This window comes from Candidatus Binataceae bacterium (genome assembly GCA_035508495.1).
Lineage (GTDB): Bacteria > Desulfobacterota > Binatia > Binatales > Binataceae > JASHPB01.
Genome location: DATJMX010000058.1, coordinates 1 through 48,788, shown reverse-complemented (window position 1 = coordinate 48,788; position 48,788 = coordinate 1). Strand labels below are relative to the sequence as shown.

Genomic DNA, 48,788 nt, shown 5'->3' with positions numbered 1-48,788 from the left:
AATCGTCTGCGCGTCACCCTTTTGCAGCCATAGAAGGCGCGCGGCGCGCCGTCTTAATGGCGGGCAGGGACGCCCACCCTACTCAATTTTTCAAACTGGAACCGACGCTCTAGCCGCGAACGCGTTCGGTAGCGAAGATGCGCCGCTCTTCCTCGGTCATCTTCTGTCGGATGCGCGAGCCATTGCCGAGATGCCGATATTCGCCGCCCTCTGAGAAATACTCTTCCCACGGTTGCGGCGTCTCCGGCTCATCGGGCGGCTTGTCGCCGATCTTCACGTTCAATACTTTCTCGACGAGGTTTGTATCGTACATCCTGACGGCATCGTAGTCCGTCAGTAGCGCGCAGACCTCGACGCAGATGTAGCATCCGATACATTCCTGGAAGCGATCCTGCACCGGCTGAACGCCGCGGCCCGGCAGTGTGCCCGCGGGCAGGTACTCGATGCATTGGACCGGGCAGAACTCCGGGCACTTGCCGCACGGAAAACACAAGTTGACGTCCATGAATGCGACTTCGCGTGGACGCTTCTTCTTGCGCCCAACCTCGTCGGGCGTTTCAGGAATGCGGTCTTCTTTGAGACGGCGCCGGATGACATCGATCGCATCGCTCATGAATTCACCTGCCTCGATATTCTTAGCCTACGGCGGACCGCATCACGACGGCAACCGCGCGGACTAATCACGCCTGATGCGCAAATAAAAAGCATTCCCGCCTGGCCGCCGAAACCGCTAGAGTCACGAGGTTCGCTTGCGTCGGAGGTGGCATGACCAAACAAGAGTCGCGCGGATGGTGGATCGTCGGCACGCTGTTCGTCTCGTGGTTCCTGGTCTGGGGCGCGGGACCCAGCACCACCTCGGTGTTCTTCCCTGCCGTGCTTAAAACCTTCGGCTGGAGCCGGGCGAAACTTTCGGCAGGATTTTCCGTCGGTGCGTTATCGGCGGGAATCGCCGCGCCGATCGTCGGATGGCTGCTCGATCGCGTCGACGCGCGCAAGGTGATGACGGCGGGTGTGGCGATCACCGTTCTCGCCTACGTGGCACTCAGCCGCATCCAGAGTTTCGGCGAGCTCGTGGCGCTCAACCTCGCGCTCGGCGTCGGCCTCTGCGCATGCACCGGAATTCCCAGCTCGCTGGTGCTGGCCAATTGGTTTCGTGAGCGGCGCGGGCTCGCGATGGGTCTTGCGCTCTCGGGCGCATCGATCGGCGGCGCGATCATGGTCGTTGTGATCAGTTATGTGATTGGCGCGCAGGGATGGCGCTTCGGCGCGATCGTCGTCGCGCTGCCGATGCTTATTGTCGTGATTCCGCTGCTGCTGACCTTTGTGCGCACGCGGCCCGACGAGCGCGCCACCCAAGTGATCGAACGCGAAGCGCCGGCGCTGACCGGCTTCGAAGTGCGGCAGGCATTTTCGACGCGTTCGCTATGGCTGGTGACGCTGCTGCAGTTCCTGGGCTCATCGGTATGGGCGGGAATCGGCCAGCACTTTGTCGCTTATCTCATCGGCATCGGATACACGCCGGTATTTTCGGCGCATATGTTGAGTATCGTGTTCCTCATCACGACGGTTGGAAACCTGCTGTCAGGTCCGGCGGCGGATCGGCTCGGCGCGCGGCGCGCGCTCGCTGTGACCTGGATTCTCGGCGCGATTTCGATGCTGGCGCTGGTGTACGCGACCCATCTCGGCGCGCTCGCAGTTCACGTCGTGCTGTCGGGAATGGTTATCGGCGCGACCGGCGTTCTGACGCCGCTCATCGTGCTCGAATCGATGGGCCTCAAGAACTACGGCGCGCTGATGGGAATCTCCGCGCTCTTCGGCACGCTCGGCTTCGCCGCCGGTCCAATCATAACGGGCAGGATCTTCGACGTGACGCACAGTTACACACTGGCGCTGTGGCTCTTCGTGATCGCGTGCACGATCTGCGTAGTCGCCGCACTCGCCTGCGTCCCCTACGAGCGCGCCCAGGAACGCCTCGCAACAACAACCGCGGCCGCGTAATTCCGCGCTCTGGAATCCCTCTCCCCGACCAGGGAGAGGTCGGCGGCGCATCGCGCCGCCGGGTGAGGGTTGACTGCGTGTGTTCGCCCTTTAAACCAGAGCCAGAGTACCCTCACCCTACCCCTCCCCCTGGTCAGGTCAGGGAGAGGGCAAAGAAAATGCTGGTCAAGGAGAGACGACAGCGTGGTCAGAGTGGACAGCCTGACAATTCGGTCGGTTCGCGACGCGGACTGGCCTGCGCTTCTGGCGCTCGCAGAAAAGTCCGTCGCCGAGATGCCGTCCGCTCCCAGCCAGCGCGAGTGGGCGTCGAATCGACGATCCTTTCCTACGGCCAACGGTGTTCAACGACAGTTCATTGCAACTGCTGACGGACAGGTCGTTGGCTACGCTGGACTGGAACATCGCGGTCAGTGGATGGAAGACGACTATCGACTCTTCGTCGTAGTGGTGCCATCGGATCGTGATTCACTCGGGATTCGACTGCTGGCCCTACTTCGTTCCGAACTGCTGCAGCTTCAGGCGCGGCGTGCGTGGTTCCTCGAGTATGAATCACTGACGCAGTTCAATTCGTGGCTCGAGTCGCAGGGCTTTATGCGAGTTGAGAGCTTCAATCTTGGCGACGGCACAAGCGTCGTCCGCATGGCGATGGACGCGCCGTTCGAGCACGGGGGTACGGTGACGTGGCCGGGCGCTAATCGCGATCGTTTACTGGGTCAGCGTTTTTCTTCAGCGCGGATGGTCGAGAACTATCTCTTTCGTCCACCTTATTCGCCCGAGGTGTTTGAAACGCTTCTGGGCTTCATCAAAGGACATCCACGGGTCGTACTCGACGCGGGGTGCGGTCCCGGAAAAATCACGCTCGGGCTGATCGACAATCTCGAACGAGCCGACGCGATCGATCCTTCGGCAGAAATGCTCCGGCTGGCGCGCAGCTTGCCCAACGGCGCCAACGCAAAGATTCGATGGATAGAATCGAAGCTGGAAGATTCGAAACTGGATCCTCCCTACGGACTGATCGTTGCCGCGCTGAGTCTGCATTGGATGGACCTCGACCAGGTTCTGCCAAAATTTGCTGCAGCACTCGCACCGGGCGCATTCCTTGCCGTGCTGGACGGCGACGCGCCGATCAACGCGCCGTGGGAACGCGACGAAACCGCCTTCTACTCGGATTTCCTGGAGAAAGTTGATGGCAAGCGCCCCTTCGGATGGAAGAACGCGCGCCAGCAGCTCGATCAACCCAAGCTCCTGCATCGCTTGTACAAACCAGTGGGCGTCAGGATCACGCAGCCGACCGAAATCTCACAAACAATCGTCGAATACCTGCGTTGTCAGCATTCGCGCGCAACGTGGTCCGAGGATCACTTGGGAAATGCGGCAACCGCAGACTTCGACGCCGGCATGGAAAAGTTGTTGAGTCGTTATGTGATCGCCGGCCATCTTCACTACGTCGTTCAAACCCGCATCGAGTGGGGCCATCTCTCCGCATGACAGGAGGGGGCAGAGGCGGCGGCTTGCGCCGCCCCTGCGTGGAGAATCCGAGGAGAAAACAGTTAACCTCGGGCGCGCTCAGCGCGCCCTGGCGTAGCAGCTAGTCCAGATGCTTGCGCAGGAAGGTCGGGATATCGAGCTTGTCGTCGCCGTCAACCAGCGAGTTCGGCTCGAGCTTCTCTGCGTCGGCATCATCAGCCGCGGCTTCACCGCGGCGGCGGAACGCCGGAATATCCAGCGTGCTGTCGTCGACGATCATTCCCATCTTGCGCACCGGGCGCGATCCCGGGAACGGCTTGATCTGCGCCGAGGGCGCCGGCGTCGCAACCGGCTGCGGCATCGGCGGCTCGAGCGAATGCATCGGCATCGGCACCTGATGCTGCACGGGCGCCATCGCCTCGGAGGCATCGACGGGCCGCGTCGCCGACGCGGAGATCACGGTCGTGATTGGCGCGCCTGAGCCCGAGTAGCGCGACGTGCCCTTATCGAGATCGCCGAAGCCGGTCGCGATCACAGTGACGCGAATCTCATCGCTGATCTTGTCGTCGATCACGGCGCCGAAAATGATGTTGGCGTCTTCGTGCGCCTCTTCCTGGATGAGGCTCGCCGCTTCGTTGACTTCGTAGAGCGAGAGATCCGGTCCGCCGGTGACGTTGATCAGGAGGCCGCGTGCGCCCTTGATCGAAACGTCTTCGAGCAGCGGGCTCGAGATCGCGCGCTGCGCCGCTTCGACCGCGCGGTTCTCGCCGATCGCCGTCGCCGCGCCCATCATCGCCATGCCCATCTCGGCCATGATCGAGCGCACGTCGGCGAAGTCGAGGTTGATAAGGCCGTGCACCGTCACCAGCTCGGAGATTCCCTTGACCGCCTGGAGCAGCACGTCGTCGGCCTTCTGGAACGATTCCTTGAGCGAGGTATTGCGGCTCGCGACCGAGAGCAACCGTTGGTTAGGAATTGTAATCAGAGTGTCGCAAGCCTTTTTCAGCTCGCGCAGACCTTCTTCGGCCTGGGCCATCTTGCGGCGGCCTTCGAACTGGAACGGCTTGGTGACGACGCCGACCGTGAGCGCACCGACCTCGCGCGCGATACGGCCGATAACCGGCGCAGAGCCGGTGCCGGTGCCGCCGCCCATGCCGGCCGTGACGAACACCATCTCGGCGTCGGCGAGCACTTCGCGGATGCGCTCTTCGTCTTCGAGCGCCGCCTTGCGCCCGATATCGGGCATGCCGCCGCTGCCGCGCCCGCGCGTCAGGTTCTCGCCGATCTGCAGCCGGATCGGCGCGTGATTATTTTGCAGCGCCTGGATATCGGTATTCGCCGCGATAAACTCGACGTTGCGGATACCGACGGTAATCATGTGGTTGACCGCGTTGCCGCCGCATCCGCCCGCGCCGATAACTTTGATCCGCGCTCCCGGATCGGGGTTACTGACCAACTCAATCATCTCAGATCCTCCTCCGCCCACTCCTGGCAATTCCAATTGCCCAGCTAGTTCCCGATGGCCGCGCTGCCTCAAAAGAAGTCCCTCACCCAGTCGCTCAAGCGGGCGCGGAGCCGGCCGATTTTGCCGAACCGCGCGATCCCGTTGCTCACGATACGGCCGCCGCCATTTTGGTAGAGCAGGAGGCCGGCCACCGTCGTGTACATGGGTTTCATCAACTCCTCGGGCATCCCTTTCAGGTTGATCGGCAGTCCGCGCCGCACCGGCAAACCGAACACCCGTTCGGCCAGCTCCTGCGTGCCTTCGAGCAACGACGTGCCTCCGACCAGCACGACCCCCGAAGCCAGACTGTCCGCCACACCCGAGCGCATCAGCTCGCGCTGGACCATCGAGAAAATTTCTTCCATCCGCGGCTCGATTATCTCGCCGAGGATTCGCCGGGCGATGATACGGGGCTCTCGCCCGCCGACGCCCGGCACCTGAACCATTTCATCGCGGCGAACGATCAAATTCGTCGCCACGCCGTAACTGATTTTGAGCCGCTCCGCATCCGAGATCGGCGTGCGCAGTCCGGCGGCCACGTCGCTCGTCAGATGATTGCCGCCGAGCGGCAGCACCGCGGTATGCATCACGGCGCCACCATGAAACACGACGATATCGGTCGTGCCGCCGCCGATATCGATCAGCGCGACGCCGAGCTCGCGCTCTTCTGGAAACAGCGCCGCCTCAGCCGAGGCCAGCGGCTCGAAGACCATCTCGGCCGGCGTCACGCCCGCGCGCTCGCAGCACTTGTTGAGGTTCTGTCCGTAGCTCTGCGCGGCCGTGACGATATGAATCCGGGCCTCGAGCCGCACGCCCGCCATCCCGATCGGCTCGCGCACACCTTCCTGGTCGTCGACGGCAAATTGCTGCGGCAGGATGTGCAGCACCTGCCGATCGAGCGGAATCGCAACCGCGCGTGCCGCATCGATCACGCGATCGACATCGCGCGCGCCGACTTCGCCGCCGCGCACCGCGACGATTCCGTGGCTGTTGAGCCCTCGGATATGCGGCCCCGCAACGCCCGCCACCGCGGCGCCAATTCGCACGCCGGAGCTTTTCTCCGCCTCCTCGATCGCGGCGCGGATCGCGTCGACCGTCGCCTCGATATTCACGACCACGCCCTTGCGCAGTCCGCTGCACGGCGCGACGCCGTGTCCCAGCACGGCGAGCGAGCCGTCACTCAATGACTCGCCGACGAGCGCGCAGACCTTGCTCGTACCGATATCGAGGCCGGTCAGGAGGTTTCGCATCGCTACTGCCTCCTCACTTTCGGACGCGTCCGCGATAAACTCGCAGTCACTTTCGGGGTCGCCTTTTTCACTCCGACGGTCGCGCCGCGCAGCCGCACCACCGCTTCGCCTGGCGTCGTCAGATCGAGCGCCGCGACCAGTTGCTGCTGACCGTCAAGGCGCTTCATCACCTGCTGCGCGCGATCGAGCTCGTGTGGAACGTCGTTGAGATCGATCGTGAGCTCGGTGCGCGCGCGTTCCAGACACAGCGTCGCCGTGCCGTCGTTGTTCACGCGCATCTCGGATATAAGCTGCGCGAGCGTGGTCTCGGCGCGCACCAGCACGGCGGCATCCTCGAGCAGATCGTTGCCGGTGGCATCGTCAGCGACGCCGCTCACGATCGGCAGATCGCCTTGCTCGCGCAGCGCAATCGGTCCGCGCAGCGCGCCGTTGTCGGTGAGCGAATAAAAATCGTCGCCGCGTTTTACGATCGCGATAGGCGGGCCACTCTGGTCCATTTCAGGCACGGTCACGCGATGCGTCACCTGCTGGATCGCGTCTTTGAAGAACGTCGAACGATCGAGCCATCCGGCAACCGAAGTGGAACCGCCCTCGAGCGAAGCGCGTGCGGGTCCAAGCGTGTCGGCGATCGAGCCGGTGAGGCCTGCAAGCGAATCGTTGGCGCGCATGATGATCGCGTGCCCCGCCGTGCTGAAGCCGGCCATCGCACCCATCGCGAAGAAGGCGCAAATCACCATCCCCGCCGTGCGCGGATGCCATCCGGTCTTTTCTCCACTCCGCCTCGCCACCCCGCCTCCGAAAACCGTCAGCTACCAGTCGCCGACGAGCTTGACCTCTGGCTCGAGCCAGACGCCGCTCTGTTCCTTAACTTTGTTCCTCGCCATCTCGATCAGCGCCCGCACCTCAGCGGCCCGCGCCTCTCCAAGATTGACGATGAAATTGGCGTGCTTGTCCGAGAACGCCGCGTCGCCGACGCGCGTGCCCTTGAGTCCCGCGCCTTCGAGCAATTTGCCCGCAAACGTCCCCGGCGGATTCTTGAAAATCGAGCCCGCATTGGGAACGTTGCGCGGCTGGCGCGCTTCGCGCCTGGCATGCAGATCGGCAACGCGCGCGCGCAGATGCTCGCGATTGCCCGGCTGCAACTCGAAGTCGACACGCGTAATCACGAAGTTCTGCGGCAGCTCGGTGCGCCGATAGGCGAACTTCACTTCGTCCTTCGTCAGCGCCCGCAGCTCGCCCGCTTCGGTCACGCCATGCACGAGAGTCACGACCCGCGCGATCTCGCCGCCGAACGCACCCGCATTCATGACCAGGCCGCCGCCGACCGTGCCCGGGATTCCCTCGCCGAACTCGAGCCCTTCAAGGCCCATCTCGACCGCGCCCTTCACCAGCGTGCCGAACTGCGCCGCGGCACCCGCGTAAATTCGATTGCCCTCGATAACGATCCTTCTGAGACCCTCGCCGAGATGAACGACGAGCCCGCGCATCCCGCGATCGCTGATAAGCAGATTCGTTCCCGCGCCGAGGCAAAAGCAGGGCGCATTGGCGCTCCAGGCCGCGGCTTTCGCGGCGCTCAACTCGTCCTCGCTCTCGACAACGAGGAACAGGTCGGCGGGGCCGCCGATGCGAAACGACGTCCACTCGCTGAGCGGCGCGCCGATCCTGAGGCGGTCGCCGAAGCGCGCGCGCAGGTTTTGCTCAAGCCCGCTCATGCGCCTCCTCGCCCAAGGCCGCGAGTATCGCGGGTCCAAGCTTGTTTATATCGCCTGCGCCGAGCGTCGCGATCACGTCGCCCTCGCGCGAGGCCTGCGCGACCGCCGCGGCGGGATCGTCGGCGCCGACATAATGAACGTCGATATGACCGCGCGCGCGAATCGATTCGTACAGCCGGCGCGACGAGACATTTTCGATCGGCTCCTCGCCAGCGGAATAAATGTCGAGCAGCAAAAGCACGTCGGCGTCATCAAACGCCGTCAAGAATTCATCGAACAAATCGCGCATCCGCGTGTAGCGATGCGGCTGAAATACGGCCACGACGCGCCTGCGGAACGCCGCTCGCACAGCAGCCAGCGTCGCGCGGACCTCGGCCGGATGATGCGCGTAGTCGTCGATCACGATTCTTCCACGCGCCTCGCCCTTGATCTCCATGCGCCGTCCGATACCGCCGAACTTGCCGAGCGCTTTCGCCGCGGTGTCGAAGTCGATCCCGATTTGCATCGCCACCGCGATCGCAGCCAGCGAGTTGAGCGCGACGTGCACGCCTGGCATCGGAATCGTCACCGTTCCAAGTTGCTCGCCTTTCAGAATGACGTCAAAGCGCGTCGACAGGCCGTCGATCACGATTCGCTCGGCGCGCAGGTCGGCATCGGGGGCGACGCCGTAGGTGACTATCGGTTTACGGACGTTCGCGAGCAGTCCGCGCACGTTGACGCTGTCGATTCCGAGCACAGCGACGCCATAGAACGGCACGCGATTGATGAAACTCAGAAACGCCTCGCGCACGCGATCCATGTTGCCGTAGTGATCGAGATGCTCAGGATCGATATTCGTGACGATCGCGATCGTCGGCAGCAGGAGCAGAAACGACGCGTCGCTCTCGTCGGCCTCGGCAACCATGAAGTCGCCATGCCCGAGGCGCACGTTGCTGCCGGTGTTGCGGATGTTCCCGCCGACCACGACGGTCGGATCGATACCCGCCTCTTCCATGATGAGGCCGACGAGACCGGTCGTCGTCGTCTTGCCATGCGTTCCCGCGACCGCGACGCCAAGCTTCGCCATTCGCAGCAGCTCGCCGAGCATCTCGGCGCGAGCGACGACGGGAACCTTAAGCTCGCGAGCGCGCACTACTTCAGGATTCGAAAATTTTACCGCCGATGAGATCACGACCGCATCGAGACCTTCGCCGAGATGCGCCGGATGATGCCCCTGCTCGATCGTCGCGCCGAGCGAGGCGAGCCGCGCCGTGGTCGCGCTCTCTTTCATGTCGCATCCGCTGACGCGCATGCCGAGCCGGATGCATAGCTCGGCGATCCCGCTCATGCCGGCGCCGCCGATGCCGATGAAATGCACGCGGCGTTGTCGCGTCAGCAATCCGTTGGGATGAAGCTCGTTCACGCCGCCTGCTCCATTCCCACGAGGTCGAAGCAAACGCGCGCAACACGGCGTGACGCATCGGGGTAAACTCCCTGATGCGCTTTCTGGCCGATCTCAACAAGATGTGAGCGATCCTGCAGCATCGTCCCGATTTCGCGTGCGAGGTTGTCCGCTAGTTTAGCGTCGTCGAGGACTATTGTCGCGCCGCCCAGGCGCTCGATTACGCGCGCGTTGTGCAGCTGCTGCATGTCCTTGTGAAACGGATACGGGACGAAGATCGCGGGGCGGGCCGAGAGCGCGATATCGGTGACGGTCATCGCACCAGCGCGAGCGATGACCAGGTCGGCGCGTTCGAGCGCCGCTGGAATGTCGTCGATAAAAGCGACGACCTCTGCCCTGACCGGCAGATCGCTGTACCCCTGCCTCACCAACACCTCATCCGCCTCCCCAGTCTGATGGACGACGTGCAGATTTATAACACTTTTTGCACAGATTTTGAAAGCGTTAACAACGCCTAAATTCAGGCGATGCGCGCCGGTAGAGCCGCCTAAAACAAGGATTTGGGTTTTATCGTCCATCGTTCGAGGCCCTGACCGATACTCGAATCGAACCGGGTTTCCGGTCACCTCGACCTTGCCGATGCTGAAATATGCGGCAGTCTCGCGAAAGCCGACGCAAATCTTTTTCGCGAAGCGCCACAGGATTTTGTTCGACAGTCCGGGAATCGTGTTTTGCTCCATTAGCACCAGCGGAATTCGCGCCAGAATCGCCGCAACGCCGACGGGTGCAGATGCGTACCCGCCCGCGCCGACGATCAGGTCGGGACGCTCGCGCGCGACCAGCGCGCGTGCAAGTCCGATCGCGCGCACGAACTCGATCGCGGCGCGCACACGTCCCGTCGCTCCGTGACCGCGAATTCCGTGAACGTCGAACAGTTCGAAGCGGTAGCCGCTCTTCGGCAGCCACCTGGCTTCCATTCCTGAGCTCGTGCCAACGAAAAGCACATCAGAGTCGGGATGCTCGCGCTTGATTTCCTCGCCGAGCGCGACGGCGGGGAACAAATGTCCGCCAGTGCCGCCGCCCGCGATAATGAACTTCATCTGACTGCCGGCCGCCTTCCTAACGCGAGCAACGCGCCGAGCGCCGCCATCGCCATCACGATTGCAGTGCCGCCGTAGCTGAGAAAAGGAAGCGGCAGGCCCTTGGTCGGGATCATGCCGATCACGACCGCCATATTGATCAACGCCTGCAATGAAAGCAGCGCCGTAAGTCCAACTGCGAGAAGGCTCGCGAACGGATCGGGCTCGTCGTGCGCGATCTTCATTCCGCGGAACATGATCACCAGGAAGAGCCCGATCACGAGGCCGGTTCCGACGAGGCCAAACTCTTCGCCAATCACGGCAAACATAAAGTCAGTATGCGCCGCAGGCAGGTAGAACATCTTCTGCCGTCCCGCGCCGAGGCCGACGCCCCATTTGCCGCCCTCGCCCAGTGCGATGAACGATTGCGTCAACTGAAACCCCGCGCCGCGCGCCGTATGCCACGGATCCATGAAGGTGGTGAGCCGCTTCATGCGATACGATTTTGAGACCGCCTGCATGACAAGCACTGCGAGTGCGCCGCTGCCGGCGATGCCGAGATGCAAGAGGCTTGCGCCTGCGGCGAAGAGCATCGCGAACAGCACCAGCGCGATCATCACGGTGTTGCCGAAGTCAGGCTGCTTCAGCACCAGCAGCGCGATCGGCGCGACGATGATGAACACGGGCAGTGGGCCGCGGGTGAAACTTTTCATGCGCTCGCCGCGGCCGCTCAGATATTCGGCGAGGAAAAAGACCAGCGCGATTTTGATGAACTCCGACGGCTCGAGCACTATCGGCCCGAGATGGAACCATCGGCGGGCGCCGCCGCGCACCTGCCCGAGTCCGGGAATCCACAAGCAGACAAGGAGCACCGCCGAAAGAATCGCGAGCGGCATCACGATCTTGCGCAGCCCATAAACCGAGAACTGCGAGAGCACGAACAGCACGCCGAACCCGGCTGCGACGTGCACGAGTTGAAGTTTGAAGAAATGAAAACTGTCGCCGGTTTTCTCGATACCGAGGAAATAGGTGGTGTTCAGCACCATCAGGAGGCCGAGGATGACGAGCGCCGCCGCCGGCACCCACAGCCACGGATCGGGGCGGCGCGAGCCTACGGTCTCAAAGCGCGCGAACCAGTTCTTCAAATACTTTGCCACGATGTGCGTAGTCCTTGAACTGATCGAAGCTCGAACATGCGGGCGACATTAACACCGAGTCACCAGGGCGGGCCGCGCGCGCGGCTTGGTTGACGGCATCCTTGAGCGTGGGCACGACCGCGATCTCGGTCGCACCTGCAAGCGCATCGCGCATCTTGTCGCGCGCGGCGCCGTTGAAAATCGCGAGCCTGACTTTTTCGCCGAGGGGCGCGCGCAGCGGCGAATAATCCCCGCCCTTATCTACCCCGCCGGCGATCAGGATTATCGGCGCGGGTGTCGCGTCGAGCGCTTCGACGACGGCGCCGACATTGGTGCCCTTGGAATCGTCGATCCAGCGCACGCCGTTCTTCTCGTGCACGAGTTGAATGCGATGCGCGAGGCCTTTGAACTCCGACAACGCGTGTTCGATGACGTGCGGCTCGACACCCATCGCTAAGGCCGCGCCGGCGGCGGCCATCGCGTTTGCGATATTGTGGCGGCCGGTCAAATGAAAGCCGTCGAGATTTATCTGCCCGTGATGGCTCCCGAAGTCGAAGACGATCGCGCGTTCGACCGGCCAGAGGGCGGAGCGAAACTCGGGCTTGCTCATTCCGAACGTGACTACGTGTGAGCGGACCTCACGCGCGAGCTTGAAGACGTTGGGATCGTCGCGATTCAGGATCGCAAAGTCGCGCGCATCCTGGTTCTCGAAGATCCGCGCCTTGGCGCGGCCGTAGTCTTCGAGTCCGTCGTAACGATCGAAATGATCGTCAGTCAGGTTCAGATGAATCGCGACGCGCGGATGGAATCGGTCGACCGTTTCGAGCTGGAAGCTCGAGACCTCGGCCACGACGACGCCGTAGTCGGCGCCGACCGCGTCGACGAGCGGCGTGCCGAGGTTGCCGCCGACGAACGTGCGGCGTCCCGCGGCCTTCATGATCTCGCCGAGCATTACCGTGACGGTACTCTTGCCGTTGGTGCCGGTGATCGCCGCGATCGGAGCCTTGATGAAACGGCACGCGAGCTCGATCTCGCCGATCACGGAGATGCCGCGCGCCGCCGCGCCCGCGAGCAACTTCGAATCGCGCGGCACACCGGGGCTGGCGATCACGAGGTCAACGCCGTCGAGCCACGAATCGCTCTCGGCGCCGAGATGAACTTCGCCGGTGGGAAGATTCGCGCGATCGAGATTCGGGTTGCTGTCGGTCAGCACGAGATGAGCGCCGCGAGCTGCGACGAAGCGCGCCGCGTCGCGGCCGCTCACGCCCAGTCCCACGATCATCACGCGCTTTCCCGACAGTTCCATCTATTCCATCTATCGAATCTTGAGCGTGCTGAGCGCGACCAGTCCGCACACGATCGAAATGATCCAGAACCTCACGACTACGACGGTCTCGGGCCATCCGCTGAGTTCAAAGTGATGATGAATGGGAGCCATCTTGAAGAAGCGCTTGCCGCCGGTGAATTTGAAGTAGTAGCGCTGGATCAGCACCGATACCGTTTCGAGCACGAACACACCGCCCGCGATCACGAGCGCCAGCTCCTGCTTGGCGAGCACGGCGACCATGCCGAGCGCGGCGCCGAGCGCCAGCGCGCCCACGTCGCCCATCATCATCGAGGCCGGATACGCGTTGAACCAGAGGAAGCCGAGCGACGCCGCGATCAGCGCCGAGCAGAAAATCGAAATTTCACCGGCGCCGGGTACGTGCTGAATCTGCAGGTAAGCGGCCAGCTTGAAGTTGCCCGCGGTCCACGAAAAAACCAGGTAGCAGAATGCGACTGTCATCACCGGGCCGATCGCCAGACCGTCGAGTCCGTCAGTCAGGTTGACAGCGTGTGACGATCCCACGATGACGAGCATCGCGAACGGGATGTATAGCCACACGTGCAGATTGGGATTGACGTTCTTGAGGAACGGCACCGTCAGATGGGTATCGAAACCAAGTCCCCAGAAGAGCCAGGTCGCCGCGATAAACGCGCACGAGAATGTCGCGATCATCTTTACGCGCTCGCTGAGCCCGTTGCCCTTGCCGCGCGTCAGCTTCAGATAGTCGTCGGCGAACCCGATCGCACCGAAACTCACGGTAACGAAGATCGCAAGCCAGACATAAGGATTCGTGATGTTGGCGAGGAGCAGCGTCGCGAACAGCGCCGACGCGCAGATCATCAATCCGCCCATCGTCGGAGTGCCGGCTTTCTTCTGATGCGCCGCGGGAACGACTTCGCGGATCGTCTGCCCGATGTGCATCGCGCGGAAGCGATCGATCAGCACCGGGCCGAGCACGAGCGACATCGCAAACGATGTCAGCCCCGCCAGCACCGAGCGGAAGGTCTCGTAGCGCAGGACGTTGAGTCCCACGTGCAAGGTGTGCAGCGGATAGAGCAGAAGATAGAGCATGACGATCGCGCCGAGCGCGATGCTCTCAAATTTGCCTACGTGCCATCGCGTCCGCAACTTCTCGGACGACGGTGCGATCGTCGAACTGGAGTACTCGGCTTCCGACGAGCTGATAATCCTCATGCCCCTTCCCCGCCACGATTACCGCGTCGCCCGGCCTGGCTGCTTCCAGAGCCAGGCGGATCGCGCTTCTGCGGTCGGGCTCGACGAGATAACCGCGCTCCCCCGAGCGCGCATCGCCAAGCCGCGACAAGTTTGACGCCACCAACCCCTGCTCGACTTCCGCGATTATACTCAGCGGATCTTCAGTGCGCGGATTGTCGGAGGTGAGCACGGGCAGGTCAGCAATTCGGCCGGCGATCTCACCCATAATCGGACGCTTGCCCCGATCGCGATCGCCGCCGCATCCGAAGACGCATATGACACGGCCTTTGCAGAGGCCGCGCAGCGTCTTCAGCACCGCTTCGAGCGCGTCGGGCTTATGGGCGTAATCGACCAGCACCGTCACACCCGGTGTGGCCGGCACAGCCTCCATTCTGCCGGGGGCCCCTGGGCATCGCCGCACACCTTCCGCCACCGCCGCCGTTTCGATGCCCAGGGCCACCGACAGAGCGGAGGCGCCGAGGACATTGAGCAGATTGATCTCGCCGACCAGCGGCGAGGTGATTTCGATTTTCTTGCCGAGTACAGAAATCGTCGCGCGGATTCCGTCGAGCCCGGCCGAGTAACTCTCGGGATGTGCATCGAGCGCGCGATCGAGGCCGAAGCTCACCTTGTGCGTCTTCACTGCGGCTAGAATCCGCTTGCCGTAGGGATCGTCACCGCGCACGACCGCGATCGGATCGGCGCTCAGGCTTCGTGGCAGGATCTCGGTGAAGAGCCGGAGCTTCGCCTGGAAGTAGTTTTCCATCGTGCCGTGATCATCCAAGTGATCGCGGCCAAGGTTGGTGAAACCACAGGCGCGGAAATTAAGTTCCTCGACTCGCCCGCCTGCGATTCCCATCGAAGAGACTTCGGCGGCGACGTGGCGGATTCCCTCGCGCTCCATCGCGGCGAGCGAGGACTCGAAATCGATCGATTCGGGCGTGGTGAGGCCGTGATAGAGCGTCTTGCCGCGCGCGAAGATCCCGATCGTGCCGATTATTCCGGCCGGCATGCCCGCGGCCTCCAAGATCGAAGCCAGGATATAAGTGGTCGTCGTTTTGCCCGCCGTGCCGGTTACTCCCACCAGCTCGAGGCGGCGGCTCGGCGCATTGTAGAAGCGCGAGGCGACCGCGCCCATCAGAAGGCGCGGCCGCTCGCACTCCACCAAGATCATCGCGGGGCGCGCGGTTTCCTCATCCCATCCACTCACCACCGCCGCCGACGCCCCGCGTCTGAATGCGTCCTCTACGTTTGCCCGCGCACGCGACAGATCGCGCGCGGTCGAGAAGAACAGATCTCCGCGACCAACCTTTCGCGAGTCATACGCAAGACCCGAAATCTCCACATCCGTGCCCCCCACGATCCGCCCCACATCCAGGCCTTCGAGCAGTTCACCTAGTTTCACCGCCCTCCCCTGGAGTTCATTGCTACGTGGATCAGCCTGCCGGCTTTGCGCTCCGGCAGCGCATCGGTACTCGAGGCCAGCTCGAGCTTGATCGTCGAATGGTTGAGCGGCGCGCCGGGCGCAGGCTCTTGCGATACAACGTAGCCGCTGCCCTGGAGCTCGACCGTCACGCGCAAGCGCTTGGCCGCATCGATCGCGCGTCTGAGGCTCATGCCGGAAAAATCAGGCGTCTGCGAAACAAGCTTTTTGCCGGTAAGCACTGGAATGAAGTCGTCGCTATCGGACATCGCGAGCACGCCGCGCCGCGTCTTCTGCGGATGCAGGAGCTTGGTTGGAATGATGCTCGCTTCTTCATAATCGGGAGTCGGCGGCGTGATGCCAAGATCGCGCACCGCGCCCGACGCGATCTGGCTGAAGACGGGCGCCGCGACGAGTCCGCCGAAGTGGCCGTGGCCGACATCATATAGCACGACCAGGATCAGCAGCCGCGGATCGTCGGCGGGCAGAAATCCGACGAACGAGCTGACATGACGATTCTGGAAGTAAGTTCCGTTTTCGGGATTCACCATTTGCGCCGTGCCGGTCTTGCCCGCGACCAGGAATCCGTCGACCTGGGCCTTGTGCCCGGTGCCGTCCGGACCATTGACGACATTGCGCAGGAGCAGATTCATCTGATGCGCGACGTCGGGCGAGATCGCGCGGCGCACGATCTGCGGCGGATGCTCCAGCACTTCGCCGCCGTCGGCATCGAACGCCGCGCGCACGATATGCGGGCGAACGATATTGCCGCCGTTGGCGATCGCCGCGTACGCGACCGCAAGCTGCATCGGTGTCACCGCGACGCCCTGGCCGAAGCCGTGATTGGCGAGATCGATCTGACGCCAGCCCTTGGGCTTGTTGAGCAGGCCCGCCGCTTCGCCGGGCAGATCGATCCCGGTGCGCTGGCCGAGGCCGAAGGCGCGCAGACCCTCATAGAAACGCTCGGAACCGAGCGAGAGCGCGATTTTCGCCGCGCCGATATTCGACGAGACTTCGATGATGCCGCCAAGGTCGAGGTATCCGTGCGGCGAGTCGTCATGGATCGTGCGCCGATCGACGGTCCAGCGGCCACCCTCGCAATAGATTTGCTTGTTGGGCGTAATCACACCGTCGGCGAGCGCGATCGAGGCGAGTATACCCTTCATCGTCGAGCCCGGCTCGAACGCATCCTGCACCGCGGCGTTATGCAGCCGGTCGTGGATATTGTTCGGATCGGCGTTAACGTTCGCCATCGCGATCACGGCGCCGGTAAACGGATCGAGCACGATCGCCGCGCCATGCTTGGCGCCGCTTTGCTGCACTTCGTTCGCCAGCTCCGATTCCGCAAGCGACTGGATCGACGAATCGATCGTGAGCTCGAGCCGTGCCCCCGGCTCTGGCGCCTTGAGCGCCAGCGGCGTGTCGAGAATCGGCTTGCCAAGCGCGTCGTGATAGACGTGCAGCGCGACCTGTTCGCCGCGCACCTGCCTGTCGTACTCGAGCTCCAACCCGGAGAGCCCCTGACCGTCCATCCCAGCCAACCCCACCACCGACGCGGCCAGGTTGCTCTCCGGGTAGAAGCGCTTGTACTCGCTCAGCGTGCCGACGCCTTCGATTCCGAGCGCCTCGACCGCCTGCGCCTTCTCGGGCGCGATACGACGCGCCAGCCACACGAACGGCGCGGGCTTGTGAATTTCATTTTCGAGCTGCGCGGGCGTCAGGCCAATCGCAGCCGCGAGCTTGGCGCGTTCAGCATCCGTCGAGTTTTCGAGGAGCTGCTTCGGGTGCGCATAGACCGAGCGCGTGTCGGCCGACAGCGCGAACGGCGCGCCGTTGCGATCGACGATCGGACCGCGCGCGGCTGCTAACTTCTCGTCCTCGGTATGCTCACTGTTGGCGAGCGAATCGAGCCGCGAGCCGTCGAATGCGACCAGCGCGACCAGGCGCAGCATCGCCAGCGCGAAGAGCCCGGCGAGGGCGAAGGTCAGCGCACCCACGCGGGCGCGGCGCTGTTTGGCCGCGACGTTCACGGCACCATCACGATCTGCCCGCGGGTTGGCGGAGCGAGATTGTATTTGGCGGCGAGCGTGCGCAGCCGCTCATGCGAGCTCAGTTGCGCCTCGGTCATCCACAAGTAGCGATTTTCGTCTTCGAGTTTTGCGTTCTCCGCGCGCAGCGCCGAGATGCGGTAGCCCTCGCGCGTCGCTTCGAGGCGAACCATCAGCGTCGTGAAGCCAACGATCGCGATCAGCCCGCACAGAACCGCGGGCACCGCCTTCGAGGGCGGCTTGGCCGGCCGCTTGCGCGCGCTCATGACGCGTTCCTTTCGAGGCATCGCAGCCGGGCGCTGCGGGCGCGCGGATTCGCGGCGGTCTCGGACGCTGAAGGCTTCATCACCTTGGTGGTGACGCGGGCGAAGTTGCCGTCGGAGCTGAGCTCGCGAAAACGCTCCTTCACCGGGCGATCCTCGAGCGAGTGATACGAAATGATCACCAGCCTGCCGCGCGGCACGAGCATCTCAGGCGCCTCGCGCAGAAATCGCGCCAGCCTTTCCATCTCGTGATTCACCGCGATACGCAGCGCCTGGAAAGTGCGGGTCGCAGGATGCACGCCGCCGCGGCGCTGCGGCCCGAGCGCGCGCTCGACCAGGGCGCGCAATTCGCCCGTGGTCTCGATACGGCGGCGTCGACGGGCCTCCACGATCGTCTTGGCGATCCGCCTGGAGGCCCGCTCTTCGCCGTAGGTGTAGATGATCCGCGCCAACTCCGCCTCCGCTTCCTCATTGACCACGTCGTAGGCACGCATGCCCTGCGACTGGTCCATCCTCATGTCGAGCGGACCATCCGACCTGAAACTGAACCCGCGCTCGGCATCGTCGAGCGCGAAACTGCTCATCCCCAAATCCGCGAGGATCGCATCAGCCGCGGGAAAGCCGGCCTCGCGCATGATCGCGGCGATATCGCCGAAGTCGCCGTGGCGCAGCGTCGCACGATCGCCGAACGGCGCGAGCCGTTCGCGGGCCGCTTCGAGCGCGCTCTCATCGCGATCGATCCCGAGCAGACGCGCGCGTGTGCGCGCGAGCATCGCCTCGGCGTGCCCGCCCATGCCGAGCGTCACATCAACGATAGCGAGCGGGCCGTGTGCGCAAAGCAAATCGCACACCTCCCCAACCATCACCGGCACATGCTTCCGGCCCGCTCCTTCGTCGTTTCTCACTGCCAGCGCCATCGCCCGTCAAATCCCAAGCTTCGCGTAGAACTGCGGATCTTTCATCTTCTCTTCGTTCGCGGTGCGCATGCGCTCGAAGAATTCCTTGTTCCAGAGCTGAAAATGATCGCGGCGGGCCGAGAACACCACGTCGCGCTCGAGCTTGGCGTGATTGCGCAACACCTCGGGAATCAAGATGCGCCCCTGGCGATCGACGGGGACTTCAAACGCGCCCCCGATATAAAAAGTCTCAAACGCCTGCATGTCTGGATCGAAGCTCGCCTTCTCGCGTACCTTGGTGAGCAAGGTTTCCCAGTTCGAGGGAGGATAAACCTCAAGGCAGGCTTCGCGATCGAAATAGAAGTTGGTGACGTAGAGGCTATCGTGGCCTTCGCGCGTGAGGATATCGCGGAAACGAGCCGGGATAGCGACTCGGCCCTTATCATCAATCGCATGTTCGTACCGCCCGTTGAACACCGCGACTCCTCCATTACGCCCCACAATCTCCCACTCTCAACCACCAAGGTCAAGGAGAATGCGTCGCGTTACAAAAAAAAACATCACTAGACCCAAGTTATGTATGCGAAAAAAAGGCGAAAACAGGATCCGATCCTAATACTCAGTAGGTGCTCTCCATTCCGGCCCCATACCGAAGAATCTTCCTATCTTCAGGGATTATTGGCTTGACAGCAGCGCCCGTCATTGGCGAAACTCGCGCCGATTCTCGCTTTCTACACTTCATAACTTAAATCGCCTCGGAATCGCGGCGGAGGAAGGATAGACGATGACAGGAAGTAGTTGGCTGCGGAGCGCCGCAGTCGCGACAGCGGGCGCGGTCGCGATCGTGCTGGTGATGAGCCCCGCCGCTCATTCAAGAGGTAAGAAGAAGGCCAAGGAGACGCCGACCCCCACGGCGACACTGACGCCGACGGCGACGCCCACACCTGAGCAGAAAGTATGGAATTTCGATTCCGATAAGGCCGGCAACGTGGCACAGGGATGGAAGGCGATCGAGGGCGACTGGACGGTGATTCCCGATCCGAGCGCGCCGAGCCAGCCTAATACGTTCGGCATCGAAGCCGGGAGCCTCGTGTCATCGCTGACGCATGCGCTGGAGTACTATCCAATCGCGATCTTTGACGATCCCAAGGAATATGGCGATCTCACCCTGGAAGCTTCGTTCAAGTCGGTGGGTGGCCGCTTCGATTGCTCAGGCGGTCTGATTTTCCGGTACGTCGATGCTTCGAACTACTACGTATTGTCCGCAGGATGCCCGAGTGACTATTTCGCGATTTCGCGCGTGACGGCGGGCAAGCTCGAAGTCCTGAAGCAGCAGGTGGTTCCGACCGACAAGGACACCTGGTACAAGCTCAAGGTGATCGCGCAGGGCGGCCATTTCACGGCCTACGACAACGACAAAATGGTCTTCGACATCGACGACTCGAAGATCGCCAAGGGCAAGATCGGACTGTGGACCCGCGATGATTCCCAAGCGCGCTTTGATAACGTGACGCTCACGATCATGGACAACTTCGAAGCTGCAAGTCCCTCCGGCGAGGCATCGGCCTCAGCGCCGGCGCTTCCGCCACCTCCATGACCTGAACCCGGAACCTGAAAAGGGCGGAGCACCTTGCATAGAAGGGCTCCGCCCTTTAATGTTTGAACTGATGGAAAATCAGCAGCCAGAGGCGCCGCTCCAGATCAATGAACTTCGCGGGTTCGAGTTCGTGCTCGAGATGTTCCGCGGCATAGGTGCGCTCCTTGGGATGGGAATTCTCTGGGCTCTCGAGATCGTTCGTAACCGGTATTTTCGGCTGCTCGATCGGCTCAATTTCCGGCCGCGCCGCAAGCGCGCCAGTGCCTTCCCGCCCGGACCTAAGCAAAAGCGCGCCGCCTAGGCTCGCATCTCACTTAAACCGACTATTTGGATCGCGAGCGTGGCGACGCATTGGCGCGTGTGAGCTTGCCGGTTCAACGATCGAGATCGGTTGGCGCGGCGGCTGCGCCGCACCGAGATTATCGTCGAGCAGTTGCGCCAGGTAGCGCGCGAGCCGCTCGTCGAGCACTTGCACGAGAGCGTCGGTCTGCGATGCCTGGATAATCTTGAGCACCCCTTCGAGCCGGCGCCCCGTGTCGTGCTCGCGAATCAGCGCGGCGATCACGCTCTGCGAAAGCGCGGCTAGCTTGGAGTTGATCGCGCGCCGCAGGCGATCCAGCAAATCGCTAAGCGCCTGGCGCGGCGGCTCAGTGCCGAGCGTGAACGAACATCCGGGGCAGCGCGGCATCGTCTCAGGCGCGAGCGGTCCGTCGAAGTCGCAGCGCCGAACGCGAGTGGCGACCAGCTTCACCGCGGCGTCGAGCTCCGCCGATACGGGCGGACCGAGCGCGCTTATCGCGTTCAAGCGCGTGAGGGCCTCGAGATGCCGCCGCGCATCTTCAGCGATCGGATCAAGGCGCGCGAGCTCAGCGCGCCAGTTTTCGTGCGCGACGCAATAGAGTTGAACATAGGTCCACTTGAATTTCTGAAAACGCGCTTCGAGCGCCTTGAGCGCGCGTGGAATCGCGCTCAGGGCGCGCGGGCTGGTTTCGATCGCGAGCAGCTCGCATTCAGTCTCGAGCGCAACGATCGCGCCGTCGCGGCCCGAAGGCAGCTCGCTCGAGGCGCGCAGGCCGGTGGCTTTCAGGTACTCGCGCATCGTAGCCAATCGTGGAATCGCCGCTGCCGCAGCCGCGATCGCCTCGTAAGCCGCCACCGTCTTGAGCGCAGCTTCGGCGCGCGCGGAATCGGCGCCAAGCTCGATCAACCCTCGCGCTGAGCCTTGTGCGAGCGCGACAAACTCGGCGATCGTTCGCGATTGTTCCGCACTCGTCGTCATTCCCGATTCGCGCACCGCGCCCGCGAGTAAACGCTCGACGCCAATCGCGGCGTCCGCCCTCGAGCCCATCGCATTTTCGAGGCGCTTCAGCTTGGCGCTTAGCTCCGGCAGCTCGCGCGACGCGCTGAGCGCAGGATCGAAGCGCCGCACCAGCTTGAGCGCCGAGTTGAAGCGCGCGACCTCAGGCACCGCCGCTGCCGATGGATCGAACCGCGCGCCGTCAGCATCAAATCGAATCACGCCGCGCGTCCGCGCCGCGAGCTGGTCGAGCACGCCTTCGATGGCATTGCGCGTCCACGACTCGCCGACCCGTTGCGCGAGCGAAGGCAGGCGCGCCTGGATCTCAGTGAGCGTCAATGATGCAGTCACACCCGCAAGATGCTCGACGACCAGCGTGTCGACAATCTCGCGCGCGAGCTCAGCCTCGTTGCCGACATAAGCCTGGGCCGCATCGCGAATGATCGCGAGCGCATCGGTGCCCGAATCACCGAGCCGCGCAGTCGCTGCGAATGCGAGGAGATCCGCTGGATAAATGAGCCGCTCAACGCGCTCGCGATTAGCCTGCTCCGCACCCAGCGCGATACGTGCGACGCGGGCAAACGTGAGTGGCGGTCCAGCAATCCCGGGCAGCGCCGCGGCCGCATGGGGATGAAATGGATAGATGCCGAGCGGATCGAATCCGCGCATCTCCATCCCGGCGTATGCGCGCGCAACCAGAGCATCGGCGCCCTCGCCAAGCTCGCGCGTGCGGCGAATCGCCGCGCCGATGCCTTCGATCGAATCGGCGGGAGCGACTTCGAGCGCCTGCGCCGCGCGCGGACCGCGACTGCGCGCCGCGATTATCAGATTTAAGCGCGCGCGTTTCGCATTCGCTGCGACCTCGGCGATGGTCTCAACGTAATCGTCAACCGCCCGGCATTCGGCGAGCCCGCAATCGATCGCGATCGTCAGGGCATGAAAGCCCACGCGCGCCGCCTGCTGGAGCGCGACCTGGAGCGCCGCCGCGCCACGCATCGTGCGCCACAACTCGTCGCCGCGCGCGCCGATCTGCTCTGCGATCGCGCTCAGCAGATAGGCCTCGAGCTCGGAAGCGCCGACGCGGCCTGCCAGTTCGATTCCGCACGTGAGCCGCCTTGACGATTCGGCCGTCATCGCGCCGGCGCGATTCTGCAGCGCGAGCAGATAATTCAGGAAATGAGTCTTGCCGCATCCCGCAGGACCGCTGACCCAGAAGACCGCGCCCCGCGCGCTTTCGAGATGCTGATTGAACCTGAGCCACGCCCGCTCCGCAGCGCGCGTCATGACAAAGGTCTCGACGCTTTGCGAGCGCGGCGACGAATCGAGCTCGAGGCGATCCGGGATGTCGGCGTCGCGCACTACATAGCCCGACGCAGACCAGGCTCGCATCCCCCTTTGCCATGCCATGTCTTAGGTTAAATCAGATGCTCCCGCGAGAATCCAGTTAACGCCCATTATCTACACTAGGCTGCGATAAGCTACTCTGAGCAACTTTGCCACGCTTGCGATGGAGCGTTGTCGTAATCAAAACGAAAGCAGGCAAGGTCGGCGCATTCGTTGGAAAGATCGCTCGCCATAGCGCTGGTATGACCTGATACCCACAGGTTCAACTCACCGGCCATCTGCCTGGCAAGGCCGTTCAGTTCGGGAACGACCTTGATGTATAGCGCTTCCTCTTCGCGCCGGGCCGTGATGAAAGCACCCGGCCGCACCATCGAGGGGAACGCCTGCATCTTGAGATGGCTCTGCGGGCCCTCGACGATTTTCCAATCCGATGCGATCTCAATCGAAAGATGGCGCGGGAATTCGGGCACGAGCTTGCGAAACTGCACGTCGGTCGGCGACAACACTCCCTGGATACATCGATCGACTTCCTGCCAATAGCGATCGATCGCGGCCGCCGCCGAGCGCTTCGCCGCCGCGGTCTTGTACTGCCCGTTGGTCTGCACATGGATTCCGGCCGGCGTGATGAGGTCAGCATTGAATCCCCGGGGCGAGAGGTATTGCGCAAGCGCTGTCGATGAAGTGCGGCAAAGCAACAAGGCTCCCATCAAAATCAACCCGATCGAGCAACTTCTCACCGTCATACAAATCAACTGGCTGCCATCTAGTCCGTCATCCCGAGAGTTTGTGAAGAAGTGTCGGGGCTGCTCATGTTGCTGACTAGCGGCCCGTCCAATCCGTCATGGTGAGCAGCGCGAACGCAGTCGAATCCATGCCGGACAGCGTCGCGTTGAGCCGGTACCGGTTCCGAGCTCGCGAAGCTCTCCTCATTGTGCCTTTTGGGTTGTGGCGGGCTAAGCTGTAAGAAGCAAAGAATGGAAGGCAGCATCACAAAACCGGTACCGGCTGCGCTAACGCGCAACTGTCCGCGATGGATTCGACTGCGTTCGCTTCGCCCACACCGCTCACCATGACGCAAGGAGATTTCGCTTGAGCGGCTGCCGGAATCGAAGGATCTCGCAGGCCTCCGAAGGGGCCGGTACCGGCAAGCGCGCGTAGCGCTTTCCTTATTTCCTGATCAAGGGCGCTCACGCGCCCGCTTTCCGGAACCGGTCCCGACTCCGCGGGACCTCCGAGATCCTTCACTTCGTTCAGGATGACAGAGTCGACGGCAGCCATTGGCCAAAAGGGGACAAAGAACTGTCGATCGTATGACAGAAAGTCATCCTCAAATCACGCCGTCATCGCGGAGGTGTTCCAGCTCGGCGGCGTCGATTCCGATCGACGCCAGCACCTCCGCGGTATGCTCGCCGAGGACCGGCGGTCTCAGCGCGGGCTTGCTCTCATCCGATGCTTCCGAGAGCTTGATCGGCGTGCCTGCCACCTTGATCGCGCCGCGCGTTGGATACTCCGACTCGACCAGCGTGCGGCGCTCGAGCAATTCCGGATCGGCCGCCACTTCCTCCAACTGGCGCACGGGAGCGCAGGGCACGCCCGCCTCGATCAGCATCGCGATCATGTCGTCGCGGCGATGCTGACTCGTCCAGATCGATACCGCCTCGTCGAGCTCGTCGGCGATCCTGAGCCGCGTGCCGTGGTTGGCGCATCGCGGATCGGCGATGAAATCCTCGCGCCCAATCATCTTCGCGATGGTTCGCCAGTGCGCTTCGGTCAGGCAGAAGATGAGGATCTCGCCGTCCTGTGCGGGATAGATGTTGGTCGGACACGCGCCCCAATGCCGATTGCCGAGCCGCTTGAACTTCATCCCCTGCAGCGCCGGCGCGAGCGCGCTCGTGAGCGCGGGCACCGCCACTTCCAGCATCGCCACTTCGACCTTCTGGCCGCGTCCCGTTTTGCCGCGATGAATCAGCGCAGCGAGGATGCCGCTCGTCAGGTGGCTGCCGGTGCCCATGTCGATAAATGTCGCGGAGGTCTTAACCCCGCGATCGGGAAATCCCGTGATACTGATGAATCCCGACGAGGCCTGGATCGTATTGTCCATCGAGCCCAGCTTTGCCCACCTGCTGGTGGAACCGTAGCCCTTGCCGGAGGCATAGATGAGGCGTGGAAAACGCGGCTCGAGCTGCTCGTACGAGAGCCCGAACGATTCCATCACGCCCTCGAGATAGTTCTCGATCAGCACGTCGGCATCTTCGAGCAGCTTGAAAACGATCTCTCGCGCCCGCTCGTGCTTTAAGTTAAGCGTGACTGACTTCTTGTTAGCATTGAGCATCAGGAAGGAGTAGTTCGCGCCGCCGGGCAGGTCGGGCCGCCGCAGCACATCACCGATAACGGGCGGCTCGATCTTGATGATCTCGGCGCCCATGTAGGCAAGCTGCAGCGTGCAGTAGGGCGCGGCATACACCTGCCCGAAATCGATCACGCGGATTCCCTCAAGCGGCAACGACATCGCAAATGACTCCTTCCTTCTAAGAACCGCGCCAGCTTATCTCAAGAGCGATCGGGCGATCACCATGCGATGCACTTCGCTTGGGCCTTCGCCGATCCGGCGGATGCGCGCCTCGCGGTACCATCGCTCGAGCGGAAACTCTTTGCTCACACCGTAGCCGCCGTGGATCTGCACGGCGCGATCGATGACGCGGCCGAGCACCTCGCTCGAATAGAGCTTTGCGATCGACGCCTCAGTGCGAAAGTCTTCCTTGCGATCGGCCTTCCATGCGCCCTCCCAAGTCAGCCACCGCGCGGCGCGCAGTTCGACTTCCGAGTCCGCGAGCATCCACTGGATCGCCTGCCGTTTCGAGAGCAGCTCGCCGAACGTGCGGCGCTGCTTCGAGTAGTCGATCGCCATCTTGAGCGCGGCAACGCCGACACCGATATTGCACGCCGAGTATGGAAAGCGCAGGCGTGTCAGCAGATCGAGGCACAGGTCGAGGCCCCCATTCTCCGGTCCGAGGCGCTGCTCAACCGGCACCACGCAATCTTCGAGCTGAACCTCGTTGGGCAATGCCGAGGTGCGCAGCGTGCGAATCGGCCGCGCCCTGAATCCCTTCTGCCCCTTCTTGATGATGAAGCAGGTCACACCTTTGCGGCCCGCCTTGGGATCGGTGCGCGCGAATACCACGCCCCACTCCGCCTCATGCGCGTGCGAGATGAAAATCTTCGTCCCGTTGAGAACGTAGCTGTCGCCCTGGCGCACGGCGCGGCACTGGATGGCGTTGGCAGGATCGGAGCCGCCGCTCGGCTCGGTGATCGCAAAAAAGGTGAACCACGCGTTCTTGATCGTGCCGGCCGCGTAATGCTGAATCTGCTCGGGCGTGCCGGCGTAGATGACGGGCGGTGGAGTGCGCCCGAACACGCCGCACCCCGGGTTGTAGAGGCCCATGCGATGCTGCGCCATTTCCTCGGTCAGCACGCACATGTCGAAGGTGCCGAGCACCTGGCCACCGACTTCGCGCGGCGCGCCCATGCACCACATGCCGGCGACCTGGGTTTTCTTCGCCAGGCGCCAGTAATCGTCCTCGGGAATCTCGGCCGCATCGGGATCGACCTTGGCTTCGATCGGAATGATCTCGTCGCGGATGATGCGGCGGACCTGCTGGCGCGCCGCATCGAGCTCCGGCGCGATTGCGTAGCCGGTATCGTTGTCCATCAGAATATGTCCTCCGCGGGCTGCTGCCCCGCTCCGAGCGCTCTGCGCAAACCTCCTAACCAAAGCTCGCGCATCCATTCAAGGTCATACGGGCCCCAGGTTCCTTTGATCGGCGGATCGATGCGCCGGATATGCTCGATCGCGCCGTCGAGCTTTTTGATCGCGTCTTCGCCGCGCGGCACGTCGCGCGATTGCAACGCATCGAGATAGTCGGAGAGTCCGCCAAGGATCGCGGAGCTGAAGCGCCACAGCTCGCGCTCACTGTTGGTTAGCGGGCTGCGCACCGCGTTCGTGATCGATTCGGCCGCAGCGACCGCGCGTACGAAGATCGAAGAAGCCTGCGCCAAATCGGTGCGCTTCCGATCGCGGCGCGCGGGCTCGATCTTCATCACCGGCACAACGTCGCCGTAATCGAGAACCAGCTTCGAAGCAGCCGCGACTGTTCGATACGCCCCGGTCATCGCAGCACCGCATAGCGGGTGGCGGCCGTTCGCAGTATCCTTCACGACCGTCTCGGGATCGAAATCAACATCCCGCGAGCCGCGCACGAATGCTTCGAGATTGACGGGATAAGCGAGCGCGCTGTAGGCGCCGAAGGTCAGACACGAAATGCTCTCGATCCCGAGCGCGCGATAACACCTCAGATCGGCGGCGATCACCTGCGGCATCGCGAAACCGAGCCCGCTGAACAGGATCGAGTCGGCGTAGTACTCGAACACGTGGCCGCGGCCGTCGAACAGATCGATATAACGTTTCAGAGTATCGAGATAGCGCGGATTGATCTCGCACGATGCGTCGTCGATCGCGTGCACGTAGCATCGCTCGCGCGGCGCCCATTCGAACCACACATTGTCACGCGGCTTGAGCGCCGGATGCGGCTCGATTGTGTCGTGATAAGCGAGATACGCAACCGGCGGCGCGGACGCGTCTGCGCTGAGCGCCTCAGCAATTGCGTTCACGACCGCCATATACTGAAGCTGCGGCGAAAGCTCACGGCACGCGCCGCATCGGCACCACGCGCCCCGTTTCACATCGGCGCCCCAAATATGCAGGAGAGTGTTTTCCGGACAATCGCGCACGTACTTGAGCGCGCCCTCGCGCACGAGCTTCATCGCCGCGGGATTCGACACGCAAAGGTTGCCGGCCGCCATCCGCTCGCCGTCGTCGGTAGCGGGAAAGTATTCGGGGTGCGAGCCGAACTGCTCGCGCGGCAGCAGGGTTTGGAGGACATGACCGCCGTACTCGGCATCGATTCCACGCGAGGCAAGCAGCGGCGACAGCTCATCGATTTTAAGCCGCGTGTCGTGCGCGTGCCGGATGTAGGAGAACGCATTGATGCCGCGCCGCGCCATCCACGGAATGAACTCGCGATCGTGCTCGAGATGCAGCGCGAGGCGCTCGGGGAAGAGGTAGTTCCACGTCATGATGTCGGATACGAACGCCCGCCGTTTGAATGCTGGCGTCACGGCAAAGCTCTCGATCGCAGCTATTCTCCGAGCTTCGATGTGCGGAAAGATGGGTGGCGCGCCCACCGGGAATTGCGCGCCGAGATGTTCGAGGACGCTCGCTGCGGCGTGAATGAGTCCGCGCTCGCTCCCCGCGTGGATCGCTATAGCGTTTTGAGCATTGCGTGAAACGGCAAAACTATCGCCATCGAGCTTTTGGGCCGCTGCTGAATTTGAGGAGTCACCGCCCAGCTCGATTCGCATCGAATGCGATACGATTGACGAGTCGCGCACGGCATCAACTCGAACCCCTAGCATCGCGCGAAGGCCTGACTGAAGTTCGGTCGCGGCGCCGGCGGCACCTTCGCCATCCGCTGCGGCAAATCGAACTGTCAGATTCCCGGATTTCGACATCACCAGTCTCTCTGAAGCGTCGGCGCATCACATTTTTCCGGCGCTTCGGGGATGATAACATGATGGGACGAAAAAGCGCCTCTCACCGCGCGCGATTGGAAACCTGATGCCGAGTCCGCAGGAAATTCTCACCGAACTCAAGAAAATCAAATACCCCGGCTTCAGCCGCGACATCGTGTCGTTCGGCCTGATCAAGGATATCGAAGTCGCATTTGCCGGCGTGACCGTCGCGCTCGCCGCGACTACGGCCAAACCCGAAATCGTCGAGCAGATTGTTACCGAGGTTAAGCAAACTGTCGGGGCAATGCCGGGCGTGCCTGCCGTCAACGTTCAGATCGAGCAGGCGCCAGCGCCGCAGCAGCGTGCAGCTGCAATGCCCTCGCGCAAGCCGATTCCCGGCGTGAAGCACATCGTCGCCGTCGCGAGCGGCAAGGGTGGCGTCGGCAAATCTACAGTCGCGGTGAATCTGTCGCTCGCATTGAGCGCTCTTGGATGGCGCGTCGGTCTGATGGACGCCGACGTTTACGGCCCCAGTGTCGCGATGATGGTTGGAGTGCTCGAGGCGCCGAAGCTCACCGACGATCGGCGCATCATCCCGCTCGAACGCTACGGTATCCGCTACGTCTCGATGGCGCTGTTCATCAACGATGAAACGCCCGTCATCTGGCGCGGCCCAATGGTCACGAAGCTCGAGACCGAATTCCTGTTCAACGTGGAATGGGGCGAGCTCGATTGCCTCGTGCTCGACCTGCCACCCGGCACTGGCGATGCGCAGCTTACGATCACGCAACGGGTCGCGCTCGACGGCGGCGTGATCGTGACCACGCCGCAGGAAATCGCGCTGCTCGACGTCAAGCGCGGCGTTGCGATGTTCCAGGAAGTCAGCGTCCCCGTCCTCGGCGTGGTCGAGAACATGAGCTACTACGTGTGCCGCAAGTGCAGTCATCGCCACGAGATATTCGCGCATGGCGGCGGCGCTCGATACGCTGAGGAGTTGGGCGTGCCCTTCCTCGGCGAATTGCCTATCGTGCGCGAGCTGCGCGAAGGCGGCGACGAGGCGCGCCCGATCGTCGCGACGAATCCGGCGCATCCGGTGAGCGGAACCTTCAAAACGATCGCATCGAAAGTGATCGAACAGCTTCAGCATTCGACGAATTGACGATGAGCGAGCGGCCGAAGATCTCGCTGGTCACGCTGACCCACAACGAAGAGGCCATGATCGAGCAATGCCTCAAGAGTGCATGGTTCTGCGACGAACGGATTATCGTCGATTCGTTCTCGACTGATCGCACGGTTGAGATCGCTCGTGAAACCGGCGCGATTGTCCATCAGCGCGAATGGCCAGGATTCATGGCGCAGCGAACCTTCGGCGTCGAGCACGCGACTGGAGACTGGGTGCTTATCCTCGATGCCGACGAGCAGGCGACGCACGACCTTGGCAACGAAATCCTGCGCGCGGTTTCGTTGCCCGACGCCGCCGACGGCTATCGCATCCCGCGCATCCTCTATCACCTTGGGCAGTATTCGCCGCCTGGATCGATGCCAGATACTCCGGTGCGGCTTTTTCGCCGTGAGCGCTCGCAAATCGGCGGCCGCGATCCCCACGACAAAGTGATCGTGAACGGCAGCCTCGGCAAGCTCGAGCATCCGATTCTGCACTTCAGCTATAGCGACATCGCCGACCACGTCGCGACGATCAACCGCCTCAGCACGACCTCCGCAGAGGAGCTCGATGCCGACGGTCTGACCACGTTCCGGATGTTCGCGAATCCCGCCTGGCGCTTCATCAATTACTACTTCGTGCGCGGCGGATTTCTGCACGGCGCACACGGCTTATATGGCGCGGCGACCTCTGCTTTCTATGTATTCCTCAAGTACGCCAAGCTTTACGAGCGGCGGCTGAATGCCCGCAAATCGCTCTGATCGGCGCCGGCTGCCCAGAAAAAAGGCGCGATCTCTTTAATCGCGTAGCGTAACTGATAATTTGGGCTGGTTGGCATGAAACGCCTGTTCTTATACATGGGCCGCTACTGGCTGCGGTATTCGTTCGGGATTCTCTGTACTTTCGCGACCGCTACGCTCGCGATGATCATCCCGCTGTTCATCCGCGATGCGATCAACGCAACCCAGGCGGGCCATATTGAAATCGTCTCGCACTACGCCAAGCTGATGATGCTCGCGGCAATCGGCCTCGGCATCGTGCGATGGTTCTCGCGCTTCACAATCTTCAACATCGGCCGCGATATCGAGTATGACCTGCGCAACGATCTCTTCGAGCATCTGACCAGGCTCGGTACCGACTTCTACGAGCGGATGAAGACCGGCGACCTGATGTCGCGCATGATCAACGACCTCACCGCGGTGCGGATGCTGGTCGGGATGGGCGTGCTGACCTTCGCCAACACTCCTCTCTACTACGGCTACGCGATCGTGTTCATGGTTCATCTCAACTCGCATCTCACGATGTTCGCGTTGATGCCGTACGTCGTGCTGCTCATCGGAATCCGCTGGCTGACGCGCAGCCTCATGGCCAGAAGCCTCAAGGTCCAGGAAGGACTCGGCACCATCGGCGCCAAGGTCCAGGAGAGCCTAGCCGGAATCCACGTCGTCAAGGCGTACACGCTCGAGGAGCATGAGCGCGCGCAATTCCGCGCGATCAACGACGACTATAATGAACAGGGCCTCGCGCTCGCGCGCGTGCGCGGCGGCATGATGCCGATGATCCGCTCGGCGTCGGCCAGCGCCACGATGATCGTGCTGATCTACGGCGGTCGCATGGTGATGCTGCATCACATGTCGATCGGCGACCTGGTCGCATTCATGAGCTACCTCGGACAGTTGGCATGGCCCACGACCTCGCTCGGCTGGATGATCTCGCTCTACCAGCGCGGCAAAGCTTCGATGAAGCGGCTCGCCGATCTTTTCGACGTGAAGCCGCACGCCGCGATCGCCAACGGCGTCACGGAGTTGCGCGTGCGCGGCGCGATCGAATGGGACAACGTGTCGTTCAGCTACTTCGCGCGCGACGGCATGCCGACCAACGGCAAGACGCAATATGCGCTGCGCGATATCAACGTGAAAGTCTCGCCCGGCGAAAAGCTCGCGATCGTCGGCCGCACCGGCTCGGGCAAATCGACGATGGTCAAGCTGCTGGTGCATCTGCTCGACCCGACCGCGGGCCGCGTGCTGCTCGACGGCGCCGATGTGCGCCAGGTGCCGCTCTCCGCGCTGCGCCACGCAGTTGGGATGGTGCCGCAGGAGCCGACGCTCTTCTCCGACACGCTCGCCCGCAACATCTCGTTCGGCAAAACCAACGCCGACATGGCTGAGGTGGCAGGCGCCGCGCGTATCGCGGGCCTCGAGCCCGATATCGAGGCGCTGGCCAACGGCTTCGAGACGATAGTCGGCGAGCGCGGGATGGCGCTGTCGGGCGGGCAGAAGCAGCGCGTCACGATCGCGCGGCTACTCACCTATAATCCCGGCGTCGTGGTGCTCGACGATGCGCTCTCGAGTGTCGATACCGAAACCGAGAAATCGGTGCTGCACAGCCTCGAGGAAAGCGTGCGCGGCCGCACCACGATCGTCGTCGCGCATCGCGCGTCGACCGTTCGCGACGCCGATCAGATTATCGTGCTCGACGACGGCACCATCGCCGAGCGCGGGACACATGAAGAACTGATGATGCAGCACGGCATCTATGCCGAGCTGTTCCGCCGCCAGTTGATGGAAGAGGAGCTCGAGCAGTACTAGCGATGCAGATCGCCGAAGAACAACCGCTCGCGCGCGTATTGGATCGCGACCTGCTCAAGTGGGTGTGGACGTTCGTGCGTCCGTACCAGAAGCTGTTTTTTATCGCGACTGCGCTGATGCCGCTGAACTCGCTGTTCGGATTGGCTCAGCCGTACATCGTCAAGCTCACGATCGACATCTTCCTGGCCGACAATCACGCGCACAGTCCCCGTTGGCTGACCGACGTGTTCGCGATCGCCGGCGGCCCGAGCCTCGTCATCATGGGGCTGATGTATCTGACGCTAGTTATCGGCGAGTTCACGAGCAACTACGGCCAGTCGTATCTGACGATGATGGTCGCGCAGTATAGCCTCTCCGACCTGCGGCTGGCGCTGTTCCGACACGTCGAGCGGCTGCCGATGTCGTTCTTCGATCGCACTCCGGTCGGCCGCCTCGTGAGCCGTATGACGACTGACATCGACGGCATCAACGACATGTTCGCGCAGGGCTCGCTGACGATATTCGTCGATTGTCTGACGCTCGCCGGAATCATCGCGATCATGATGAGCCTCAGCCCGCACCTGGCCTTGTGGTCGTTCTGCGCGATTCCGCCGCTCGCGGTGCTGCTCAATTTCGTGCGCGTGAGATCGCGAATCGTGTTCGGCGAAATCCGCGATCGCCTCGCGGCGCTGAACTCGTATTTGTCCGAGGCGATCAGCGGGATGGTCGTGATTCAGCTCTTCACGCGCGAGAAAGAATCGCGCCGCGAGTTCGACGCGCTCAACCGCAAGAGCCGCGACGCGCAGATGATGGCGAATATCTACGACGCGGCGCAGTTCTCGTGCGTTGACGCGATAAGCTCGGTGACCGTCGCGATGATTCTATGGACCGGCGGCGGCAGCGTGATTCATCACGCGATCACGTTCGGCACGCTGGTCGCCTTCATCCAGTACGCGCAGATGTTCTTCATGCCGCTGCGCGAGATGTCGGGCAAATATACGGCGCTGCAGTCGGCGCTCGCGTCGGCGGAAAAGATCCACGCCGTGATGCGCGAGCCCGATGCGATCACGACTCCCGCCCAGCCGAAGCTGCCCGCGACGACGCGCGGCGGGATCGTTTTCGATCATGTCGTATTCGAGTATCGCAAGGGCGAGCCGGTGCTGCGCGATCTCAGCTTTACGGTCGAGCCGGGACAGAAGATCGCGATCGTCGGACCGACCGGCTCGGGCAAGACGACGATAATCAAGCTCCTGAATCGCCAATACGATGTGACCGCGGGCCGCATCCTCGTCGATGGGGTCGATGTGCGCGAGTGGGATCTCACCGCGCTGCGCCGCACGATCGGTTACGTGCAGCAGGACGTGTTCCTCTTCGCCGGCGACCTGCTCGAAAACGTGCGCCTCTCGCGAACCGAGCTGACCGAGGATCAAATCACGCTCGCACTCCAGCGCGCTCAGGCGATGCGCTTCGTCGAGCGGTTGCCGGACAAGCTGCACGAAATAATTCGCGAACGCGGCGCCAATCTTTCCGCCGGTCAACGTCAGTTATTGTCCTTCGCGCGTGCGCTCGCGTACGATCCTCGTATCCTCGTGATGGACGAAGCGACATCGAGCGTTGACAGCGAAACCGAGCGTCTGATCCAGATCGCGCTCGATGAACTGTTGGCCGATCGCACCGCGGTCGTGATCGCGCATCGTTTGTCCACAATTGAGCGCGCCGATCGCATCCTCGTGTTGAGCAGTGGCGTGTTGCGCGAGAGCGGGACGCACACCGAGCTGCTCAGCCAGCGCGGTATTTATTTCCGACTGTTCCAACTCCAATATGCCGCCGCGATCGAAAGCGCCGCTCGCCAGGCGGCTGACTAGCGCGAAAGCATCCTGCTGTGCGGCTTAGGCTGTTGGTTTTCATTCGCGGCGTGTTCGCGGCCACGGCGATCCTGGTCCTGAGCGGGTGCTACGCCGGATATCTCATGCGGGCCGCGTACGAAGGCGGCAGGATCCTGTGGAATCGTAAACCGATAAGCACCGAGCTCGCGAGTACCGACCTCTCCAAGGAAACGCGCGACAAGCTCGAAACCATTCTCGCCGTGCGCAAATTCGCAGCCGACGATCTGGGCCTCAACGTCGGCGGCGCTTACGAAACGATCGCGCCGGTGCACGAGAGCGCAATCATCCACGTGGTGATGGCAGCGCCGCGCAATTCGCTGGCACCTTACACATGGTGGTTTCCGATCGTCGGCAGCGTGCCCTATCGCGGCTACTTCGAGGAATCGCACGCGGTCGACGAGGCACGCTACCTGGAGGACCAGGGCCTCGACACGATGGTGCGGCCGGCGGTGGCGTTTTCGAGTCTGGGATTTTTCGACGATCCGGTGCTGTCGAACATGCTCAAGGTCGATCGCGTCGAACTGGCGGGCGTGATTATCCACGAGCTGTTCCATCGCACCTACTATCTCGCGAGCGATGCGATGTTCGATGAATCGGCCGCGACCTATGTCGGCAACGCGGGCGCGATCGCGTTCTTCACCAAGACCGAAGGCGCGGCGTCGGAGGATGCGAAGTCGGCGCGCGACGTCCTGGAAAGCGACATGATGTTCGCGGATTTTCTCGAACAGTCCGAGGCCGCGCTCCTGCGCATCTACATGCTGAATATTCCCATCGACGACATCCTGAAGCAGCGCCAGGTGGCGTTCGCGCAGATTCAGGCCAACTACGCAAAGCTCGAACCGTCGCTATCGGGGCTCGAGCGCTTCGACCTCGACAAGGAGCCGCTCAACAACGCCGTGCTGGTTAACTACCTGTTATATTTCCACGACCTGAAAAACTTCGCGAAGCTGAACCAGCAGAACAACAACGATCTGAGAGCGACGATCGCGCAAATAATCTCGCTCGCCAAAGCCCACGAGGAAGACCCCTTCTACGCGATCTGGCAAGCAACGCATCCCGCACCAACGGCTTCGCACTGAACAGCGGCTAGATGAATGGAAACGACGGGCGGTCTGCTTTGAGGAGCAGCCCACCGACTGTTTCCAGGGTCTTCCGTTGCAGGACGATGTGTTGACAGAAAGTGTCCGCGTCACGTAACGCCCGATCCATGGGGGAGCGCTCGGAATAAATCGCCGTCGAGCCGAGCAGGTCGTAAACCATCCTGATTACGTCACGCGCGGATTGTCCTGCATTGACGCGCGAGAGCCACGAGTCTGCACGCTCGGCGACCGTCGGCTCTTCGTGTTTCTCGAGTCGTTTCCATTCCTTTTCCATCGCAAGGAAAACGTAGGAACGAGCGGCGCTTAATTTCATTTCCGCTTCGGCAATGACGCTCTGAACGCGGCTGTTGTTTCGGTAAGGACGGCCCGATGGTTTCTCGACCCGTCCTGCCAACGTCTCAGTCGCGTAGTCAATCGCTGCGCGGGCGGCGCCGAGTGGAACGCCCGCGACCTTGGGCAGGAAATTCCTGACGCTGCGCCAGAGAACACCCGGGCGACGCGCTACTCGCATGTCGCATAGAAACCTCTCGGCGACGAACAGATCGTTCACGCGATAGTCATTGCTGCCAGTCCCTTGCAGGCCCGTGGTGTGCCAGTTGTCGATAACCTCGACATTGGATACTGGCGTCAGAAATGCGGACGTAAGCGGCGTGCCGCGTCCCCTTAGTATCGGCGCGCCGTTTTCATACAGAACGCAATTGAGCTCCACGACCTCAGCATGCGTGATACCCGAACCAAACGACCATTCTCCCGTCACGCGATAGCCATTCGGTACGCGCTCGGCGCGCCCCGTCGGCCAGGCGCTGCCGGCGGTCGCCATGTCGAGGCGCGGGTAAACCTCTCTGGCGTGCTGGTCTTCGAGAAAACCGGCGAAGAATCCCGAATCGCATCCGATCATCACGCACCATGCTGCCGACGCGTTGGCTTTCGCGATTTCCTCGATGATCTCGACCTGCTCCGCAGGGCACATTTCCGGACCACCCCACTCTTTCGGCATCATCAGGCGGAACATGCCGGCATCACGCAAACGCTCGGCAACCTCCTTGGGCAGCTTGCGAGCTTCGTCGATTGCGGCCGCCTTCTCGCGCAGGTAACCGCTGAGAGCCTTGGCGTTGGCATAGATGTCAGCCACGCTCATCGTCACGGTATCGGTCTGATGTCTCAGAGCGATCGATTGTTCTTGCATGTGAAATTTCTCCGAACGCAAATCGAGATCAATCGGTCTTTTGCAGGTGGCCGCCGAGCGCTGTCAGTTGGAAGCCGGCGACATTGCCATCGGCATCGAACTCGAAGATTAGCGGTTCGCCCGCGAACCTTCCTTCTCGCACGATAAAGACGTTGGGTTTGTCCGTGGCGATCATCGCGACGGGCGGAAGCGGCACGAGATAGGGATCCGGCGGAATCACCAGATGCAAACCGCCGCGGCGCCATTCGATGTGGAAGAGTGCGCCGAATGCCGGCAATCCTGTGTATCTGCCGAGAAGCGGTTTCAGATTCTCCGGCGCTGGCGTCGACGCCGGCGCGGAAATTTCCTTCTTCACTTCGCCGACCAGCATCTCGAGCGCTTCGAACGCGATCGTTCCCGAAGCGACGTTGCCCTGCTTGTTCGTCAGCACGATGACGCCGAGCTTGTGCGGCTTGTTGAACGCGACCATCGAGAGAAAACCCGGCACCGAGCCGCCATGATGCATGTAGATATTCTCGCCGAATCGCGACGCCATCCAGCATAGGCCGTAGCCGGCGAGCCATCCCGGCTCGACGAAAGATATCCGATGCATCTCACTCAGCGACTTTGCGCTGAGCACCTGCGGAGCGCCGCCATCCGCACCCCCACGGAGCTGTAGCGAAATCCATTTCGCGAGGTCCGTCACGCACGAGCGCAGACCCGCCGCCGCGATGTATCCGTTGGTCGGCGGGTCGGGCGCGATTGCGGGTGCATCCTGATAGCGCTCGGGCATGTATCCCGTCGCATTGCGCGGATTGCTCACGTCGAAGCCGCTCGATTCCATTCCCAGCGGCTCGAGGATCTGCCGCCGGATGTAGTCGCGATAGGAACGGCGCGAGACGCGCGCGATCACCTCGCCCAGCAGCACGAACGCGAGGTTGTTGTATTTGAACGTCGCGTCAGTCTCGAACACGACTTCGATCTTCGGCAGCATCGCGATAATTTCCGCGCGCGACGGGAACGTCATGTTCGACCAGTGCCCGGTGGGCGTCTCGCCAACAAGTCCCGTGCGATGCGTCATCAGGCGCCGCAGCGTGAGGTCTCGGATCGAGCCGTGGCGGCATCGGACCTTTTTGGCTTCGGGGATGTACTTCGTGACCTGCTCGTCGAGCGCGAGCTTGTCCTTGTCGCGGAGCTGCATGATCGCGGTCGCGGTGAAGGTCTTGGTGATCGAGGCGATACCGAAAATCGTGTCCGCATCCATCGCGCGGCTCGACGCGAGGTCGGCATAGCCGAACCCTCCCGACCACAGGAGTTCCTGGTCGCGCACGATGCCCACAGAAACTCCCGGCACGCCCTGCTGCGTCATCACCTGGTGGATGCGATCGGTAAGCCTCGGTAAGACGGTATCGATTAGCGCCTGGGACACTGGATCACCTCCCCTTCGAGGTTTTGCGGTGTGAGCTAGCCGATTACGGATTTGATCGCTGCGGAAAGCGCGTTCTCGTAGCCACCGAAGAAATGATCGGCGCCGGGCACCACCTGGAGCTGCGCTGCGCCATCGAGCTTCGTCACAAGTTCCTCGAGTTTGGGAATCGGCGAGTAGGAATCGCGATCGCCCGACGCAAGCAGGATCGGCTTCAACGCGCGATCCGTCGATAGCGGCGGAAGCATCGCGATCGGCAATGCGACCGCGATAATTTGCCGCACATCGGCGGCGCGCAACCCGGCTTCCATCGCGACCGCGGCGCCGAACGAATATCCGGCCATGACAGCATTTTCGGCACGCACACCATCCTGCGACTGAAGGAACGTCAGCGCCTGGAGCGCGTCATCGATCTCACCCACGCCGCCGTCATGCTCACCTTCGCTCGCGCCGACGCCGCGGAAGTTGAAGCGCAGCGTCGCGTAGCCAAGTTGCCAGAGCGGAGCGAGGATCGCCTCGACGACATTGTTGAACATCGAGCCGCCATAGAGTGGATGCGGATGGCATACCACGGCCGCCCGCGCGCCGCCGCCCGGATTCGCGACGAGTCCTTCGAGAGCCAGGTCACCCGCGGCAAAAGTGATGTGTTCTTCGTTCATCAAGACCTCCGCCCGGCGCCGCACGCACTTAAAGTATCACTTGAAGTCGCGCCGCCAGCCAATTCGCATCCTTCCTATAGTACACTCCACCGATATGGAGGAGCCCCCGAAGCTTGCTGCCGATCGGATGCTGATGCGGTTGGGGCGATGGTTGCGACTGCTGGGCGCCGATGTCGTCACGGATGCGCAGTCGGATGGGGCGCATCTGCTCGCTCGCGCTCGAGTTGACGGCCGGCTGATGCTCACCCGCGACAAACGCCTTCGCAGCGCGAGCGACGTCATCTTTATCGAGGCGAACGATCTCCGCGCGCAGCTTCGCGAGGTGCTCGCGCGAGTTCCATTCGATACGCGACAGTTCGCGCTTACACGATGCTCGCGATGCAATCTGCTGCTCCGCCCAGTCCCGCGCGAGATGTTGTCGCGCCGGGTTCCGCCCTTTGTCTTCGCCAGTCAGCATAAGTTTTCGGCGTGCGACGGATGCGGCCGGATTTATTGGCGCTCCACGCATCCGGAAAGAATTTCGCGGTTACTCGACTCTATCGGGTTCTGAGATCGCTTCTTCGCGAATCGCCGTTGCGCTACGGCGGCAAACGCGACTATAAGATTTTGGGGAACGCTGAATACGACTTTCTGATTCAGCGTCGTGGGGACATATGAAGAAAGTCAGCGTTTTCGCTCCCGCGTTGGCGTTCATCCTGGGGACTGCGCTCAACGCTCACGCCGTGTCGCTGACGCTCTCGGGTAACTCCGCGAGCCTGCAGATGGACAATGCCCAAGTCGTCTACGGTAGCGACAGCAACGGCGAATCCCAGGTAATCACGGCGGTAGGTCTGCCCTCGCCCGATGACGGCAAGGTGACAGAAGTCGGCGTGCCCTCGATGATGCCCGACGGGCGCGTGCTCTTCGGCGCCGAGATTCAGCCCAACAAGCCCAACCTCGTCGCGCACTGGAACATTTATATCGGCGATCCCGACGCGCCCGTATGGAATCGCGTCGTCCCGGTGATTCCGCCCAAGGCGCTGACTGCCGGCGAATGCACGCCGGCGTTTCGCGGCGATCCATATCCTGTCGCCGATGCTGAAGGGAACATCGCGTTTATCTCGGCGCAAGGTCACGGCCGTGACGCGCTCTTCATCTATTCGCACGGCGAGCTCACATGCCCGGTGAAAGCCGGTCAGAAGACCAGCGATGGCCATGAGATCGCCGTGCTCGGCTTCGGCAGCCAGCAGATGGGCGATGGCGGTGACGTGGTTTTTAATGCGTTTCTCAACCCGGACCCACCGAAAAATCCCAAAGATCCTGCTCCACCTCATCGCCAGGCGCTGCTGTTGCTCTCGAAAGGCGGGGTGAGCGAGCTTGCCGTCGAAGGCGACTACGGCCCAAACCATACGCAGTATCAGCGGCCGTTCGGCCTGCCCGCGGCGGTCAACTCGACGACCGGTACGATGATCGCGTTCACCGCCAAGACGCCGCAAGGCGGCGCGCTCTTCGTCTACAACCAGGGCACGATGACGCGCATCCTGCCAACCGGTACGCTCACGCCTCTCGGTCCGATTACCTACGTTTCTCCAGGCCGGCCGGGTTTGATGGCTGATGGCACGACGGCCGTGCTGGCGGGATGCGCCCGGACGCCGGCGATTTTCCGACTCAACCGCCAGCATCTCGACGTCGCCCTGTCGCGCGGCGAGTTGACGCCGATCGGAACGCTACTCGAGTCGCTTGGTGATCCGGTGCTCACTGCCAATGGCTCGATGCTGCTCGGCGCGACCGACTCCGATGGCCGCGAGAAGCTCTACATGCTCGACGGCGACGATACGCTGTCCGAAGTCGGCGAGTCGGAGGTAATTCATCGCATCGCCTTCACCGCGCATCACCGGCACAGTATCTTCACCGGGACGCTGTCGGCGAATCAGCACGGCGACTTCACCTATCTCGGCGGCAAGTAAGATAAGGCTCTATAGATCGCGATGCGGCGCAGTCACGCGGCTGCGCCGCATCCTTTTCTGGAGTTGGCGTTCCTGCAATCTTAGGTTCCATGGCAGATCGAGCTAAGTACGTCACCCTGAGTCCGAAACTCTACGATTATCTCGTTGGATGCGGCCACAATGGCGATCCATTGCGCGCGGAACTCGCCAACGAAACCGCGAAACTCGGCGCGATCAGCATGATGCAGATCGCGCCCGAGCAGGGCACGCTGATGGGCCTGCTGGCGGGCGCGATCGGAGCGCGCTCGGCGGTCGAAGTCGGCACCTTCACGGGATACAGCGCGTTGTGCGTCGCGCGTGCGCTGCCCAACGACGGTAAGATGCTGTGCTGCGATGTGAACGCGGAATGGACGTCGATTGGCAAGCGCTACTGGGAGCGCGCCGGCGTCGCGGGCAAGATCACGCTCAAGCTCGCCCCCGCAACCGAGACCCTCGCAGCGTTGCCCGCGAACTATCCGATCGACTTCGCATTCATCGACGCGGACAAGTCCAACTACCGCAACTATTACGAAGAAATCCTGAAGCGCATGCGTCCGAACGGTCTAATCCTCATCGACAACGTGCTATGGAGCGGCGCGGTGATCGATGACTCGAATCAGACCGATGACACCAAGGCTATCCGGGCGCTCAACGATTTCATCGCGAAGGACCAGCGCGTCGAGGCCGTGATGCTCGGAGTATCCGACGGTCTGACAATCGTTCGCAAGAAGTGAGCAGCCAGGCGCAGCGACTCGAGACGGCGCGCCTGATCGGAACTCCGCTCGGCGAGTCGGACTTCGGCGTCCTGCGCCTGCTGCATTCAGATCCGCGCGTCACCGCGACGCTGACGACCGACGGCAAACCGCTCGCTGAAGCATCGACGCGCGACTTCCTCGCGCAAGCCGCAGATCACTGGCGCAATCACGGCTTCGGGCTTATGGCTTTCCGCGATCGTACGAGCGCCGAGTTCATGGGCTATTGCGGCATCAAGCACGCGACCGTCGAAGGCACCGAGGTCATCGAGCTCGCCTACGCAGTGCGCGCCGATCAGCAGCGCAAAGGCTACGCAACCGAAATGTCGCGCGCCTCACTGCGATTCGCTTTCGACGAGCTGCACCTCAACGAGCTGGTAGCATTCACGCTCCCGCACAACCAAGCCTCGCGCCGAGTAATGGAATCCTGCGGCTTCCAATACGATCGCGACATCACCCACACGGGCTTGCCTCACGTGCTTTATCGCCTGAATCGTCAGTCCTGACTCCGAAAAAAACAGTAGGGTGGGCGTCCCTGCCCGCCATTGATTGCGCGAGCCGAACGGCTCGCACCTCCTTTTTTGGCAGACATCGAGGCGCGCGGCGCGCCATCTTAATGGCGGGCAGGGACGCTCGCCCTACTGGATTTTTTTAAAGCAAAGGGCCTGGAGCTAACTACTGGATCGGATTAGCTGCCGCGAAGGTGCGGGTGCCTGTGGCGACCTGGGCGCTTACGATGTTGCGGCAGTTCAGCGTATGCCAGATGCTATCGCGATCTCCGGGATATTCGATTCGCGCGTTTTTGCAGATCGCGGCGCGATCGATTTTTAGATCGTGCGGAGTCATCACGAGCTGGGTCGTGCCATCGTCCTTGGTGCGAATTGCGTCAACGTGATCGAATGCGAGCCGGTTGGGCTCGATCGTTTGCAGCAGCGGCATTATGACTTCGATCAGGGGTCCTTTGTCGTCGGCGATCAGCGCACGGGCGTGATTGATATCGACCTCGAAGTCGATCTTGCCGAGCGTTGTCGGATAGCCACGCTCGAAGAGTCCCGCGCCGAGAACTTCAGCGTTGTTCGTTATCGACGCCGCGACGAAACCGGCGGGCAGCATGTTGAGGCGGCATCCGAGTGCGATGAACGCTTCGCGAAATGGACCGATGGGAGAATCGAAGGGAGACTCGGGAATGTCGAAAACGACGATCCGGCAATAGGCCGGCGTCGAGCGGCAGTACTCGGGCGGCAGGCGATCGAGCAGCACATCCTTGCGCACTTCGAAAAAGACATTGAGCATCGTCGTGTGCTCGCAGGTCCACGGCAGCGCGGGAAAGTCTGGGCGTGCTTTCGGCAGATCGATTCGATAAAGCTCGTGGCGGGCTCGTCCTTCGTCGGGCACGATCACAACTCCTGCGCGCTCGGGCGCTTGCTCACTTCTTGTTTTTCTTCGTTGCGGACTTCTTCGGCTTCCTGGGTTTCTTCGCGCTGGCGCCGGGCATGATGAAGTCCGGCGGCGCCGCCTCATCGAACTGCTTGAGCGTGGCGCCGATCTCATCCCAGTCGGCTTTCGATTTTGTCCATACGTGCGCGACAGGATGCGCACCGCCCGAGTTTTCGAGCAATCCGAGGCGGATTCGCACGATCTGCGGCGCGCCTGCGACCAATCCGAACACCGGCGAGCCGCATCGCCGGCAGAATGCGCGCGTGCCGCCTTTCGATGATTCGTAACTCTTAATCGATTTGCGGCCCGCGACGATTCGAAACGCCTTCGCATCAACTGAGGCATTGGTCGCAAACGCCGAGCCCGACGCGCGCCGGCACAACGAGCAATGGCACTGAACGACCGGGCCGAGCGCGCCATCGATTTCGTAGCGCACCTTCCCGCACAGGCAATGTCCCTCAAGCATCGGCGATTCTCGCGATCAAGCCGGCATGGGCGGCGCTTCGGGACCACCCTTGCTGGTATCGCGGGCCTCGAGCTTCTTGTCGTCCGCAAACACCGGCATCACGTACTTGGCGAAGCGCTCGAGGCTCGCCAGCACCTTATGCTGCGGAATCTGCTGATCAAAATTGATCATGCAGCAGACGCGCTCGACGCCCGCCTCTTCCCAGTAGCGCAGGTTCTCGATGATCTGGTCTGGAGTGCCGACCGGAAAGCCCTCGTTCAGCGAGAAGATCTCGGCCTGGCTGAGCAGCGCCGTGGCATTGGCCTGCGCGGTGTAGGCGTTCGAAGGATAGATTCCGCCGAGGCCGACCAGATGCGCCGCGGTGCGGAAGAAATGGAACGCCGCCGCGCCGCCCACGGCGCGCGCTTCGTTTTCATCTTCGCCGCAATACAGCCAGCTAGCAGCGTTGACCTGGTTGTTAACGAACTTCCCGACCGGATCGCAATTCTTGATGATGCGCCGATAATCCGCGATGAGCCGTTTGTAGTCGGCCGGCGTTCCCAGCGTCACTCCCAGCATCCCGATGCCGCGCTCGGCAGCCTGCACTGCAGTCTCGGGCGACGACACCGCCACCCACATCGGAGGATGCGGATCCTGGATCGGCTTGGGCAGGATGTTGCGCGGCGGCATCTTGAAGTACTTGCCGTTCCACTCGAACTCCTCTTCAGTCCACATTCGCGGGATGGCGCGGATGACCTCGTCCCACATCTCCTTGGTGTTGTCGGGATCGATGCCGAAGCCGCCGACCTCGGCCCACGTCGCCGAGCGCCCGGTGCCGAACTCGAGACGACCGTTGGAGATCAGGTCGAGCGCGGCCGCGCGCTCCGCGATTCGCGCCGGATGGTTCATCGGCGGCAAGCATACCGAGATACCCTGGCCGATATGAATCTTCTTGGTGCGCGCCGCAGCCGCCGCGAGGAAAACCTCGGGCGCGGACGAATGCGAATACTCTTCGAGAAAGTGATGCTCGACTTCCCAGACCTGGTCGAAGCCGAGTTCATCGGCAAGCTCGATTTGCTCGAGCGCCTGATGATAGGCGCGCAGCTCCGATTTACGATCCCACGGCTTCTGCACCGAGTGTTCGTAGAAGATTCCGAATTTCATGCGCACGCTCCGTTGCGGCTTGCGACTTCAAACTTCGAAGTTCAGTTGAGCTTCATCAGACTCGGACAGTATCCAAGGCCGACGGTCCCCGGTCCACAGTAGGCGCCGGCGGACGGACCCAGCTCAGTGACAATCAGGTTGCGGCACTTGAGGCGCTTCTTCGCCGCTTCGGCAAGATCCTCGGCGCCGCGAGCGTTATCGCCGTGCGTCACGACGACAGTGGCTTCGGCACCGGCAAGCTCGGATTCGGCGCGCCTCAGCATCGCCTCGATATTCTCGGCCTGTGTCCTGGCCTTGCCGACGACGGCGACTCGCCCCCATATGCGGATAAGCGGCAGCATCCCGCGCAGGCTGCCGACTTCCATCTCGTAAATCGAGATGCGGCCGTCGCGCTGCAGGTACTCGCTCGTAACGGGCGCGTAATAGCTGTCGATATGCGGAGTCGCGTCCTCGATCGCGGCGATCACTTCGGCGCCCGTCGCGCCGCGCGAGGCCATCTCGGCGGCCTCGATACAAACCGCACCGAGGCCAGTCAGAGCGCGACCGGTATTGAGGACATCAACGCCGATCTGATTGTCGCGCTTGGCGACGACCGCGGCCGAATACGCCGAGGTGTACGTCGAGCACGATTCGAATGGATTGATGAGACAGAGAATGTTCTGCGCGCGCTCGTGCGAGCGGCGATAGGCGGCAAGAAAATCCGCCGGCATCGCAGCGGCGACCACAGGCAGGCGCGGCTCGCCCGGCAGACGCCGGTAGAACTCCGCGCGCGGCAGTTTCGTATCGACAAAGAACTCGGTCGCAAACGCAACCTGCAGCGGCGCGATCTCAATCCCGAGCCGCGCAGCCTCGGCGGCCGGAAGATCGACGCTGCTGTCACTCACAATGCCAAGAGCCTGTGCCACTTTAACGCACCGATTCGACGATAGCGCTCAAATGCGAATAACCCGCGCATCGAAGTCGGTCAAGCATGGCTGTCCTCTCTCCTTGTCCAAGGAGAGGGCGAGCAAGAGGTGCAACGCCTCGTGTTCAGCGCGCGCCGACTCTTATGCAACTCCTTGGGAGTCGCTGTCGAGAATCAACATTTAACCGCATACCGACGTGGGCCTCTTCGCTTGCCCCTCCTTCGACAAGGTGAGGGAATCAGAGAAGGATCTACCAACAATCGAATGGGCCGCGCTTGCGAATCCTGCCCTCGGATTACTGAGAGATCGCGCTCGTGGTTGGACGAGTTCGACCGGCACGGTAAACTTGACCATTCGAGTTTGAACGAGGGAACGCGGGCGGATTTTGATGGACGAACGTTACGACCCTAAGAAGATCGAACCACGCTGGCAGGCGGAATGGGATCGCACGCAGCTTTACCTGACGCGCGAGGAGCCCGGGCGGCCCAAGTTCTACGTGCTCGAGATGTTCCCCTACCCTTCCGGTGCGGGCCTGTCCGTCGGCCATCTTCATAACTACGTGCCGTGCGACGTGATCGGGCGCTACAAGCGGATGGCTGGCTTCAACGTACTGCATCCGATGGGCTGGGACGCGTTCGGACTGCCGGCCGAAAACGAAGCGATCCTGCGCGGATCGCATCCGACGGAAACCGTTCCGCGTTACGCCGCCAACTTCAAGCGCCAGCTCACGATCTCGGGGTGCGCCTACGACTGGACGCGCGAGATCAACTCGTCGTCGCCCGAGTACTACAAGTGGACGCAGTATTTCTTCCTGATGCTCCTGAAACGCGGGCTCGCGTACCGCGCGATGGGCTCGCAATGGTGGTGCGATCTCTGCCGCACGATCCTCGCCAACGAGCAGGTCGTCAACGGATGCTGCTGGCGTCACACGGACAATCCCGTCACCAAGAAAGACCTCGAGCAGTGGTACATCAAGATCACTGCCTACGCCGATCGCCTGCTCGACGATCTGGATCAAATCGATTGGCCCGAGCCGATCAAGCTGATGCAGCGCAACTGGATCGGCCGCTCCGAAGGCGCGGAGCTTGCCTTCCCGGTTCCGGGGCATCAGGGCAAAGAAGTTCGCTTCTTCACTACTCGGCCCGATACCGTCTTCGGTGTATCGTTCATGGTCCTCGCTCCGGAGCATCCGTTAGTCGCCGAAATTACGACTGATAGTCAGCGCAAGGCGGTCGATGAATACGTCACGCAGGCGCGGCGGCAGAGCGAGATCGAGCGGATGTCGACCGTGAAAGAAAAGTCCGGAGTCTTCACGGGCGCATACGCGCGCAACGTATTCACCAAGAAAGACATCCCGATCTGGATCGCCGACTACGTGCTGATGGGTTACGGCACCGGCGCGATCATGGCGGCGCCCGGGCAGGATCAGCGCGACTACGAATTCGCCAAGAAGTACGGTCTCGAAATTCCACGCGTCACCGCTCCTCTCGATGGCAGCGAACTGGCGCTGGATCGTGCGTTTACCGAATACGGCGTCGCGATCAACTCGGGATTCCTCGATGGTAAGCCTACCGCTGAGGCGCTCACGGAAGTCGCCGCGTATGCTGAGCGCAGCGGTATCGGCAAAGCCACTATCAGTTATCGGATGCGCGACTGGCTGATTTCTCGGCAGCGCTACTGGGGATGCCCGATTCCGATCGTGTACTGCAAGACCGACGGTATCGTGCCGGTGCCCGAGGATCAGCTGCCCGTGCTGCTGCCTCCCATGAAGGAATACCTGCCGTCGGGGACGGGGCGCTCTCCGCTCGCGAACGTGCCCGAATTCGTCAACACGACGTGTCCCAAGTGCGGTGGTCCGGCCGAGCGCGAGACCGACACGCTCGACGGCTTCGCCTGTTCGTCGTGGTACTTCATCCGCTTCGCCTCGCCGCACGAATCGTCAGTGCCCTTCGCGCGGCACGCGGTTGACTACTGGCTACCTGTCGATCTCTATGTCGGCGGCGCCGAGCATGCCGTGATGCATCTGCTCTACGCGCGGATGTGGACCAAGGTGATGTTCGACTCCGAGCTCATCAACTTCCAGGAGCCATTCCCCGTGCTGCGCAACCAGGGCGTCGTGTGGGCGCCCGACGGCCAGCGGATGTCGAAGAGCAAGGGCAACGTCGTCACTCCCGACTCGATGATCGAGAAATATGGGGCAGACGCGCTGCGGCTCTGGGAGCTCTTCATGAGCCCGTTCGACGAGGCGACCAACTGGAACGAGAACGGCGTCGGCGACATGCAGCGCTACCTCGTGCGCGTGTGGAACTTTGTGCGCAAGTACGTCGCGGCGGGAAGCCCCGAAGGTGCGCCCTCGGCCGAGACGATCAAGCTCGCGCATCAGACGATCGCGAAGGTCACAGACCTGGTCGAGCGCCTGCGCTTCAACACCGCGCTCGCCGCGATGATGGCGCATCTGAATCATCTCGCGAAGCTCGCGCCCGATCAGATGAACCGCTTCCTCGTCGAGTCGTATCTCGTGATGCTCGCCGCGATGGCGCCGTATATCACCGAGGAAATCTGGCGCGAGCTGGGCCACTACAAATCGATTCATCTCGAATCGTGGCCGAAGTTCGACGCGGCACTGACGCGCGAGGACGCCGTCACCGTCGTCGTGCAAATCAACGGCAAAGTGCGCGATCGATTGCAGGTCGCGGTCGGCGCGAGCGAAGAAGAAGTGCGCGACCTCGCGATGAAGAGCGAGGCCGTGACGCGCAACCTCAACGGCAAGCCGCCCAAGAAGTTCATCTACGTGAAGGACAAGATGCTGAGCATCGTCGCGTAGCTCGCCGCCGAAACTTGGAGGCGGCGGGATCGCATGCGATGCTGCCGTCGTCCGCAAATCTCTTCCGGAGTTATCGCGATGGCCGACGAAGTGCTCAAAGTTTCACGCCAGCAGAACTACGCCGTGCTCACGCTCAATCGGCCCGAAAAGCGCAACGCGCTCAATCAGCCGATGATCGAGACGCTCAACCGCACTCTCATCGAACTCGAACGCGACAAGGAGATTCGCGCGCTGCTGCTGCGCGGCGAAGGCGCGAGCTTCTGCGCGGGCGTCGATCTCAAGGAAGTCGATGAAGCGGCGGGCGGTCACAATGTCGCGTCGCTCGAGGGCACGTTCGGCAGGCTCGAGAAATTCCCCGTTCCTACCATTGCGGCGGTGCAAGGCGCGGCGCTCGCGGGCGGCCTCGAGCTGGCGCTGCATTGCGATCTGCGTATCGCGTCGGAGAGCGCGCGCCTCGGCATGACGCTGGGCAAGGTCGGCCTGATGGTGCCGTACGATTTCACGCGCAAGCTCATCGAGATTTGCGGCGCGGCGAACACGGCGATGATTCTCTACTCGGCGGATCTCTTCGACGCCGAGCAGGGCTTGAAAATGGGCCTCGTACAGCAGGTGGTAAGCGACGCAAAGCTCGCCGATGCGGCGACGGCGATGGCGACAAAAGTCGCAGGCAATGCACCCCTCTCGCTGCGCGCGATGAAGGCCACGGTCCGCCGTTGCATGTCGGAGACATTCGACGCCTGGCACGACGACATGCTCAGGATGGCGCGCGAAGTGCGGCAGAGCGCTGACGCCAAAGAAGGCGTCCGCGCATTCCTCGAAAAGCGCAA

At 62.4% G+C, this 48,788-nt stretch carries 42 protein-coding genes; 15 read left to right on the top strand and 27 right to left on the bottom strand.

Features of this window, described 5'->3' with window-relative positions; translation table 11 throughout:
- Positions 1–109: 109 nt before the first annotated feature.
- Positions 110–613, bottom strand: a complete 504-nt coding sequence (locus tag VMA09_18790) for a hypothetical protein (protein ID HUA35665.1) — start codon at positions 611–613, stop codon at positions 110–112.
- 152 nt (positions 614–765) lie between these two features.
- Here VMA09_18790 and VMA09_18785 point away from each other — a divergent pair, with 152 nt between their 5' ends.
- Both VMA09_18785 and VMA09_18780 read left to right on the top strand, forming a co-directional pair.
- Positions 766–1,998: an MFS transporter gene (locus VMA09_18785; GenBank protein HUA35664.1), complete on the top strand. Its 1,233-nt coding sequence runs from the start codon at positions 766–768 to the stop codon at positions 1,996–1,998.
- A gap of 192 nt (positions 1,999–2,190) precedes the next feature.
- The gene (locus VMA09_18780; protein HUA35663.1) at positions 2,191–3,486 is read left to right on the top strand and encodes a class I SAM-dependent methyltransferase; all 1,296 of its coding nucleotides are present in this window, start codon (positions 2,191–2,193) and stop codon (positions 3,484–3,486) included.
- A 100-nt stretch (positions 3,487–3,586) separates the two neighbouring features.
- On the opposite strand, the gene ftsZ is transcribed toward VMA09_18780, so the two are convergent.
- From ftsZ to mraZ, 14 genes are all read right to left on the bottom strand, one after another.
- Positions 3,587–4,930 (bottom strand): cell division protein FtsZ, encoded by a 1,344-nt coding sequence (ftsZ, locus tag VMA09_18775; GenBank protein ID HUA35662.1) that lies wholly within the window; start codon positions 4,928–4,930, stop codon positions 3,587–3,589.
- Positions 4,931–4,998: 68 nt separating this feature from the next.
- Entirely contained in the window at positions 4,999–6,219 is a 1,221-nt protein-coding gene (ftsA, locus tag VMA09_18770; GenBank protein ID HUA35661.1) for a cell division protein FtsA, read from the bottom strand.
- A gap of 2 nt (positions 6,220–6,221) precedes the next feature.
- Positions 6,222–7,007: a cell division protein FtsQ/DivIB gene (locus tag VMA09_18765; protein ID HUA35660.1), complete on the bottom strand. Its 786-nt coding sequence runs from the start codon at positions 7,005–7,007 to the stop codon at positions 6,222–6,224.
- Between the two features lie 21 nt (positions 7,008–7,028).
- Positions 7,029–7,931: a UDP-N-acetylmuramate dehydrogenase gene (gene murB / locus VMA09_18760; GenBank protein HUA35659.1), complete on the bottom strand. Its 903-nt coding sequence runs from the start codon at positions 7,929–7,931 to the stop codon at positions 7,029–7,031.
- Complete coding sequence (gene murC / locus VMA09_18755) at positions 7,918–9,333, bottom strand: UDP-N-acetylmuramate--L-alanine ligase (protein HUA35658.1); 1,416 nt, start codon at positions 9,331–9,333, stop codon at positions 7,918–7,920. Before murC ends, murB begins: the two co-directional genes overlap by 14 nt.
- Positions 9,330–10,412, bottom strand: coding sequence for an undecaprenyldiphospho-muramoylpentapeptide beta-N-acetylglucosaminyltransferase (gene murG, locus VMA09_18750; protein HUA35657.1), 1,083 nt, complete (start codon positions 10,410–10,412; stop codon positions 9,330–9,332). Before murG ends, murC begins: the two co-directional genes overlap by 4 nt.
- Positions 10,409–11,548: a putative lipid II flippase FtsW gene (gene ftsW, locus VMA09_18745; GenBank protein HUA35656.1), complete on the bottom strand. Its 1,140-nt coding sequence runs from the start codon at positions 11,546–11,548 to the stop codon at positions 10,409–10,411. Before ftsW ends, murG begins: the two co-directional genes overlap by 4 nt.
- Positions 11,511–12,833, bottom strand: coding sequence for a UDP-N-acetylmuramoyl-L-alanine--D-glutamate ligase (murD, locus tag VMA09_18740; GenBank protein ID HUA35655.1), 1,323 nt, complete (start codon positions 12,831–12,833; stop codon positions 11,511–11,513). Before murD ends, ftsW begins: the two co-directional genes overlap by 38 nt.
- 9 nt (positions 12,834–12,842) lie before the next feature.
- Positions 12,843–14,048 (bottom strand): phospho-N-acetylmuramoyl-pentapeptide-transferase, encoded by a 1,206-nt coding sequence (mraY, locus tag VMA09_18735; GenBank protein HUA35654.1) that lies wholly within the window; start codon positions 14,046–14,048, stop codon positions 12,843–12,845.
- Complete coding sequence (locus VMA09_18730) at positions 13,951–15,474, bottom strand: UDP-N-acetylmuramoyl-L-alanyl-D-glutamate--2,6-diaminopimelate ligase (protein HUA35653.1); 1,524 nt, start codon at positions 15,472–15,474, stop codon at positions 13,951–13,953. The genes mraY and VMA09_18730 overlap by 98 nt, the downstream gene beginning before the upstream one ends.
- Entirely contained in the window at positions 15,471–17,522 is a 2,052-nt protein-coding gene (locus VMA09_18725; protein ID HUA35652.1) for a penicillin-binding protein, read from the bottom strand. Before VMA09_18725 ends, VMA09_18730 begins: the two co-directional genes overlap by 4 nt.
- Complete coding sequence (locus VMA09_18720) at positions 17,519–17,806, bottom strand: hypothetical protein (protein HUA35651.1); 288 nt, start codon at positions 17,804–17,806, stop codon at positions 17,519–17,521. The genes VMA09_18725 and VMA09_18720 overlap by 4 nt, the downstream gene beginning before the upstream one ends.
- Entirely contained in the window at positions 17,803–18,708 is a 906-nt protein-coding gene (gene rsmH / locus VMA09_18715) for a 16S rRNA (cytosine(1402)-N(4))-methyltransferase RsmH (GenBank protein HUA35650.1), read from the bottom strand. Before rsmH ends, VMA09_18720 begins: the two co-directional genes overlap by 4 nt.
- Before the next feature lie 18 nt (positions 18,709–18,726).
- Entirely contained in the window at positions 18,727–19,176 is a 450-nt protein-coding gene (gene mraZ, locus VMA09_18710) for a division/cell wall cluster transcriptional repressor MraZ (protein HUA35649.1), read from the bottom strand.
- Positions 19,177–19,483: 307 nt separating this feature from the next.
- On the opposite strand from mraZ, the gene VMA09_18705 reads away from it, so the two are divergent.
- Entirely contained in the window at positions 19,484–20,296 is an 813-nt protein-coding gene (locus VMA09_18705) for a family 16 glycoside hydrolase (protein ID HUA35648.1), read from the top strand.
- 58 nt (positions 20,297–20,354) lie between these two features.
- Entirely contained in the window at positions 20,355–20,597 is a 243-nt protein-coding gene (locus VMA09_18700) for a hypothetical protein (protein ID HUA35647.1), read from the top strand.
- A 9-nt stretch (positions 20,598–20,606) separates the two neighbouring features.
- Here the strand turns inward: VMA09_18700 and VMA09_18695 are convergent, their stop codons facing one another.
- The 5 genes from VMA09_18695 to VMA09_18675 all read right to left on the bottom strand — a co-directional run bounded on the left by VMA09_18695 (position 20,607) and on the right by VMA09_18675 (position 28,385).
- Positions 20,607–23,000 (bottom strand): hypothetical protein, encoded by a 2,394-nt coding sequence (locus tag VMA09_18695; GenBank protein ID HUA35646.1) that lies wholly within the window; start codon positions 22,998–23,000, stop codon positions 20,607–20,609.
- A 71-nt stretch (positions 23,001–23,071) separates the two neighbouring features.
- Entirely contained in the window at positions 23,072–23,644 is a 573-nt protein-coding gene (locus VMA09_18690) for a hypothetical protein (GenBank protein ID HUA35645.1), read from the bottom strand.
- 620 nt (positions 23,645–24,264) lie between these two features.
- A complete protein-coding gene (locus VMA09_18685) occupies positions 24,265–25,446 on the bottom strand; it encodes a CoA transferase (GenBank protein HUA35644.1) in 1,182 nt (393 codons plus the stop codon).
- Positions 25,447–25,482: 36 nt separating this feature from the next.
- Positions 25,483–26,646, bottom strand: coding sequence for an acyl-CoA dehydrogenase family protein (locus VMA09_18680; GenBank protein HUA35643.1), 1,164 nt, complete (start codon positions 26,644–26,646; stop codon positions 25,483–25,485).
- Entirely contained in the window at positions 26,646–28,385 is a 1,740-nt protein-coding gene (locus tag VMA09_18675; GenBank protein ID HUA35642.1) for a DUF4838 domain-containing protein, read from the bottom strand. Before VMA09_18675 ends, VMA09_18680 begins: the two co-directional genes overlap by 1 nt.
- 226 nt (positions 28,386–28,611) lie before the next feature.
- Here VMA09_18675 and VMA09_18670 point away from each other — a divergent pair, with 226 nt between their 5' ends.
- The 5 genes from VMA09_18670 to VMA09_18650 all read left to right on the top strand — a co-directional run bounded on the left by VMA09_18670 (position 28,612) and on the right by VMA09_18650 (position 35,199).
- A complete protein-coding gene (locus VMA09_18670) occupies positions 28,612–29,664 on the top strand; it encodes an Mrp/NBP35 family ATP-binding protein (GenBank protein ID HUA35641.1) in 1,053 nt (350 codons plus the stop codon).
- Between the two features lie 2 nt (positions 29,665–29,666).
- The gene (locus VMA09_18665; GenBank protein ID HUA35640.1) at positions 29,667–30,428 is read left to right on the top strand and encodes a glycosyltransferase family 2 protein; all 762 of its coding nucleotides are present in this window, start codon (positions 29,667–29,669) and stop codon (positions 30,426–30,428) included.
- A 75-nt stretch (positions 30,429–30,503) separates the two neighbouring features.
- Entirely contained in the window at positions 30,504–32,255 is a 1,752-nt protein-coding gene (locus tag VMA09_18660; protein ID HUA35639.1) for an ABC transporter ATP-binding protein, read from the top strand.
- Positions 32,256–32,257: 2 nt separating this feature from the next.
- Positions 32,258–34,099, top strand: a complete 1,842-nt coding sequence (locus VMA09_18655; protein ID HUA35638.1) for an ABC transporter ATP-binding protein — start codon at positions 32,258–32,260, stop codon at positions 34,097–34,099.
- Between the two features lie 17 nt (positions 34,100–34,116).
- On the top strand, positions 34,117–35,199 hold the full coding sequence (locus VMA09_18650) for an aminopeptidase (GenBank protein ID HUA35637.1): 1,083 nt from the start codon (positions 34,117–34,119) through the stop codon (positions 35,197–35,199).
- Positions 35,200–35,206: 7 nt separating this feature from the next.
- On the opposite strand, the gene VMA09_18645 is transcribed toward VMA09_18650, so the two are convergent.
- Genes VMA09_18645 through VMA09_18635 form a run of 3 tightly spaced genes read right to left on the bottom strand, consistent with a single transcriptional unit; the run spans position 35,207 to position 38,470 of the window.
- Positions 35,207–36,406: an acyl-CoA dehydrogenase family protein gene (locus tag VMA09_18645; GenBank protein HUA35636.1), complete on the bottom strand. Its 1,200-nt coding sequence runs from the start codon at positions 36,404–36,406 to the stop codon at positions 35,207–35,209.
- Between the two features lie 28 nt (positions 36,407–36,434).
- Positions 36,435–37,814, bottom strand: a complete 1,380-nt coding sequence (locus VMA09_18640) for a serine hydrolase domain-containing protein (GenBank protein HUA35635.1) — start codon at positions 37,812–37,814, stop codon at positions 36,435–36,437.
- 35 nt (positions 37,815–37,849) lie between these two features.
- Positions 37,850–38,470 (bottom strand): alpha/beta fold hydrolase, encoded by a 621-nt coding sequence (locus VMA09_18635; protein ID HUA35634.1) that lies wholly within the window; start codon positions 38,468–38,470, stop codon positions 37,850–37,852.
- A gap of 94 nt (positions 38,471–38,564) precedes the next feature.
- Between VMA09_18635 and VMA09_18630 the strand changes: the two genes are divergently transcribed.
- From VMA09_18630 to VMA09_18615, 4 genes are all read left to right on the top strand, one after another.
- On the top strand, positions 38,565–39,020 hold the full coding sequence (locus VMA09_18630) for a Mut7-C RNAse domain-containing protein (protein ID HUA35633.1): 456 nt from the start codon (positions 38,565–38,567) through the stop codon (positions 39,018–39,020).
- A 103-nt stretch (positions 39,021–39,123) separates the two neighbouring features.
- Positions 39,124–40,416, top strand: coding sequence for a hypothetical protein (locus VMA09_18625; protein HUA35632.1), 1,293 nt, complete (start codon positions 39,124–39,126; stop codon positions 40,414–40,416).
- Positions 40,417–40,505: 89 nt separating this feature from the next.
- Entirely contained in the window at positions 40,506–41,168 is a 663-nt protein-coding gene (locus VMA09_18620; protein ID HUA35631.1) for a class I SAM-dependent methyltransferase, read from the top strand.
- Positions 41,165–41,692 (top strand): GNAT family N-acetyltransferase, encoded by a 528-nt coding sequence (locus VMA09_18615; protein ID HUA35630.1) that lies wholly within the window; start codon positions 41,165–41,167, stop codon positions 41,690–41,692. The genes VMA09_18620 and VMA09_18615 overlap by 4 nt, the downstream gene beginning before the upstream one ends.
- Positions 41,693–41,861: 169 nt before the next feature.
- Here the strand turns inward: VMA09_18615 and VMA09_18610 are convergent, their stop codons facing one another.
- The 4 genes from VMA09_18610 to VMA09_18595 are packed head-to-tail and all read right to left on the bottom strand — an operon-like array spanning position 41,862 to position 45,116.
- Positions 41,862–42,581: an acetoacetate decarboxylase family protein gene (locus VMA09_18610; GenBank protein HUA35629.1), complete on the bottom strand. Its 720-nt coding sequence runs from the start codon at positions 42,579–42,581 to the stop codon at positions 41,862–41,864.
- 31 nt (positions 42,582–42,612) lie between these two features.
- Entirely contained in the window at positions 42,613–43,089 is a 477-nt protein-coding gene (locus VMA09_18605; protein ID HUA35628.1) for a GFA family protein, read from the bottom strand.
- Between the two features lie 15 nt (positions 43,090–43,104).
- Positions 43,105–44,232 (bottom strand): LLM class flavin-dependent oxidoreductase, encoded by a 1,128-nt coding sequence (locus VMA09_18600; GenBank protein HUA35627.1) that lies wholly within the window; start codon positions 44,230–44,232, stop codon positions 43,105–43,107.
- Between the two features lie 41 nt (positions 44,233–44,273).
- Positions 44,274–45,116, bottom strand: a complete 843-nt coding sequence (locus VMA09_18595) for a DegV family protein (GenBank protein HUA35626.1) — start codon at positions 45,114–45,116, stop codon at positions 44,274–44,276.
- 409 nt (positions 45,117–45,525) lie between these two features.
- Between VMA09_18595 and leuS the strand changes: the two genes are divergently transcribed.
- Positions 45,526–47,961 (top strand): leucine--tRNA ligase, encoded by a 2,436-nt coding sequence (gene leuS, locus VMA09_18590; GenBank protein ID HUA35625.1) that lies wholly within the window; start codon positions 45,526–45,528, stop codon positions 47,959–47,961.
- Between the two features lie 78 nt (positions 47,962–48,039).
- Positions 48,040–48,788: enoyl-CoA hydratase/isomerase family protein (locus tag VMA09_18585; protein ID HUA35624.1), on the top strand; the 749-nt coding region annotated here is incomplete at its 3' end.

Excerpts from the sequence above, each read along its gene's own strand:
- VMA09_18685 (HUA35644.1), bottom strand. The coding sequence starts at position 25,446 with ATGTCGTTGCCGCTTGAGGGAATCCGCGTGATCGATTTCGGGCAGGTG.
- murB (HUA35659.1), bottom strand. The coding sequence starts at position 7,931 with ATGAGCGGGCTTGAGCAAAACCTGCGCGCGCGCTTCGGCGACCGCCTC.
- murG (HUA35657.1), bottom strand. The coding sequence starts at position 10,412 with ATGAAGTTCATTATCGCGGGCGGCGGCACTGGCGGACATTTGTTCCCC.
- VMA09_18705 (HUA35648.1), top strand. The coding sequence starts at position 19,484 with ATGACAGGAAGTAGTTGGCTGCGGAGCGCCGCAGTCGCGACAGCGGGC.
- VMA09_18790 (HUA35665.1), bottom strand. The coding sequence starts at position 613 with ATGAGCGATGCGATCGATGTCATCCGGCGCCGTCTCAAAGAAGACCGC.
- VMA09_18645 (HUA35636.1), bottom strand. The coding sequence starts at position 36,406 with ATGCAAGAACAATCGATCGCTCTGAGACATCAGACCGATACCGTGACG.
- leuS (HUA35625.1), top strand. The coding sequence starts at position 45,526 with ATGGACGAACGTTACGACCCTAAGAAGATCGAACCACGCTGGCAGGCG.
- VMA09_18690 (HUA35645.1), bottom strand. The coding sequence starts at position 23,644 with ATGGGAGCCTTGTTGCTTTGCCGCACTTCATCGACAGCGCTTGCGCAA.
- VMA09_18695 (HUA35646.1), bottom strand. The coding sequence starts at position 23,000 with ATGGCATGGCAAAGGGGGATGCGAGCCTGGTCTGCGTCGGGCTATGTA.
- VMA09_18600 (HUA35627.1), bottom strand. The coding sequence starts at position 44,232 with ATGAAATTCGGAATCTTCTACGAACACTCGGTGCAGAAGCCGTGGGAT.
- mraY (HUA35654.1), bottom strand. The coding sequence starts at position 14,048 with ATGAGGATTATCAGCTCGTCGGAAGCCGAGTACTCCAGTTCGACGATC.
- VMA09_18635 (HUA35634.1), bottom strand. The coding sequence starts at position 38,470 with ATGAACGAAGAACACATCACTTTTGCCGCGGGTGACCTGGCTCTCGAA.
- VMA09_18785 (HUA35664.1), top strand. The coding sequence starts at position 766 with ATGACCAAACAAGAGTCGCGCGGATGGTGGATCGTCGGCACGCTGTTC.
- VMA09_18620 (HUA35631.1), top strand. The coding sequence starts at position 40,506 with ATGGCAGATCGAGCTAAGTACGTCACCCTGAGTCCGAAACTCTACGAT.
- VMA09_18665 (HUA35640.1), top strand. The coding sequence starts at position 29,667 with ATGAGCGAGCGGCCGAAGATCTCGCTGGTCACGCTGACCCACAACGAA.
- VMA09_18660 (HUA35639.1), top strand. The coding sequence starts at position 30,504 with ATGAAACGCCTGTTCTTATACATGGGCCGCTACTGGCTGCGGTATTCG.
- VMA09_18720 (HUA35651.1), bottom strand. The coding sequence starts at position 17,806 with ATGAGCGCGCGCAAGCGGCCGGCCAAGCCGCCCTCGAAGGCGGTGCCC.
- VMA09_18630 (HUA35633.1), top strand. The coding sequence starts at position 38,565 with ATGGAGGAGCCCCCGAAGCTTGCTGCCGATCGGATGCTGATGCGGTTG.
- VMA09_18700 (HUA35647.1), top strand. The coding sequence starts at position 20,355 with ATGTTTGAACTGATGGAAAATCAGCAGCCAGAGGCGCCGCTCCAGATC.
- ftsA (HUA35661.1), bottom strand. The coding sequence starts at position 6,219 with ATGCGAAACCTCCTGACCGGCCTCGATATCGGTACGAGCAAGGTCTGC.
- VMA09_18655 (HUA35638.1), top strand. The coding sequence starts at position 32,258 with ATGCAGATCGCCGAAGAACAACCGCTCGCGCGCGTATTGGATCGCGAC.
- VMA09_18670 (HUA35641.1), top strand. The coding sequence starts at position 28,612 with ATGCCGAGTCCGCAGGAAATTCTCACCGAACTCAAGAAAATCAAATAC.
- VMA09_18680 (HUA35643.1), bottom strand. The coding sequence starts at position 26,646 with ATGGACAACGATACCGGCTACGCAATCGCGCCGGAGCTCGATGCGGCG.
- VMA09_18605 (HUA35628.1), bottom strand. The coding sequence starts at position 43,089 with ATGCTTGAGGGACATTGCCTGTGCGGGAAGGTGCGCTACGAAATCGAT.
- murD (HUA35655.1), bottom strand. The coding sequence starts at position 12,833 with ATGGAACTGTCGGGAAAGCGCGTGATGATCGTGGGACTGGGCGTGAGC.
- VMA09_18625 (HUA35632.1), top strand. The coding sequence starts at position 39,124 with ATGAAGAAAGTCAGCGTTTTCGCTCCCGCGTTGGCGTTCATCCTGGGG.
- ftsZ (HUA35662.1), bottom strand. The coding sequence starts at position 4,930 with ATGATTGAGTTGGTCAGTAACCCCGATCCGGGAGCGCGGATCAAAGTT.